Genomic DNA, 57,541 nt, shown 5'->3' on the forward strand with positions numbered 1-57,541 from the left:
CGACCCGATACGACAAGACACGAAAATCCTTCTCGGCATTCCTCGCCCTGGCAGCCGCAAAGATATGGCTGCCATACTTTGTCAACAGGACCTAGGCCGCCGGAACCCCAGCTTTCACTTTCTCCAATTAAGAACAGCCACCTCAGACGGGTTAAACACCATTGCTAAATAAGTTGATCGAATCAGTTCTTCGTCTACAACTTAGCCGGAAACTCGGGGGCGGAGCTTTTGTCGGAAACACCTTCTACTCATGCGTGGATACGGTTTTTAAGGAACTACGGGCCGATACCCACCAATGACAATATGTATGACGAGACGATCCAGCGCGCGCTCCGACGTCATAAGATCCGGCCGATCACGCTCCCCGCGCCGCTTCGCGACGAACTCGTTGAAAATTTTCGCGGCCCCTCCCCAGGGTCATACATCATCACCGGTACAGCAGGTGATGGAAAAACATATCATTGCCGAGAAGTCTGGATCGAACTCGGCGGCGACGCGAACCTCTGGAACCTGGGCGACAAGGTTCAGCGTTTGGACCTTGGCGACGGCCGCTTACTTGTCGTCGTCAAAGATTTGAGCGAACTGCGCGATGACGAAAGTGCGTCGCTTATCGCAGAATTCTCGGCCGATATCGCGAACCCAGCCGCCTCAACATCCTACCTCCTTGCCGCCAATCACGGGCAGCTCCTCGAGAAATTCAAATCGGCGCCGAAGACGCCTGAGATCGAACGGGCCAGCCAGGTTGTCGAAGACCTCTTGGTAACCGGGGTGACGAACGACGCGGGAATTCGTCTCGAACTGAGAGACCTCAGTCGATCTCCGGCGGCCCAGATGGTGACGGCGATCATCGAGGCGATGACCGAGCATGAAGGTTGGCAGGGGTGCGACAGCTGCTCCGTGCGCAGCGACGGCGCAATCTGTCCCATCTTCGAAAATCGCCGTCGGCTCATAGGCGTCGGCGAAGAGGATCCATTCAAAAGGCGACTAGCGGCGATCATTGAACTCAGCGAGCGTAACGGGAGCCATTTTCCGGTGCGTCAACTCCTGGCCCTGATCGCCAACAGTCTCCTCGGCCATCCCGAGGCCCGGGACGGCTTGATGACATGCGCCGACGTGCCTGCGCTTCAGGACGCCGGACACCTCGATCTTGCGAGCATCTACCGCAACATTTTTGGCGAAAATCTGAAGCCAAGCAGGGCCGAGAAGACGGAGCTTTTCCGTAAGCTCAATGCGTTCGGGATCGGTGCGGAAACGAGCAACCGGGTTGATAATCTGCTCGTCTATGGCGCTGATGATCCGGCCTTCAAAGCCGACTACGATGAACTTGTCGTCTCGGATCCTGTGTACGGGGCGACGGCCGCCTTCACCAGTGCTCAACGCACATACCTCGAGGGCGCTGATCCTAATGAACGCACCGCTTTCCTTGGAGCGCTTCGCGCACAACGGCAGCGCCTGTTTTTTATGATGCCGGAGCCCAAGCTCGACGAGTACGATCTCTGGGACCTCAGCGTGTTTCGTTACGCGGGCCTGTACCTCGAAACGGCGCAAAAAATTTCCAGCGGACAAACCGCTCCCCGGCAGGCGGTCAGTATGATTGTCCGCGGGCTGAATCGTATCTTCACGGGGATGTTGGTTCAGAACCAGGATGAGCTTGTGCTTGCGACGTCTGGCAGCTTTTCGCAGTCGAAGCGCAGTCCGCTGCTCGATGAAATCATCTCCGTGCCTCGAGCGAGCGGTGAAGAGGTCAGCGTTGTCTCGGACAAAGCCGGCCGAAACTTCGGAGTCTCGGTCAAGCTGGTACGCGGTGGCGAAATTCCTCCTGTGTTCCTGGCATTGTCGCCGACTAGGTTCGAGTTCCTCGGGCGCGTCGCCGAGGGTGCCCTCCCCAGCAGTTTTTCGCTTGAGTGCCACGAAGATCTACTGGCCTTCAAAGCCCGGCTGCTGCGGGAGACCGAAAACCGCCGCAAGCTCGATGGCGATGACGTGACCGCAGACGGAGAACTCGTTCTGCGGTTTATCGACATCAATTCCGATGGCCGCGCTCAGCCGCGACGCGTGATCGTGCGAGTATGACAATGGAATTTCTTGATCGCCCTACCCAGTTCGAAGAACGCGCCGGTCCTGCCTATTGGATCGACGAAGCGATCTGGGGACATCGCCTTCATGACGAGCAGTCACCGTGGCTAACGTTTCTCGAGTTTCTGACGGTGCTCCTGTCGGAGCACCGTGAAGGGCGCGCACTCAGCGAGGAGGTGTATAACAGTCTCTCGTATAAGCCACAGCTTCAGCTACGTCTGCGCAACCTCGTGTTCAACAATCCGCATGTTATGACGGTTCGCGCCGAAGCGGGATCAGACGATGCGGCTTGGTCGCTTTGGCTCGATAAAATGGCGGAAACGGCAGGCGGCATCGACAAGCCTGATTTCAAGTATCTTCGCGATCGCTTCGAAACGTTCGACGATTTCGCGGCCGTCTTGAGCTTCCTTCAAGGCTCAGCGATTGAGGGGTCGAGCAACAAGCGGTGGAGCTCCAAATTCGTCTTCCCGTTTGGGCCGCATTCTCTGTTCGAAGACGTCAACGTCAAGCCAAACGGTAGCGTCTCGAACGATCGCCGCTTTTTTGCCCGCACCGGCGAAATCCTCTATCTCATGTTAAGCAGGAGCAAACACGCTGACGAGCTTCGCGCCTTGCTGACCTCTCGTTTTCTGGATCAACCGGCACCCTATGATGCGATGGCGCGCGCGCTCCAGGGAGACATCCAGCTCGCCAAGGCAGAACGTGGGGGCGCCTATCTGCCATGTTCGCGGCATCCTGTCTTCGATCGAATGGCGCAAGATTGGCTTTCGATCCTGAAGTTGCCCATTCCCGGCCACGACGCAATCCCGCACCTTGTGACCACTGCTGGTCTCAATTTGCTTCTTTATCAACTCGATCGGGCAAGAGAGCTGCTTGATCGTTCTCCTGTCGAACTCGTTTGCGAAATCGTCTCGCCCAAAAAGTCCGTTGTGCGGGATCTGTCGGCCGACTCCTATCAACACAACAACATGCTGCCGCAACTGGCGATCGAGCGATTTATCATGCGCATTGCCGAGACGCCGGCCTGGACGGCCGCCGTTGCATCTGACGAACCCGTCTTGAGGGCCAGTGACCTGATGCAGCGCGAGTTTGGATGGCCGGACGGGGACGAAGACGACACCGTCGGCGATCCGAAGGATCTGCTTGACGAGCTGCTCAGGAAGGCCACTACCCGTCACAAGCAGCACGTGGGCAAGATTCATGCGACGTGGTCGCGGGCAATCGGACTGTCGTCACGTCGATCGAGCAGGCGCGTGCGCTACGCACCGACCGATCGGTTGCTGAAGACCCTCGTCGTCGCCTGCGTGGATAACAGGCTCGAATTCAAAGATTTCCTGGCGTGCTTGCATCATCGGTACGGGATCGTCATCGGGGATGCGCAGGCACGATCATTTGTCGATGCCGGGACCGCGGACCAGGAAGACTTTTCGGACAATGCCCATCGCCTTGAAGAACGATTGGCAAGCCTGGGTCTGCTGAGACGCCTATCCGACAGCTGCGCCTACGTCGAAAACCCATTCCAGAGAGCGATAGCCGAGTGAACCCCTCTGATCTCATTGGCGCCGCCGGCGCGACATCGATCCGTTTGCGTCTTGACGCGCTCTCGCCGGAAGATGGAATGGCGCGATATCTTCTTGATCGTCTGACCGGCGAGCAGGTCGCCGCAATCACCCAGGCGTTGCTCACCGATGCGAAAGCCACTGAGCTTCTGAACATTGCGTTGCCGCGCAGCCTGGTTTCACCGTTCGGACTTCCGGACAGTGTGATGACGGACGAGCGGATGGTAGCGATCCGGCATGCCGACTACGACCGTCCCGCACTTCTCTTCGCCAACACGGATGAGGACCAAGGTGCCTCTCTCGGGGATGTGACCCTGATTGGCGCGAAACAGCTGACGGAGGAGCCGGGGCCTTGGGTCGAGGCCGCCGCCGCGGGTCTTGGTCTGAGCGAGGGCCAGGTCGCGACTTGGATGGCTGCGTTGAAGGGGCTGACCGCGGCCGATGACTGGACGCTCCACCAGATTGCAACCTATGTCGCGATGACCCGCACGCGCATCGAAACCGATGCGGTGCCTGTCACGGACGCATTGGGGTGGGCATTGTCGGCGTTGCGCCTGCCGCGCGACAGCGGTTACTTCCTGGGGCTTGGCGAACGCGAACGCGAAGTCCCGCGTCGGTGGAAAAAGCTGTTCGAAAAGCTCGTCGCCGAGCGCAAGCCTTTGATGGTCAAGCAGCGTCCCAATCGCCAGCTTATCGAAAATGACGAGTTGAGAGAGCAGTTCGCGGAGGTGCGGGACGATATCCCGGCGGAGGTCCATTCGGCCATCGAGGCTTTCATTGAGGCTGCGCCAGGGTGGGGCCCACAAGCAGAAGCGCTCAGCCTGTTCGAATGGGAGGCCGAGAGTGTTCTTCAGCTGTTTTCCGGGATTAAGCTGAAGAAAACCTCGCTCGCCCAAGAGACAATCAATTTCTTCGAGTTCACGTTTCCCGACCGACTGAGCCCAGCCGACAACGAATACCTCCGCGCTCTCAAGGGGCGGTCGCTGAAGGAGACGCGGGAGGATGATCGCGAGTTTTTCGAGGCTCACAGGGATGATCTGGCGCAAGACAAGGCTCTCAGGGTCAAGTGGGAGCGCTTCGTCTTCGGTCGCCCGATCGAGTGCACAGATTTCCTTGAGGGCCTGCTGCGAGTCATCGAACGTCTCTTTGGCCAAGTGAACCTCGGAGGTGGGCCCCGTAAACTGAGCATTAAGTCGGCCAGGCGATCGCGTAACCAGTGGCTCGACCTCAATGCCGACGTTGGCCTGTATTTCGGCCTGCGCTACAGAGGGTTGCCCGCGCTTCTCGGCGCAGCCGTCGAATGGGACGTACCCCATCTCTTCAGCTACGAAGAACTGCTCGATCGCGCAAAAGCACGTCAGAAAAAGTACCGGCGAAACGAGTCGACGGCGCGAAGTGCCTTGCAGATCAAATTCGATGTGGCGCTAACAGCAGGACGGGAGCGGGCAACCGTTCAGCTCGTGTGGACCGGCCAGCCATCAGCCATCGGCCTGGAACTGCCGAAAGATCTCGGTCGCCTCATCAAGCGCCCGTTTGGGCGCAGCAGCGTTGCGCGTCTCTCGGTTAGTCGAAAGGGTGCCCTCCAGTCGGTTTCTCTGAGCGATACGGGAACGCTGCAACCAGCCTTCGGGCAGGATGCCGGAACGCTTATTCCGCGCACGAGCACCGGAATCGACCTTGCGAAGCTCTTCCCAAAACTCTTGAAGGAGGCGAAGGAGGCAGGCCGGATCACACAGGCGGGCGCTGACGACATTGCTGCGGCGTGGAAGCAATTCGCCACCATATATGCGGACGCACTTACATCACTGCAGTCGTCCGGGTACGCGTCTGCCACCCTCATCGCGCAGGCTGACGCCTACGGCGCCCTGCTGAACAGTTTGGCCAGAAATGCCATAGGTGATCTTAACCGCCGCGATATCTGGGAGCCGGTGCTGCGGATCGGGACGATCGAAGTCCTCGGCAGCGCGCCCTCAGCCATTGTCGCGCCTTGGCATCCACTGCGCTTGGCTGGTGTCGCGGCCAAAATGCGATCGGTGACAGGCTTGGCCGATTACCTGTTGTCGGATGTCGATGTGAACTTCGGCGACCCGCGTCTGTTTTTCAGCGATCTACGCGACGAACTCAACCATCCTCTCTATCCTGAAGTGGCCGTCGGCTATGACGGCAGCGAACCTGTCCTGCTCACGGAAACAAGCACAGTCAACGACTACAGTCTGATCGAGCGGCCGGTCCGAGATCCATCCGAGGCGACCACGGATGTCGATCCCTCCGAGGCCGCAAGACAGATCCGCGCTCTGCTCGAACGCTATCTCGACCTGCAGCCGCATGAGCGGTCGAATCTCAGCATCATGCTCTACAATTGCGATGCGGCCGGGTTGCCGCTCGCAACCGTGAGCGCGCTAAGTTCGGTGCAGGACCAGGAAGAAGTTCATTGCAATGTGCTGGTCCGCCATCGCGACCGGGCCCGCTTGTCTGGAGTCTACACCGAGCTGCTTGAACGATCGGAAAACGATCCCGACGCGGTTGTGGTCAGCGAGACATCGCGGAATTTCATGTCGAAGCTGCGCATCGGCGTCATGCTCGACGTCGCGGGCGGATCAAAATCGGGCGGAGCACGCGAGATAGACGTGGCATTCCTGCACGACGTTGTGTCCCGTCAAGCGCGCGAACAGTGGTTTTCGGTTCCGGCCTTGACGGATAACCCTACCTTGCTGGAACACGTGCCCGCGCGCTGGTCGTACCGGCGCGTCACTGCCGAAGACGAACTCAAGGCGACGAGCTACTTAACCTGCCCGCGTCAGCCAAATGCTGGCTGGGCCTATATCGATGCCGTTGCAAACGTTATTCGACGCCAATCGCACGGCCCGGACGAACATTATCTCCCGGCTCGCCAAATCTCGTTTCAGGATGGCGGCCTGAAGGGGATGTTCGACGAGGTGCATAAACTGGCGGAGTGGGTCGCCACCTATGACGATCTTCTCGACAAGCGGCAGCTTGCTGCCCAAGGGATCAACGTGATCCGGTATCGTCGCCAACGCACGCACGGCCGCAACATGGTTGTGTCGTCGACATCGGAGCTGCGAATACTTCACGTGCTGGTCAAGCGGCGGCTTGCGGAACTCTCCTTGGGTCTTGACGACGACCGCCTTGCGGGTCTCGCGCGGCGAATGATCGAAGACGCCAATGCTATATCGGGCGATATCGTACTGCGGGCAGCCAAACGGGGTGTCTCGGCCGGCGAGCTAATCGGTCTGGTGCTGAGCCGGGCGCTGGTCGAACAAGAGCTTGGTGAGCGCGCAGCCGTTGCCTGGTTCCTCCTCGATGATTATGCGGAATGGCTGGGACAGAAGGAAGAGGGCATCGCTGACATCCTTGGCATCAGCCTCTCGACAGGTGAGGATGGTCTTCCGAAGCTGAGGGCAATCGTGACCGAAGCGAAATACGTCGACCAATCCGGTTTAGCTGAGGCGAGTCGGAAGTCACGCAGTCAGTTGCGACAGACGGTCGCCCGGATCGATGACGCGCTGTTTGGCGATCCCGGACGCCTCGATCGCGACCTCTGGCTTTCCCGGATCTCCGATTTGCTGCTGGACGGGACAGCAGCCTTGGGTCAGGCAAATCTTCTCGAACGCGTTCGTGACGGCATTCGCCGGGGCGCTGTCCCGATAGATTTGCGCGGCTACTCGCATATTTTCATTTCCGGCCCGGCTACGGACGGCAGTTCGCCGGGAGAGCAGGATGAGTTGCCGGAAATTCAGATGGGGCTCCAGGAAACGTTCACGCGCGAGGGGCTTCGCAAACTGATCAAGGCTTACGAGGCGAAACAGAGCCTGACCGAACTTCGCGGCCAGCTTGGCGAAAAGCATACGTGGAACTCGGTCAGTTATCGTCACCCGGCGCCGCGGGTCGATTGGACGAAGACTATCAAAGAAGAGCATTCGATTACGGGGAGCGAAAAGCCTATCAGCCATGACTATGATCAAGATGACGACGAGGGCGATCCCGAAGGCGGAATTGTTATTGAGGCCGTAGAACCGGGCACAAACGGCAATGGTTCGGTCGCCGTGAGCGGCGACGACGGCGGTCTGTCCGGCGGGGAAATCACCCCCGCCCCAGCTCCGAACCAAACCAAAGACCGGCCAACCATCTCACTACCTTCTTTGACGAACACGCAACCGGGTGCTTCTGCGTTGCCGAGCGGCGGCACGGCTGCTCCGACGCCCGACAAATTTCCTCGCGCCGGCGCCGAGAAGGGCATTGCCGCTCTCATCGAAGCTCGCGCTCAGAAAGCTCGCGAAAACTCGGCAGATGAACGTGAGTGGCTGGACAGCACCGCACAAAAGCTGCGCTCCGCACTGCTCGGCTACAATCTCCAAGCCAAGATCGTCGGGACGCGCCTAACCCCAAACGCCGCACTCATCCGTTTCATGGGGTCGGATCGTCTGCGCGTTGAAGACATCGAAGCGAAACAATCATCCCTGCTGACGACGCATGGGCTTAGGTTGATCTCGATTTCACCATTGCCGGGCGAGATCGTCGTCGGCGTAGCGCGGCCTCAGCGACAGGTGGTTTCTCTTTGGGATGTTTGGGGCCGACGGGAAATTAATCGCAATGCCGCGGGCGTGAGCACGTCCTTCGTGCTCGGCTTGAAGGAACTTGACGGCGATATCCTCTATCTGAACCTTGGTGGCCCTTTCGCCGGCGGACAACAGCATGAGCCCCACACGCTCGTCGCGGGCGCAACGGGGTCTGGGAAATCCGTGCTGATCCAAGCACTCCTCCTCGATATCGCTGCGACCAACTCCAGTGATCTGGCGCACATCCACCTGATCGACCCGAAGATGGGTGTCGACTATGCGGCAATCGAGCGGCTACCGCATCTGCAGGGCGGGGTGATTGTCGACCAAACGCGGGCGGTTGAAGTCATGGAGGGTCTCGTCACAGAGATGGAGCGCCGCTATGAGCTTTTCCGGTCCAAGGGAGCTCGAGACATTCGAGCATTCAACTCCAAAGTCGACACTGCTGAGCGGCTGCCATACGTCTTCCTGGTCCATGACGAGTTTGCGGAATGGATGCTGACAGAAGATTACAAATCCGCCGTGACATCCAACGTTTCGCGCTTGGGGGTGAAGGCGCGCGCCGCCGGCATGCATCTGATCTTCGCTGCGCAACGGCCCGATGCCAATGTCATGCCAATGCAGCTACGCGACAACCTCGGCAACAGATTGATTTTGAAGGTTGCAAGCGTCGGGACATCCGAAATCGCGCTCGGCGTGAAGGGAGCGGAACAGCTCTTGGGGCTCGGCCACCTTGCGGCAAGGCTGAGCGGTGAGCCGGCAATCATATATGCCCAGGCGCCGTTCCTGTCCGATGACGATATAGACGCCGCGGTTGACGCAATTCTGGCCAGTGACGCCGTTAGTGGTCCGGCTGACTAAGCCGGCCGGGGGATTACTTGTGGCAGACGACGCAGCTAGCGGCTGCTTCGTCGAGCCCGTAGACGTCGTCGATCGTCTCCGAAGTTCTGCCGGATAGCGGATTGATCCGCCGGCCGCGCCGCAGTCGCTCCCGGCGTTTCTCGTAGTCTGACTTGATCTGTTCGACCCGTTCGGGCGAGATCAATTCCGTGAGGCTTTCGCCCTGGCTCCACGTGAAGGGCGAGCCGTCTCGCAACGCGGTCTTTTCATAATCGACGGCCTCGGCAAAGCGATCCGGATGATGTTCGGCGAGCCGAACCCATTCGATCTTTTGCTGATAGAAGCAGAATGTGCAGCCAGACCGCGAACGCCATTGATAGTAGGCCGGCTCACCGACGTCGGACTGCTCAAGTATCTCAATGACACCGGTCCGATCGACGCCTGCTTCACGAAGCGGAAGATGGACCCGCATGTTGGGGTGTGTGGCTTGATAGCCCTCGCGGCTTGGCTCATCGGCTCGGATGGCGACGTAGGAGTGGACGATCGTCCCGCTTTCCAGATCCTTTTGCAGCCAATGCTCCAGCGGCCGGAGTTTCAGCTGTCGCGTGCACCAGCGGGTGCGGGGTGAGGGGAGAAAATTGCCGTACTCGTCCAACCAGAAATCGAAATCGCGATCGGGGTTAAGCCGCTGGATCGGCCGGCCCAAAAAGCCTTCGAGCTTATCGAGGAAACTATAGACCTCAGGCAGTTCCTTACCGGTATCCGTGAAGAAATACTCGATCGGCAGCTCTGGATGATGCTGCCGCATGTAAACGGCGAGCGCGGCGCTGTCGCGCCCGCCCGAGAGCCCGAGGATATGACGTTCCCCACTCATTGCCTGCTAACCTCATCTTCGCCATCGGCTGCCATCATCGCGACCGCACGCGCCAGTGCAGCAAGCTGCAGTCGTCCACTCTTCTTTTCTGATCTGAGAGAAGCCACCAGGCGATCAGCGATCCCCGCGGCGGCCACTTTTTCGCTTTCGCTCAGTTCGAAGCTGCGCATCAACGGCGGCGTTTTCGGGTCGAGGCCGACTACAAGTGCAAGGGCCTCGGTTTGGGAGCGTCGATCTCGCACGATCGCCAGAGCCTCAAGCTCCCGGAAACGGCGCCCGTATCGCGCAATTTCCGTCAGCGCTTCCTGCCGGTCTCTGTCCGACCAGTTCCGGGCGGGGCGGTGCAGCAAAACGCTGACAGTGCTCTCGATGTCGCCTTTCCCCAGCTCCATCGCTGCGACGCGATCTGCAAAGGCGTCGAAATTGTAATCGTTCGTCAGGCCTTTCAGCAGCGATGCGCGTTCCGCAATTCCAGCGAAACTCGCGGCGTCGATGCCGAGGGCCTTTGCAAGTGCCAGACGCAACTCTTCGAGCAGTGCCGGATAGCTCGCTTCGGCCGCTTCAAGGGCATGGTAGACGGTCCCCGGGGCGAGCTTTTCACCGAGAGCAGCCGGGAGATCGTCAAACAAGAGACGCTCGGGATCGTCTGCCTTCATCACGATCCCGCGGATTTTCACGGCCAAAGGATCAAGGTGGGTCGTACGCTTTGCGAACTGCGAGAGCTCTTCAAAACGCTGAAAGAGAGCTGCGGCAACGGGCAATGACGCCCCGTGATGGTCGACGCCGAGCAGCTGCGCGAGCCCACTGAGAAACGCGGTTTCGCGCACGGACCGGTCGATCCGCCTCAAACGGAAGAGGCCGGGCTTCTGCAAAAGCTTGTCGACGACGACGTCATCGATTGCTGTTTGATAGACCCCGTCGATATAGACGGCGACGCTCTCGCGCTTGGCAAGCATGTAGGCAAGCGCCAACACCGGCATGACACCGGCTTTGATGCCATAGGGCGGCCGAGCCCACTCCGCATAGACAGCATCGAGAGGCTTTTCGCCCGCAAGATCGATTACCTCCCACGCAGGCCGAAGCGATCCTCCCTCTTGGCTATCGTCCGGCTCTGAAAAACCAAACACGCCGGCCTTGATCTCTCTGTGCAGTCCGAACGGTCGAAGCAAGGTAAGATAGAGGCCGAGCTCTGCAGGATACTGGGTCATTCCCAGCCGCTCATCTGCATACGAGTTGACCATTGCATGAGCCAGTTCGCGCAAAGCCGCCATCGAGTTCGATGATGGTTTGTCGCGCTGGAGCAACTCGCTTTTGATGATCGGCGCCTTCGAGAAACCGGCGTCGGCGAGCGCGCTTGCAACGACCGTCAGCGGTGCGCGAACGGCTTGACTTGGCTGAGGCGCCAGGTACCAGCTTGCATTCTCGAACGCCGTTTCGAGCGCCCGATGAAGCTGATCGATACAGTGGGATTGTCTCGCGGCAATCTCCCGCCTCGCTATCCGATCGCCCTCCAGCTGCGGGTGCTCACGGAAAACGCGTTCGACCGCCAACAACTCTGCGGCAGTTGACCGGAGGGCAAAGCTGTCATTTGCCCCGCCTACGGCAATCACACGCTCCTCAATCGCCAGCGCTTTGGCGGTTTTCTGCGCTAGTTGATTGACTGATTTCGTCGTCAAAGAACCGTCGCCGAGGAGCAATAGCAAAAGGCCGCTGCCATGAAGCGGGCGGGCCAAAATGCCGCTCGTCAAAGACTCGATCGTGTCGTTTGGGCCAACGACTTGCAGCGCTATCTCAAAAGTCCTCAGCGCGCCTTTCTGAAAATAGTGGCGTTTAGCCGTGGCAAAGCCCAGGCCGACGCGACGCGGAATATCCGCCAGTTCAAGTGAATCCGCCGGTTGGATAGCGCGGCTGACGGCTTCCTCAAGATCGAAATCGCTACCGGCAAACAGCGCGTATCCGCCAAGGCGTGGCTGCCGGATCAGAATAGCCCAATCGAGGAGATCCTTGATCGCTCCGCTGATCGCTTTCATTGCGAAGCCGGGTACCGACGCACTTAAAAAGTCGTCTGCGAGCACGACGCCAGACCCGTTCCGGAAAAACTCGATGATCGCGGCAGCTTTCGTCAATGCGACGTGCAGACCAGTTCCTTTGACACCGGCCCGCTCGATTGCTTCGAATGCGAGGCTGAAGCGATTACCGTCCACACCTGCGGTAAGGGCCATTCCGAAGTTAGCCGCAAGATAATCCCAGAGCATCGCGGGACTGTAAGTCCCGCCCTCCAGATCGGTTGTCTCCAGAAACTCTTTGAAACCGAAGGGCTCAGCCGAACTCAAGAAGCCAAAGACGCTTCGCTCATTTTGGGCAAAGCGCGCTCTCGAGATCGGTCCGAGCAGAAGTGCGCTCACCGGGTTAAGGGGCCATGTCTGCGCAAGCGCTTCCGCCAGCACATCAACGTCTGTCGGACGGCGTTTGGCGACCGCTTCAGCAACAGTGCGGGCGCCGGACGCGTCGCGATCCGGGCCCTCAGCGGCGATCGCCCGGCCGAGCAGCGCAACTGTTTCGTCTGCGCCCGAAAGAAATGCGATGTCCTGGTAGCGGCCCTGGACCTTACGCCATTCCTGGCGCGCGTCGCGCGAAGCGCGCGCTGTGTATTGGTCGAACGACTGGTGGAGAATGCCAATGACGACCAAGCGGCCGCTGCTGCGAGACGCATGCTCGGCGAGATCCTGAAGCAGATGGACGTCGCCGCCCTCGAGTGCTTCGTGCTCAAGTAGCTTGCCGAGTTCGTCGAGAATGAGGAGGATTCCGCTCGACGCGCCTTCGCCACCGGCGATCAAAGCCTTAATAAGGCGATCATCACTTGCTGCGAACTGTGACGCGGTATCCTGCGACCAACCAAGCGCGTTGCGTGCGGCTTCAACGATTGCGTCGCGGAGCCGTGTCCGGCTTCCGGTAACGGCGACGACTTTCCAAGCGCCGCTGGTTTCCGGGAACGCCTGGTTGAACAGGGTCGAAAGAGGTTCCCCCGCGATGTCTCGAGCAATATTCCGGTTCTTCTTCGTGCCGGCCACGAGGTTCGCAAGCAGCAAGGCAGCACTCGACTTGCCGCCGCCATAAGGACCGGTCCAAGTGTAAGCGCCTTGATGGTGGTCCCGCTGGCTCTCACCAAGAGTACGCAGAGATTTCGCGACGCTTGCCTGCAAGACGTATCCGACCAATGGCGGCGTGCCGTTCAGGTCCGCATCGAGCCGGGCCGATCGCGCGAAACGGCGATCAATGGAAACTATACTGGAAAGCTTGCTCATGCTGCGATCTGACGGTCGAGTTTGCGTGGGTAAGCGAGAGAAAGAACCGTCGTCGGATCGAACTCGAACGTGCGCTGGATCTGGCGAAGACCGGCCGTGTCGACCCATTGCCAAGCGCCTGCCGTCAGATCGTCAAGCCGCATCAGCCGGGAAACCACGCTGTCTTCGTCGAGTTTGAAAACGCGGCCTGGTGACCCTGTTCCATAACAAATCTGTTCAGCCGTTAATGTGGTCGCGCCACCGGAGCGTTCCCAGAACTGACCAAGCGCGCAAGCGAAAACGGCGTCATGGAGGCCTGGCTTGGGACCGCGAACAAACTCGTACCAGCCGCCAAGCCGAGCTTCCCGGATTAACGCAAGCTCGGCTAACAGAGGCTCTGCTGCGTCTTCGTTGAGAGTATCCGGGCGCCGCACATAGCTGCGCAAGAAAACCTCGATATCGCGCTTGAGTGTTCCGCGCGTTGCCCGCCATCCATTGCTCTCAACCAATGCCATGAGCTGGTCGAGCAACATAGCCGGATCAAACTCGATCGCGTTGAGCAAATTGAACGCATAGTAGGCAGTTGTTGTCATCGAAGGCGTGCTGGCCATATGCCAATGAGCGAGCCAAATCGTCGATGATTGCTCGAGGTAGGGATCGAGACCATCATCGGAGAGAATGGCCCGACCAAGCCCGGTTGGTGAAATCATGCGTTCAGCTTCGGCAAAGAACCCCGAAGCAAGCGCCCAATAGCGCATCGAGACGGCCATATTGCGCCCGACGCCGAAACGGGTTATTGCATCTTGTTCCTGAAATGTTCTCGAATCGGCTCCGTCGCCGATTGCATCGAAGGCTTTCTTCAGCCACAGCAGCCGGAGCGGGAACGTTTCGTGCCCCGCAAACTGCCCTCTCGAATCGATCTTTATCGTCGCGTGTCCCATAGAGGGGACCTTACTGGTGAACCCCTCCAGTTTCAAGGCGAGACAGCGCGGCGGCATCAACAATATGGCCGGCAGCGGTTAATATCTCTTCCGAATTCTGGTAGCGATTACAGAAAATCCGAATAACGCCACGAGCATCTAATTCTGAAAGACCAATAGATTCAAGAACATGTGAAGTTTTGATTTGCCCTGAAGTGCATGCCGACCCCGTTGAAAGCGATACGTCACGCGCGATGCGGGCGCAGAGCTCGTCCGCATCGACGTCGAAGAGCTGGATGGACGCAGCGCCTGGAACGGTTGCCGCATCGCCGCTGACCCGCCGGAAACGAAGTTGCCGTTGTTCAAGCGTCTCAAACAACTGCTTGATCAACGCCGAGCAGTGCGCTTGGTCGGATCCAAGCCGATCTCTGGCGGCCCGAGCTGCCGCACCGAAGCCTGCAATCAGCGCGACTGGTTCAGTTCCGGGCCGTAGACCGCTTTGCTGGCCGCCACCCAAAGTCAGGGGGAGGGGCTTCAGCGCCGATGCGGCAACGTAGAGGGCGCCTATTCCCATCGGTCCATAGCATTTGTGGGCCGAAAGGGTGAGATAGTCGACATCAAGCTCGACGACGTCAACATCGATCTTGCCGGCGGCCTGCGCAGCATCGGTATGGAAGAGCGCGCCGCTCTCATGCGCCAAGGCAGCAGCTTCCTTGACCGGTTGAATGACACCGGTCTCATTGTTGACCATCATCACGGATGCGAACAGGAGGTCCGGGCCGACAAGTTTGGAGTATTCAACAAGGTCAAGGCGGCCGCGATTATCAACTGGTGCTCTGGTAACCTCGAAGCCTTCGGGCCGCAAAGCATATGCAGGTTCCAGGACAGCTTTATGTTCGATTGCCGAGACCAATATGCGGTTCCGGCTCGGGTCTTGGTTCCGGGCCGCTCGAACCGCACCGATGATTGCGAGGTTGTTCGCTTCGGTGGCGCCAGAGGTGAAGGTGATCTCGTGCGACGATGCGCCGATTAGATCTGCCACGAATTCGCGACCATTGGCGATCGTACGCGCTGCCGTTTCACCGGAGATGTTGGGCGAGCCAGCGTTACCGGGTTGTGTCCAAACTGCAATCATTGCATCGCGCGCTTCTGGCGCAAGCGGCAGGGTGGCGAAACCATCGAGATAGATTGGATGCATCATCTGAAATTCCGCCAGCTATAAAGTAAGGAGCTTTTTCTTAACGTTGCCAGGGTTTTAGGGCTCAAAGCCTCGCTATTTCCGGTTTGGGCCCTCCCTGCCACTCGAGTCGCCATATTGCTCCTTGCCGCAGATTTTGGACGAGCGAGGGGTGAAAAGCCACGAGGCAGGTGCCACCCGTCGATCTCACGGAAGGATAGATCAGCCCTGGGCTGTCTTTTTCCGTACGAAGCCACTTGGCAAGAGCTTGCCCTGCTGGGTAGGCGACCGCGGGGTCGGCGCTCAGGCTAGGGTCAGCGGCAAATTCCCCGCCCCGCAGATCATGAAATTGACCCACGAAGTCGGCGATCAATTCCGCGTAGTCTGTTACGTTCTCAAAACGGTTGATCGCTTCAAGTTCCCGGGTCAGGTGGAAGGATACTTCAGCCAAGGCAGTCTCAGTTTGGAGGGCGCAGTACCACGCGCCACGTTCATCATCATTGAACCGGTTTCCGCCCGGGCGAGTGTACGTGAACGCCGCGTTGATGAAAGTGTGGCCCGGCCTGCCGAAGACGAGCTCCTTGGGATCAAGATCCAACAAGCCGCCTTCCTGCCCTTGAAGGCGGCCGCTGGTCGCACCCTCTAATTCAGCCAGATCATCCAATGCACCTTGGTTCGGAGCAAGAGCCAGCAATATTGGTCCCTTGAGCCGAGCGGTGGATATAAGACGGACAGTGTCTCGCTGAAAAATGTCGGCGCGGATGGGCTCGATCAAAGGCCACCTCGCAACGCATCAATATGACGCCTTACGAGCAGAAGCTTCGGGATGCCACCCTCAATCATCACGTCAATTGGCCGTCGCCCGTCGAAAAGCGGTCCCTTGTTTGGAAGCTTCACCCATTCGTCGGCAAGCGGTTCAGAGAAAAGCAGTCGCAAGCCTTTGAAAATCCCGACCAAGGCGCTGATCCTTGTGAGAGTATCCTGAGACAGGCTTCCGCTCCATTCTCCCTTTTTCATTCGGAACCAGGTTCGTTCCGAGACATCACCCAATAAAGCGCATACCTCCACGCTGGTGAGGCGCCAAATCTCGGCCAACCGAACAACTCCGGATACAGCTGCTGAGGTCAGCCGCTCACGTGCGCTCTCGTCGCCAAGGTTGACGGGCGACTGCGGAATTCCATTGTCACGAACTGCGTGTGCTACGACCATGATAGCCTCCATCTGACAGTGAATATACTGCCAAATGGCAGAATTTCAAGACCCCAGCCGCGATACCTCCGAGGGCGTTACCGAAACTACAAGGCGTTGAACTCAGCCGCGACGGCCGTCCGTCGCGTATCATCTCGGAGAACTTGCTCTACTTCGGTCGCCGCGTAATCCGCGCTCTGCAATCGGAAGAACCGCATAAAAAGCAACAGCATGGTGCATCCGAGGAGAAGGCAGGTCGAAGCCAGCCACGCTCCGTAAACAGCCAAGACCAAAGCGGTTAGAGTGAGAAGGGTCGTCGCTTCTAAGCAAACCCAATACCAGGACCAATTGGTAAGCGCTTGGATGACCGTGTGACTGTCGATCTCTGGCTTAGTGCTCGACACATAGGCATAGAAGGTGGATCCCATCAGCCTTTTCCGCTGCTGTTTTACTTCATGAAGTCGGGTGATCGACAGAGTAGCTCCCGATGCGAGGGCGAGCGGATAAAGGATGTAGTGCACATCGAATTCTTTGCGAATTCTGAAAAGGTCGGAAAGTCGGTCGTGCAGTCTAATGGCGTGAGCAATCAGCCCTACGCCGATTGCCAACGTGAACACCCCCAAGAGCGATGCAGGGAAAGGCAGAACTTCGGCAGCTTCTCGCGGAAATAGATTCTCAATAAGGGCAATTAGCTTTTTGATTGGCGGGGCAAAGTGACTCAATGTGAAGATACACACTATCGCTACACCGAACGTGTACCAGCCGAGCTTGGTGAGCATCTCGCGATAGTTACTGACGCTGAAAATCGGAAACAACGACACTTTGGCCCCCCCGAGCGAAATAGCTACTTGTGGCTCGCTCATCATCGAAATGCAACAGGTGGAAAAACCCGCACCTTGAGCGTTTGCGCGTATAAATGGGTCGTTTAAGACATTGTTTCTTTTATAAGGTCGCCGGTTCGATTCGCTTCAACAACTTTCCCCTCTCGGTACATCGAGCGCGAGTGTCTCTTCAACGGACAGGCCGATATCTACCTTTTCGACGTGAACCGAAATATACCAACAGTCCGGCGAGTTGGAGGCCATGGATATCCCGTCGCGCGGTTTTCAGGCTGACCTGCCAGATGGCCATGATCTCCTTGGCACCGTAGCGGTCACCGTCAACGATACGCTCAAGAAACCAGTGCTGCCGTTCATTGAGCTCCACGGGTTCAGGGTCATGTTTAGGGTCGCGATCAGGGCCATTTTCAGGGTCATTTTCCCGTACATCCTTTGTTAGCGCACTGAAGGCCGCTTCTCCGGCAGCATAGGCTTCCCGCGCAGCGGCACGGACAGGACGATCGCTTGCCGACGACAATGGATTAGAAGCCGGGCCCTCGATCAGCCCCAGAACAAAGGCGCGGATGACGGGGGAGGAGACCATAAGGCGTAAGAAAAACAAAGTGTCCGGCGCGTGCTGTGCCGACAGCCAGTGCTTGACCGTGCGTTCGCTCGCATTTGTCTGTCTCATCAATTGTTTGATCGCACGATGGGTATCGCCATGCTCCTTGCGCAACAGATCGGCGATGGTCTGGGCCAACATGTCGCGCCCGCCCAGAACCCCCTTCCACACCGGCAGCTTCCTGCCCTTTTTCGGCAACATCTTCCGCTCCTTCGTCCGCTAAGCTTGCAATATCGCGGGAGGCGGCAGGAATGTTGTCGTGCGCTGTGGCGGTCAGTGGCCCGGACCGATCCGGCAGGAACGAGGAAAGGGCGAAGCGTGGCGAACCGGAAGACCTACGACAGAGAACTATCGTCAGCGCAGCCGGCGCGTCCTGTTCGCGCTGCCGAATACGTCCGCATGTCGACCGATCATCAGAAATATTCGACAGAAAACCAAGCCGACGCGATCCGCCAGTATGCGGAAGCTCGCGGAATCGAGATCGTCAGAACCTATGCCGATGCAGGAAAGAGTGGCCTCAAGATAGAGGGGCGTGACGCGCTCCGCCAACTGATCGAGGATGTACAGGCCGGCGGCACTGACTTCACCATCGTTCTTGTCTACGACGTCAGCCGTTGGGGACGGTTTCAGGACGCTGACGAAAGTGCCTATTACGAATATATTTGCCGGCGCGCCGGTATCGCGGTTCAATATTGCGCCGAGCAGTTCGAAAACGACGGAAGCCCGGTGTCGACGATCGTCAAGGGTGTGAAACGGGCGATGGCCGGCGAATACAGCCGCGAGCTATCGACGAAGGTGTTCGCGGGACAGGGCCGGTTGATCGAAAAGGGTTTTCGGCAGGGCGGGTCTGCTGGCTTCGGTCTGCGACGTACTCTCATTGATGAACATGGTGCTGTCAAAGGGGTCCTGCAGCGTGGCGAGCACAAGAGCATTCAGACAGATCGCGTTATTCTGACACCTGGACCGTTCGAGGAAGTGGACCTGGTTCGCGAGGTGTACCGAGCCTTTGTCCACCACGGGAAGAGTGAGAGCCAGATTGCCGTTAATCTCAATGCCCGAGGTATCCTGACCGACCTTGGCCGTCCATGGACGCGGGGAACCGTCCATCAGGTCCTGATCAACGAGAAATATGCCGGCGACAATGTCTGGAACCGCCGCTCGTTCAAGCTGAAGAAGAAGCGTGTCCGGAACGATCCCGACATGTGGATCAGGGCGGAGGGAGCTTTCGAGCCCGTCGTCGCACGCGAGCTTTTCGAGGCGGCAAGAACAATCATCAATGCGCGCTCGTTCCGCCTGAGCGATGAAGAGATGTTGCAGTCCTTGCGAGACCTGTTCCGGCAAAAGGGATTGCTCTCGGGCATTGTCATTGATGAATGTGACGGCATGCCGTCCAGTAGTGCGTATAGTGCGCGCTTCGGAAGCCTGCTTCGGGCCTATCGTCTCGTCGGCTTCACCCCCGATCGGGATTACCGCTATGTCGAAACCAACCGGGAGCTCCGCAAACTCCATCCCGGTGTGGTCGCCGAAGTTCTGGAAAGATTGCGGGCAACCGGCAGCGATACCTTGCAGGATCTGCAAACCGATCGGGTAATCGTCAATCAGGAATTCACGCTTTCGGTGGTCATTGCCCGTTGCCTTCAGACGTCGACAGGGCTTTTGCGCTGGAAGCTCCGCTTTGATACGTCTCTTGGTCCCGACATCACGGTTGTGGTGCGCATGGATGCGGCTAACCGGGCGCCCTTCGACTATTATCTGTTCCCGCGGATCGACGTTTTTTCCGAGAAGTTGCGGCTGTCGGAAGACAACGCCCTTCATCTCGATGCTTATCGCTTCGACGATCTCGAGCTTCTCTATCAAATCGCTACACCCGTTCCCCTGCCGGAGGCCGCATAATGTCTGCCCTTCGTCCGAACCGGATCGAGATGATCCCGATTTCTCGAATTACGGTCCTCAACCCACGAGCCCGTAACAAGCGCCAGCACCGCGACATCGTGAATAACATCGAGGCCATTGGCCTGAAACGTCCCATCACGGTGAGCCGGCACGATGGCCCCGGTGGTCCACGATATGATCTGGTGTGCGGCGAGGGGCGTTTGGAAGCATTCCAAATGCTTGGTCAGAACGAGATTCCGGCGGTTGTTATCGAGGCCGCCGAGGACAAATGCCTTGTGATGAGTCTCGTGGAAAATATCGCGCGACGCACGCCGCGGCCGATCGACCTGATGCGAGAGATCGGTGCCTTGCGTGCACGTGGGTACACCGACGCGGCCATTGCCGAGAAGATTGGCGTCGGCTCGTCCTGGGTCAACATGATCGCGTCCCTTCTCGAAAAAGGAGAGGAACGGCTCGTCGCCGCTGTGGAAACGGGCCTCATCCCGATCACACTTGCCATGGAGATTTCCCGGGCAGAAACGGAAGAGGCACAGAACCTGCTCCTCGACGCATACGAGGCCGGTCAGCTTCGGGGGAAGAAACTCGCCGCGGTCAGGCGGATGCTCGACATCCGGATGCGCGCGCAGGGCAAGGGTTTACCGGCGGGACGCCTTGGACGGAAGGGCAGCGGGCGCCGGATGACGGCACATGATTTGATGCAGGTCTATCAACGCGAAGCAGAAAAGCAGCGACTGCTGGTCAAGAAGTCGGATTTCACACAGACACGGCTTCTGTTCATCGTTGAGGCATTGAAAGATCTGCTCGCTGACGAAGGATTCGTCAATTTGCTGCGGGCCGAAGGACTGGCGACCATGCCAAGGGCGCTGACCGCACGGATTTCCGGAGGCCGCAATGAATGATGGGCCGGACAACAACGATGGGGATGGGCGGATCCGACTCGCCTTCGACCGAGACATAAGAACGCTTCCGATTTCCGCGATCGTTTCCCTTAAGTCGCTCCCGGACGGCGCTCGCGAAAGCAGAAAGTTCGCTCAGGTTCTAAGCTCGATCAAGGCGATCGGCTTGGTAGAGGCGCCGGTCGTCATCGCCAACACCCAGAATGCTGGGACCTGGTTCCTGCTCGATGGACATCTGCGGCTGGAGGCACTTAAGGAACTCGGCATTGCGGAGGTCGAGTGCTTGATCGCCACCGACGACGACACCTATACCTATAACAAGCGGGTCAACCGGCTGGCGCCGATCCAGGAGCATAGGATGATAGCGCGCGCCATCGAGCGCGGCGTTTCCTCTGCTGACATAGCCGACGCGTTGGGCCTTCAGGTGGAGTCCGTCATTCGCCGCTTTCGACTGCTGGAAGGCATCAGTCCCGAAGCGGCTGAGATGCTGAAGGATACGCCCTGCTCAATGAAGGTGTTCGATGTTTTGCGGCAAATGTCCGCCGTTCGCCAGATCGAGGCGGCAGATTTGATGATAGGTCAGCACAATTTTACCGTCATGTTCGCTCGAGCGATCCGCGCTGCCACGCCTGACAGCCAACTGGTAACGGCCAAAAAGGTGACGGGCGCGGCTGCAGGCACGCCATCAGGCCAGCAGATTGCCCGTATGGAACGGGAACTGGCCGCGCTTCAGACGCAAGTGAAAAGCGTCGAGGAAACCTATGGCATCGACAATCTGCACCTCACCGTGGCGCGCGGATATGTCGCCAAGCTGCTTGCGAACAGTCGTATTACCCGCTGGCTTGCGCATCACCGCCAGGAATATCTCGGGGAGTTTCAGAAAATAGCTGAGATAGATTTGATCGGCCCTCAATCCGACGCTCCAGAGGCATAGCCGCACGCTACCTGCGAAGGGAGACACTCTTGGCACCTCGTTGCTTGCACCGGCGTCGATGCGTATTGTGCGCTCCGTAAGCCGCAATTGGATCGGAATTGAATGACCCGGCAACTCGACTTCTTTGCAGCTCCTGTTATGCCGGCTACCGAGCGAGTTGCCAGGCCGCAGGCTGTTGCTGGAAGGGGGCAGGGCGGCTTCGGTTCTGATGACGAGGCCATGGCCTGCCATCTGGAAGCGACCGGCAACTATCGCATCCTGCGAAGGCTCTCGCCCCGATCAGTTGTCGAGCATGCTCGGCCCGAATTTCCACGGCAGGGCGTGATCCTCGACACCGAAACCACCGGCCTCAACTATCAATCCGACGAAATCATCGAAATCGGCGTTATCGCTTTCACCTTCAGTGACGCGGGCGAGATTGGCGATGTCACCGGCGTTTATGGCGGACTTCAGCAGCCGACCGTTCCCATTCCGGCCGACATAACACGCCTGACCGGCATCACCGATGACATGGTCGCCGGGCAGGTCATCGACTTAGTCCGCCTGAAATCGCTCATCGAGTCGGCCGATCTGATCGTTGCTCATAATGCCGGTTTCGACCGTCCCTTCTGCGAGGCTTTCTCGCCGATCTTCGTCCATAAGGCCTGGGCCTGCTCCGTGTCTGAAATCGACTGGTCGGCACGCGGTTTTGAGGGAAGCAAGCTCGGTTACCTGATCGGCCAGTCGGGCTATTTTCACGATGGGCACCGCGCTGTCGACGATTGTTTCGCGCTGTTAGAAGTGCTTGGGCAGACACGGCCCGATTCAATCGTAGCGCCATTTGCGGAGCTCTATCAGGTCAGCCAGCGATCACGGGTTCGCATCTACGCTGAAAATTCCCCATTCGACATGAAGGATCATCTCAAGGCGCGTGGCTATCGCTGGTCCGACGGCTCCGACGGCCGCCCGAAATCCTGGTGGGTTGAACTGCCGGAAGAGAAGCTAGAGGAGGAGCTGCATTTCCTGCGGATGGAGATCTATCGCTGGGATGCCGATCCACCGGTCAAGTATCTGACGGCGTTTGATCGCTTCCGGGCTGTTTGAATGGCCGGGAGAGGCGATGACGACCATTCTGGGTATTGATGCAGCCTGGACCGCGACACAGCCGAGCGGTGTCGCGGTGGTTTCCTCCACGGCCTGCAATTGGCGCCTGATCTTCGCGGGATCGTCCTATCGTCACCTCCTGGCGCAGGCCGAAGAGGATCTGATCTCCACGTCCCGTCCTTCCGGCTCGGTGGCGGAGGCTGCAGCTCTCCTTGCTGCCGCCGGGAAGATCGCCGGCGCTCCTGTCGATCTTGTTGCCGTGGATATGCCCCTTTCTCTCCAGCCGATCACCGCGCGGCGAGTTTCGGACAATCTGGTTTCGGCAGCCTATGGCGCCCGTCATTGCAGCACTCACACGCCGAGTGCGATCAGGCCCGGCAAGATCAGCGACGATCTGAGGGGCGGTTTCGGGCACTGCGGATACGGACTGCTGACGAAAGAGGTTGGTGTGCCGGGCCTGTTGGAGGTCTACCCGCATCCGGCCCTGGTCGAACTGATGCGCGCCGAAAAGCGGTTGCCTTACAAGCAGGGCAAGACCCGCAATTACTGGCCAACGGAAAACCCCGCCGATCGGCGCAACAAACTCTTCGAAACCTGGCGGGCCATCGTCGCCTGCCTTGACCAGGAAATACCGGGCGCCTCCAACGTCTTACGGCTTCCTCCACTCGCGGCTCCATCGTGGCAGTTGAAGGCGTTTGAGGACATGCTGGACGCAGTCATCTGCGCCTGGGTCGGGATATGCGTCTTCGAAGGAACCGCCGTGCCGTTCGGTGACGAGACCTCGGCGATCTGGATCCCCCGATCAGAGCTTCTGGCGTCGCAGCGGGGCCGGCCATGATCGAACTCCTGCGGCAATGGATCGAACACCGGCGAGCGATCCGCCGCCGTTGGCAGGAAGACGCCAGGCGACTTGCCGGGGCGGACCCGATTAATGCCTACTATGAGGCGCAGCGAAGAGCTTCGCGCAGCCGGGCGCAAGGTAATGCCGGTGACTACTGGCATTGGGCCAAGGTTGCCAGCGAAGTCGCGCGCATCGAACCGCGTGCCGCGATGGACTTTGAGGTCGTCAAGGCGATTGCCGATCAGGAAACGGCCAGTCGCCGTTGAGTTACCTGCGCGCTGCGTGCCGGAAATACCGCCGGGTTGACAATGTAGCTGTGGTGCCAGTGAAAGACCCGTGCCGGAAAACCGCCTGGTCCTCCGAAGCACACCAATCCCGCTCTTGATTGATGGCGTCCTGGCCCAGGTCCGGATCTCCGTCGATCAACCCGTTGAGGGTCCGCTAGCAAGCTGCGGCCGCTTGGGCATTCGCCTCAAGCGGTGATCGCGACCGTCCCCGGTCCTTCGAGGAGCCATCGAGCGGGATCGGCCCGCTCCGGACGGAGGTTTCTCACATGGCACAAGATCTTGCACTCGCTCAACGCCACGCATTCGCGCTTGCCCGCACTCTGATGGTCCCGGTCACGCTCTTCCGGTCCGGAAACGAGTTCGGCGTTCTCCCGAGCGACGAACTCGATGACGGCGAGGTCGAGACCATCGCCGAATTCGATCCCTTCGAATACGGGCCGGCTCATTGAGCCGGCATTTCCCCTTTTCAGGTGCCGCTTGCGAGCGGCAGGCGGCAAGGGAAGCTTCGCCGCGGCCGGGTGCAGATCTGCACCTTGCCGGCCGCGCCCTTGCCCCCTTTGCTCTTCGCGGGCCGCCGGAAAGGGGTCCCGCAAACTGCGGGGAGAAATGAATCCGGAAAGAAGGGCGGACGTGTGAGCGCCGACAGAAAGCATGGAGAAAAAAGAACTGGAAGACCTGCGGGACCGTGTTCTCTGCGGCGTCGTGTTGGAGCAGTCCGGCTTTGCGATCGACGTGAAGGAGAGCACCCGCAAGGCGGTCAAATATCGACGCGGGGCGGAGATCGTCATCGTCATCCATGAGGGAAGGGGATGGTTCGATCCCCTGTCCGACGCGAAAGGCGACGTCTTCAGTCTCGCCACGCATCTCGAAGGAGTGTCCTTCGTCAAAGCGCTCGACCAGGTCGCCGCATTGGTCGGTTTGGTTGCCAAAGAGCCGCTGTGGACCCGAAGCGCTCGAGAGCCCGTTCCGGCTGAGGCCACCCCCGAGCGGTGGGCAAAGCGCCGCAAGCCTTGGCGGGGATCGATGACGTGGCACTATCTGCGTGCCGAACGCTGCCTGCCGGAGACCATCATCCGTGCCGCCCTCCGCAGCGATGTGCTGCGGGAAGGTCCCTACGGCAGCATGTGGGCGGCCCATGTCGATGCCGATGGCGGCATCACTGGCTGGGAGGAGCGCGGCCCCGACTGGCGCGGCTTCTCGAGCGGAGGGTCGAAGGTGCTGTTCCGGTTCGGCTCCCTTGACGCCTCACGCCTCTGCGTTACCGAGGCGGCGATCGACGCCATGAGTCTGGCCGCATTCGAAGGAATGCGAGAGGGGAGCCTCTATCTCAGCACGGGCGGGGGATGGTCGCCGGCGACAGAAGCCGCGGTTCGCGTGCTCGCCGCACGTCCGGGCGCGCAACTTGTCGCCGCAACCGACGCCAATGCACAAGGTGAAGCATTTGCCGTTCGCCTGCGCGACATCGCCGAAGATGCCGGCTGCGACTGGTTCCGCCTGACGCCGCCGGCTGAGGACTGGAATGACGCATTGCAGGAGAGAAGAGGGCAAGAAAGGAAAAAAGGGGAGAGCAGGAGAGGCCTGCCGCATGCCCGCCGGCCGCGTCAAGGGTGAAGCTTCGCCCGGCTTTGCCGGCCCTTGACTCGGGCTGTCGGAGAGGCGGCCGCGAGGGAGGGGTCAGGAAGGGCTGAAGAGAAGATGGCGCCATTGCAAAGATGAGCCGCGCTCCAGCCCGACGAGGCCAGAAGGAGCCCATCATGAACCTCTCTCCCATCCGTAAAGTCTATCAGGGCATCGCCGATCGCCGGCAGATGTTCCGCATGTTCGACCGTCATGCGCAGCGCCCGAACCGGTGGGAGGGCGACGACAGCGCGCTTTATCGCGGCGAATGGTTCGAGATCGGTGAGGCATCCCACGATTACATGTTCGAGATCCTGCCGCCGCTTTGGATGAAGGCTGAGATGTTCGCGATTCGCGAGTTCCTGACCGATTCCATTACCAGCATCTTTTTCACGCTGTCGATCGACGGGCGCATCCGGCACTTTCACGGCTATTGCGACCTCGCTGACAAGGGTTCGCCCGAGCGCATGCGCGCCGCAATCATCGAGCGCGAATCCAGGCCTGTCCGGTCGATGACGCGCGAGGAGCGTCTGGAACATATCTGGAGCAGCACGGCAGACGATTATCGCGGCTATGCCGGCGAGCGTTGGCCAGACGCTGATCGCGGCAAGCGCACGGTGATGTTCTTCGCCAGAACGGCCGGCACCACATGCAAGCTGCTGGAAGACCTGACGGACGTGGAGATCGCGGCGAAGCTGCCGGTACATCTGCGTTACCTGCCCGACGCGCTCGCGGCGTGACGGAGGGCGACATGTTCACTTTCTCTCTCACGGACATTTGCGCCGTGCTGGCGCGTGGCCGTGCCGACGCGACCGCAAACGGCGGCTTTCGGATTCCGTATCAGGGAATATCCCCTGAAGCCGAGGCCAGAGCCGGCCTGTGGCTGGTCGGTGACGAGGGCGTCTACGTTCTCTCGAACGGAAAACTCGCTGAAGGACAACGGCCACTCGTGATCTATGCCGAGGAGTGTGATCCGAAGACCAACCCGGATTACTGGCACTACAAGCGCCGATATTTCGGGGGCGATGACGGGGTCGAATTCATCGACGCCGTCGAACTCGAAATGCTCGTCGCGGCTCAACCCGACGCGACGCATCTGCGGATCGTGATGGACGACACGTCCCTGTCCATCGGCCTGGTCCGCCGCTGACGCGGCGCACCCTTCCAACAACTTCGCGACCGCCCCGCCCTGAGGATCACCTCCAGCGGAACGATGGCGCTCGCCCTTTTCCAAGGAGAGCATTTTCATGTCCAATGATCCTTTTTCACTTGATCCTTCTGGCACCCTCGACATGTTCGGGAACACAGCCCTGTCGTCAGGCTTAAGCCTTGGCGTCACGGCCTTCGGTGGTTTTGTGCCCGAGACGGCCCCCGAACCTGCGAATGACGACGATCCCGATCCGACGCCGCCGGCGCCCGCGCCGGCGCTGCCGATCGCGCTGCCCCAGAGGTCAGCACCACGCCGGCAGGGCGACCGGGCGAACTTCTATCTCGATGTCGGCGAGGATCGCGGCCTTGCTGCGTCCTGGAAGGAACGCGCTCGACTGAACGTGGCGGCCATTTTGACCGCGAACGAGATCGAGCGGCACAACATTCCGGTCACACGAGAGCATCAGCAACGATTGATCCGCTTCACCGGCTTCGGCGCTTCCGAGCTGGCGAACGGCATGTTTCGCCGTCCGGGTGAAGTCGAGTTTCGGGACGGCTGGGACGATCTCGGCTCGTCGCTCGAGAGTGCGGTATCCGCGAGCGATTACTCCAGCCTGTCGCGTTGCACGCAGTATGCGCATTTCACGCCGGAGTTCATCATCCGAGCGATCTGGGCGGGATTGCAGCGCATGGGCTGGCACGGTGGTCGCGTGCTGGAACCGGGCATCGGCACGGGCCTGTTTCCGGCGCTGATGCCGAGGGCGTATCGCGACCACGCTCACGTAACCGGCGTCGAACTCGATCCGGTGACAGTGCGTATCGTGAAGCTCCTGCAGCCGAGAGCCCGGATTATCGAAGGCGATTTCGCGCGCACCGATCTCTCGCCGATCTACGATCTTGCCATTGGCAATCCACCGTTTTCCGATCGCACCGTGCGTTCGGACCGGCAATATCGCTCGCTCGGTCTGCGTCTGCACGACTACTTCATCGCGAGGTCCATCGATCTCCTGAAGCCCGGCGCCTTCGCGGCCTTCGTCACCAGTTCCGGCACGATGGACAAGGCGGATGCAACAGCCCGCGAGCACATCGCCAGATCGGCCGACCTGATCGCCGCCATTCGTCTGCCCGAACGCAGCTTCCGCCGCCAAGCCGGCACGGACGTCATCGTCGACGTCCTATTCTTCCGCAGGCGCAAGGCTGGAGAAGCTGAGGGCGACCAGACCTGGCTCGACTTGGATGAAGTCCGCCCTGCAACAGAAGACGAAGGCGCTATCCGCATTAACAGCTGGTTCGCACGGCATCCTGATTTCGTGCTTGGCGACCACGCGCTGACGTCGGGCCCGTTCGGCGAGACCTATACGTGCCGTGGTCGCGCCGGCGTCGATCTCGAAGTGGCGCTCAACACCGCCATCTCTCTTCTTCCGGAAGATCGCTACGACGGCGAGCCGTCAGCAATCGACATCGAACTGGAGGACGAGCTCGGCGAGATCGTCGATCTCCGTCCCGGAAACGAGAAGGTTCGCGAGGGCAGCTTCTTCATCGACGCCAGGCACGGCCTGATGCAGATGGTTGATGGCTCTCCGGTTCCGATCAAGGTCCGCAAGGGCCGTTCAGCCGAAGGCATTCCGGAAAAGCATGTCCGTATCATCCGAAAGCTGATCCCGGTCCGGGATGCGGTGCGGGAGGTGCTGAAGGCCCAGGAACAGGACCGCCCGTGGAAGGATCTTCAGGTGCGCCTGCGTATCGCCTGGTCGTCATTCGTCCGCGATTTCGGACCGATCAATCACACGACGGTTTCGATCTCGGAGGATACCGAGACTGGTGAGGTGTGCGAAACCCATCGGCAACCGAACCTTCAGCCTTTCCGTGACGATCCCGATTGCTGGCTGGTCGCTTCCATCGAGGACTATGACCTCGAAACCGATACCGCCCGTCCCGGTCCGATCTTTTCCGAACGGGTGATCTCGCCACCGGCAGTCCCGGTGATCACTTGCGCCGCCGATGCGTTGGCCTTGGTGCTCAACGAGCGCGGCCGCGTCGACATCGACCATATCGCCGAACTCCTGCATCGTGACCCCGATGCGGTGATCGCTGAACTGGGTGACGCGATCTTCCGCGATCCGACGGATGGCTCTTGGCAGACCTCAGACGCCTACCTCTCCGGCCCGGTCCGCACCAAGCTTGCGGCCGCGGAAGCCGCCGCTGCGCTCGATCCCGCTTATCTGCGTAATGTCCGGGCGCTACAGGAGGTCCAGCCCGCCGATCTACGTCCGTCCGATATTACCGCACGCCTCGGAGCGCCGTGGATCCCGGCGTCCGACGTCATCGCCTTCGTCAAGGAGATGATGGGGGCGGAGATCCGCATTCATCATATGCCGGAACTGGGATCATGGACGGTCGAGGCCCGTCAACTCGGCTATTCGGCGGCCGGCACATCGGAATGGGGCACGAGCCGCCGCCATGCCGGCGAACTGCTCGCCGATGCGCTGAATTCCCGGGTGCCGCAGATCTTCGACACCATCAAGGACGCCGATGGCGAGCGGCGGGTGCTGAATGTCGTCGACACGGAAGCGGCGCGCGACAAGCTCCAACGGATGAAGGAGGCGTTCCAGACCTGGGTCTGGTCTGATCCCGATCGCACCGACCGGCTGGCCCGGGTCTATAATGACCGCTTCAACAATATCGCGCCGCGCAAATTCGACGGCTCCCATTTGCAGCTTCCCGGCGCCTCGGGCGCTTTCGTTCTTTATGGGCATCAGAAACGCGGCATCTGGAGGATCACCTCCTCGGGCTCGACCTATCTCGCCCATGCCGTCGGCGCCGGCAAGACCATGACCATGGCGGCGGCGATCATGGAACAACGCCGGCTCGGTCTGATCGCCAAAGCGATGCTGGTCGTGCCCGGCCATTGCCTGGCGCAGGCCGCCCGCGAGTTTCTGGCGCTCTATCCGTCGGCGAACATTCTCGTCGCTGATGAGACCAACTTTACCAAGGAAAAACGCCAGCGTTTCCTGTCGCGGGCGGCGACGGCGGTCTGGGATGCGATCATCATCACCCACTCCGCCTTCAGGCTCATCGGCGTGCCCTCGGCCTTCGAGCAACAGATGATCCACGACGAGCTGCAGCTCTACGAGGATCTCCTGACCAGGGTCGATGATGAGGACCGGGTTTCTCGGAAGCGGCTCGAACGCCTGAAGGAAGGGTTGCAGGAGCGGCTGGAGGCGCTTTCCACCCGCAAGGACGATCTTCTGACCATCTCCGAAATCGGCATCGACCAGATCGTCGTCGACGAGGCGCAGGAGTTCAGAAAACTCTCCTTCGCCACCAATATGTCGACGCTGAAAGGGATCGATCCGAACGGCTCGCAGAAAGCCTGGGACCTCTATGTGAAATCTCGGCTTATCGAGACGAAGAATCCCGGGCGCGCCCTGGTGCTCGCCTCCGGCACGCCGATCACCAACACGCTCGGAGAAATGTTCTCGATCCAGCGGCTGCTTGGCTACGAGGCATTGCACGAGCGCGGCCTGCACGAGTTCGACGCCTGGGCCTCGAACTTCGGCGATGAACGCACCGAACTGGAACTCCAGCCCTCGGGCAAATACAAGCCGGTCAGCCGCTTTGCGAGCTTCGTCAACGTGCCGGAACTGATCGCCATGTTCCGGGCCTTCGCCGACGTGGTGATGCCGGAGGACCTTAAAGCGCATGTCAAGGTGCCGGAGATCGCGACCGGCAGGCGGCAGATCCTGACGGCGGCGCCCACACCTGCCTTCAAGGCCTACCAGCAGATCCTGGAAACCCGCATCAAGGCGATCGAGGAACGCGACCGTCCACCTGAGCCCGGCGACGACATCCTGCTCTCCGTCATTACCGACGGCCGCCATGCGGCGATCGATCTCCGCCTGGTCATGCCGGCAATGGACGACGAGCCGGACAACAAGCTCAATCTGCTCGTTCGCAACGCCCACCGCATCTGGAAGCAGACCTCGGACAACACCTACCTCCGCCCCGACGGCAAGCCTTACGAACTTCCGGGCGCGGCGCAGATGATCTTTTCCGATCTCGGCACGATCAATGTCGAGAAGACAAGGGGGTTTTCTGCCTATCGCTGGATCCGCGACGAGCTCATCCGTATGGGCGTGCCGACGACCGAAATCGCCTTCATGCAGGACTTCAAGAAGACCGAGGCAAAGCAGCGCCTGTTCGGTGACGTGCGCGCCGGGAGGGTCCGGTTCCTGATCGGCTCATCGGAAACCATGGGCACGGGCGTCAATGCCCAGCTCAGGCTAAAGGCACTGCACCATCTCGATGTCCCATGGTTGCCGTCGCAGATCGAGCAGCGAGAGGGCCGTATCGTGCGTCAGGGCAACCAGCACGACGAGGTGGACATCTTCGCCTACGCCACGCAAGGCAGCCTCGATGCGACCATGTGGCAGAACAACGAACGAAAGGCGAGGTTTATTGCCGCCGCACTCAGTGGCGATACTTCCATCCGCCGGCTGGAAGACCTGAACGAAGGCCAGGCCAATCAGTTCGCCATGGCCAAGGCCATCGCCAGTGGTGACGAGCGCCTGATGCAGAAGGCCGGGCTGGAGGCCGACATTGCCCGTCTTGAGCGTCTGCGCGCCGCCCATGACGACGATCTCTTCGCCGTCCGCCGGCAGCTTCGCGACGCCGAGCGCGAGATCGAGACGGCGAACCGCCGCATCGGCGAGATCGGAAAGGACATCGAACGGTTGGTTCCGACATCAGGCGATGCCTTCACGATGATTGTCATGGGCAAGCCGTATACCGAGCGGAAGGACGCCGGCCGCGCGTTGATGAAGGAAATCCTCACCCTCGTCCAGCTCCAGAGCCAAGGTGAAGTCCACATCGCATCGATCGGCGGCTTCGATCTCATTTATGAGGGCGAACGTTTTGGCCGTGGTGACAATTACCACTACCAGACCCTGCTTCAGCGCACCGGCGCCGATTACGAGATCGATCTCGCCGTCACTGTCACGCCACTCGGTGCCATCTTCCGCCTCGAGCACGCGCTCGACGGGTTCGAAGAGGAGCGGGCACGTTATCGCCAGAGGTTGGCGGAGTACCAGCGGCGGCTTTCCTCCTACCAGTCGCGGCAGGGTGGCACCTTCGCCTTTGCCGACGAACTGGCTGAGAAGCGCCAGAAGTTGCGTGAGGTCGAGGAGGCGCTGGCGAAGTCTGCGCGCGGTGATGCCGAGGCCGAGGAAATTGCCGCTTAGCCCCGTTGCTGACGTGGCTTCTGGCCTTGCCCCTGTGTCGCTCTCGAAGGATAAAGATGGGCAACGCAGGAGCGCCTCAACGGGGAGCGGAAATCTGCTGTCAAGGATGCCGGGATCAGTCAATGGCGCGGATTGAATATAAGAAACTCGGCTTCTGCGACGCTCTACCCGAGGACATTCGCGGGACGATCGAGATGATGGCGCCGCAATTCCTTGCCGAAACCTGGCCCGTGCGGTTTGTCGCGCTGCTGTCGATGTTGGAGGAGATCACAGATCAGGTGGAGGAAGCTGGTCGCCCGTTTGTCGTCAACAATTGGGTGATCATCGTCAGCGGCTTGCTGGAACACCTGCCACGCGATCTGTCGTCGCCTGAATGCCTGGCCCTGATGCGCCACAGCGCCCTCGAGCCGTTCCGGCAAAGTGCTATGCGAGAGTCACCGTGCTTGGACCAGCATGATGAACTCTTGCGGAGCAAATATCCGCAGTGGTCGGTAGTCGAGGACCTCCTCCGGGAATATGAAACATGGGCTGCGAAACAATCGCTGATAAAACGCCACTAGCAGCGATACGGATATCAACCACGAATTCGAGAAGGAAGGGGGGCCTGCGTCGGGGATAAATCCCTGACACCATGGGCCAGGCCGAACCTGCAGGCTCCTTCGATTGTCCGTGCTGCCTCGCGTTTCCCTCACCCGTCTGAAAAAGTAAGAGGAGGAAAGAAAGGAGGAAACCCTTTTCGCAGACCGGTCGACCCGTCGCCGCTTGCGCTCAACCGCCCCCTCCGCACCCCTGCCGGTCGTTCTCGCAAGGCTTCGCCCCGCTCGCCCGGACCGGCAAGGCCGCTCGGGCGCAGTTGCGCCGGTCCGCCCGCCCTGCGCTCCGGGCGGTGTCTTCGGAAGAACTGAAGACGGACAAGAACCGGCACATCCCGGTTCCGAAACCCGGAAGGAGCAAATCCCATGCAGATCCTCAAACTCGATCCCCGCGCGCTGAAGGACAACCCAGACGATGCGCGCCGTTCCAAATCGTCGCCGCAGGCTGACGCACTGCTTCTGGCAACGGTGAAGGCGGTTGGCATCATCCAGCCGCCCGTCGTGTCGCCGCAGACGGATGGCGGGAACGGCTACATCATCCAGGCTGGCCATCGTCGTGTGCGACAGGCGATCGCCGCCGGCCTCGAGGAAATCGAGGTCATCGTCCGTGAAGCCGCCAACGACAATGGCGCCATGCGATCGATGGTCGAGAACATCGCGAGAGAACCTCTCAACGGGGTGGACCAGTGGCGCGGCATAGAACGGCTCGTTGCGCTGGGCTGGACGGAGGAAGGGATCGGCGTTGCGCTCGCCCTGCCGGTTCGCCAGATCAGGAAGCTTCGGCTGCTGGCCAACGTGCTGCCGGCCATGCTCGACCACATGGCGCTCGGTGACATGCCGAACGAGCAGCAGCTTCGCACGGTGGCGGCCGCCTCGCTCGACGAGCAGAAAGAGGTCTGGAAGGCGCACAAGCCGAAGAAGAGCGAGCGGGCCGACTGGTACAATATCTCCAGGGCACTCTCGAAGACGCGCATGTATGCGAAGGATGCGAGCTTCGGTGACGACCTTGCCGCTGCCTACGGCATCGAGTGGGTCGAGGACCTGTTTTCACCGGCCGACCAGGACAGCCGCTACACGACCAATGTCGAAGCCTTCCTCGGCGCCCAGCAGGAATGGATGACGAACAACCTTCCGAAGAAGGGCACGATTGTCGAGGTCAACAACTGGGGCCAGCCGGAACTGCCGAAGAAGGCCGAACGCGTCTACGGCAAGCCCTCGAAGTCCGACCATGTGGCCATGTATCTTGACCGTGACGGAAAGGTGCAATCGGTTGCCTTCCGCATGCCGGAGGACAGGCAAGCGAAGGGCAAATCCGGCGTCTCCGCGACAGGCGGGCAGGGCGATGTCCATGACGGCAGGATCATCGACACGCCGAAGCCGCGTCCCGACGTCACCCAGAAGGGCCATGACATGATCGGTGATTTCCGCACCGACGCCCTGCATGAGGCGCTCGGCCGCGCGCCGATCGAGGACGACATGCTGATCGCCTTGCTCGTTCTCGCCTTTGCCGGCCAGAATGTCCGCGTCGACTCTGGTTCCAACGACACCGTGTTCGGACCGAAGCGTTTCCGGCGCCATGCCGCCCGTCTGTTCTCCGAGGACGGCAAGCTTTCCTTTGATATGGAGACGGTGCGTGTAGCCGCCCGCTCCATCCTGATCGATGTCCTGTCATGCAGGCGCGGCATGTCGAACAGCGGCGTCGTTTCCCGCATCGCCGGCGGTGCCATCGGCGCCGACGGGTACCTTCCGAACATGGGCTCCGAAGATTTCCTGTTGTGCCTGTCGCGGCAGGCGCTCGAAGCGGCGGCGAAGGAGGCCAATGTCCTGCCGCGTCCAAAGGTGCGCGAAACCCGTGCGGCTCTGGTCGACCACTTCAAGGAAGGTCATTTCGTCCATGCGTCGGCGCTCTTCGCGCCCGATCCGAACGAGGTCGCCGATCTGATCAAGCATGCCGACACTCTCGACGACGAGGCAGCCCAGGTTGACGCCACAGGGGATGGCTTTGACGGCGCGCCCGTTGAGGGCGCCGCGGTCGATGCGGAGACGGATGCAGATATAGGCGAAGGCGCTCCGATTGGTGGGAGCGTCGTCGATCAAGGTGAAGCCCTCGATCCGTTCGAGGGTGAAGCCGATCTGCCTGAGACCTTCGACGATGCTCCAGAAGCGGCCGAGCCTGACGAGACGCAGGAGACCTATCGCGTCGCGGCGGAATAGCCGCACCCGCACTTTCCTTTCGAATGATGCTCCGCCGCCGGTGATTTCCACCGGCGGCGGGCTCGTATTTGCAACCCCTCGAGACTTAGGGAGAACTTGCATGTCCGCGCATATCGCATTTATGGCACCCATCGGCTCGATCATCGTCTGGTCGGACGGCGCGCCGCGGCCGCCCAAACGCCATCGCAGGAAGCTGTCTGCATGGCAGAGCAATAACAGCAACGGCCGCCTGATCCGCAAACAGGGAGAACTTGGCTCAGGCAGCATCATCCTGCCCGCGAGCTTCACGCTTCATGAAGCCGACCAAGGTGCTGCCGGCGTCATCACGATCCGCGTTCACCGGACCTTCTCACTGGAGACCCGTCTGACGTTCACGATCGAAGAACGCCCCGCCATCGGCAGTTGCCGCGTGTTCGATCGCGCCGGCGACAATGCCGAGCTCGTCCATCTCGCAGCGAACCGCCGAGCCGCAGAGGAATGGCTGTCCCGACACGGCTATCCCCATGCCGTGCTGGAGGTCGTCACGGCGGACGAGGTCGCAGCCGACGTCGTGGAAGGGAGGGCGGCAGCATGAACACCAGCCCTGTCATGACCGAAGCCAATGATACTTCCGGATATCCGGGGGTCTCTTTTGGGCGATCCGCCGACGGGTTTCCGGTCGCCCGCTTGCACGACATGGCGTTCGCAATGTTGCCCGGCCGTAATGGGCGGCATTATCTTGGCCTCGGTGGTAAGATCGCCCGACCGCTCGCCGAGTGGCGGCGATCCGACTTCTACGGCCATTCCGGCGAACTCGCCGACGAGGCGGCGTTTCGCGAGCGCGTGATCGAGAACGCCGAACATCAGCGCGAACGGCAGGCACTCGGCCGCTGCGAGATCTTCACCCGTGTCCATACGCCCTGGGGAATGTCGCAGCGCACGACCCTCTATGCGGAGGGCGTCGAGTGCCATTCCACCGCCGGGCACGGCGGCTTCAAGCTCTCGGCTGAGCGCAACCGAAAGGTTCACCCGCTGCTGCGGTCGAAAGACGGTTTCTATGAGGAGGACTCCGCCTGGGCGATCGTCGCGATCACCTTTCCGCATCTGTTCACCGGGTTTGAGCGGCGCTGCGCGGAACGGTCCATCAAGGATTGGTGGCCCGACGCTTGGGAAACGATCTCCGGCACGACCCTGACACCCGGTGAATCCCATGTGAAGGACCGTCGCGCTTTCGAGGCGGCCCATGCCGGTGACTGGATCGTCATCTCCGCCCTTCGCTCCGATCATCATCCCGGCATGATCGAAGTGATCGCCACACGCGGCGGGAAGCGGGAGCACAATGCCGAGGAACGACGGTTTCTCGTGCCAACTGGTGAATACGAGCCAGGCCGCTCCGGATTCGTCATCGATGCCGATCGTCATCGGTCCTATGACGGGCCATCGAGCTTTGTCGTCTGGCAGGGGAGGGAGACGTCATGACCCGGTCCCCGGAACGTCAGGCGCTGCTTTTCCGGATGGAAGAGGCCCGCCGCCAGACCCAACGCCAGCTCGACATGATCGACAGGCAGATTACCGCCAAGATGACGGCTCTCATCCCGTCGCTCGGACGGCGCCGGAGCGGATACCGGCGGGGTAAACCGCCCGTGCCGGAAGCCTTCCTCGCCCGCTATCGCTCCAGTCTGGCGGCGATCACCGCGGAACGGCAGCCGGAGATCGATGCTCTTTCCCGCAAGCTCGCGCGCCAGGAGGCGGCCATCGCCGCTTTCCAGGCGCGACAGGAATTTAGTGCTTCCGTTCGGGCCCGGAACGAGGATGCGGTCATCACCGTCGTGAGAGGAGCGCGCCATGAGGCGCTTGACGCCGAGCCGCTTCCACCTCTGACCGAGGAAGAGGTGAATGCTCTTCAGGATTATGCCGCCAGACACGGCCGTTCGTGGAAGCGCATCCTGAACAACGCCTGGATGGGCGAAGCGCCCCATGACGATGGCGGGATATTACGCCGACTTCGCAACACGCACGGCCCCACCTGGCTTGATCGTTACCGCTTGCCCAAACGGTAGCGCACGCCGTCAGCGCTTGCGCACGAATTCCGTGCGCAGGACCAGCCCCTTGATCACGTCGTGGCGGCAATCGATCTCTTCCGGATTATCGGTGAGCCGGATCGACCTGATGACGGTGCCCTGCTTCAGCGTCTGGCCGGCGCCTTTGACCTTCAGATCCTTGATCAGCACGACGGAGTCGCCGTCGGCGAGAACAGTGCCGGAGGCATCCCGGATTTCGGCTACCTTCGCCTTTTCCGCGGCAAGTTCGGAGGCCGGCCGCCATTCCCCGGTTGCTTCGTCATAGACGTAATCGTCGTTGCTCTGGTCGCTCATCTCTTGTGCCCCTTCCCTGGGAGACCTTGCAAGGGTCCCGCATGTCAGGAGCGCATCTATCGCGGAAAGCCGCCAAGAGCAAACGCCGCCGCTTTCCCATCGAGAGCGCCTCGCAGACCAGCTGGCATTGGGAGGACGTTAGAGCATTCAGGCTCTGGTGAACGGAGATCTTCCGGCAGATGGGAACTGGTTTGGCGCGCGCCTTGCCTGGTTTCCTCTTCGGCTCTGGCATCCGATGTCGATCCGTTGGCCGATCTGCCCTTCGGTTTCGTTGCGGTCTGAACCGGCGGCCGGTCGTTTCAAGGCCGCTGTCGCGCCACGGGGCGGCCGGTCAAACCGCTCGTCGCAAAGCAGCCACGCGTGCTTCGCAGGTCTGAAAGACCCGCTTGACCGCTTGACTGCTCCGCTCGATCTGGCCTGCCCGGACCCTGAAACGCCCGGCTTGCGCCGGCTCCTCTTGACCGCACCGAAGGGCAAATCGGCCAAGGGGCCGAACCGCTTCGGGGAAACCGAGAAGGAAATCATCATGGCAAAGCCCGCAACCCAGTCCCGTCAATCCGCCCGCGTCCTCCAGCTCCGCAAGGGCGCCACGATCGAAATGGTCCGCCTCACATGCCCCGATGAAGCGCAGGCGCTCCGGATCGCCGAGAGCTTCGCGACCGCCATTCTCGACAGCGACGGCATCCGCGACATGCACGAGCGCCTGATCGTCGAGACCGCCACAGGCCTTTCCGAGGGACTCGGCGAACGGGCGATGCAAATCCATCTCCAGCGCATCGTTGGAGCGTATGTCGGATCCGCTCATGGCGCCGGCCAGTTCTACTCCCGCGCCGTCAGCGAGGCGCGTGACGCCACCGCCAAGGGTGCTGCCGAAGCGCGCGACGAGGATCTCGACGGTCCCGTCGGCTATGACAGCGCCGCCCAGCGCAAGCGCGAGTTCGCGGCCGATATGGGCGTTCAGGCGCACGCGCTGCGGATGGCAGCCGAAGGTGCCGTCGCCGCCTACGAGCAGATCGTTGGCGAAGCATGGAAGCCCTTCGACCGGCCGGTTGATAATCCGGGCCAGTCGCTCGACCGCAAAGCGGCCGCGGCGCAGATGTCGGCCTTCGATTGAGGCCGACCTGGCGGAGCTTCGGCTCCGCCTTCATCGTATCCAGGAAGAAGCCGTCTCCTCACGGGGGCGGCTTTCCGTGTTTCGACGTCGCGGCGAAGTCGCATCAGGAGAGGTGAGAGAGAAAGAAATCGGGGCGAGAGACAGGCGCCATCGCGGCCCGTCCCTTCTGTCGGCCCTGCAGGAGCCGACGGCAGGCGCAACGGCTACGCCGTCCTTCTCTTCGTTCCGGCCGTTCCGGTGCGCATGCCGCCTGACCGCTCCTGCCATCGGCCCTCCGCGACGGGCCGCGATGGGCGCGGCCTCACACGGAGGTCAGAAGAATGAGTAGGAAATCAGAAAGCGCGAGGATCGACATCTATGCGCGGATCACGGAGCGGATCATCGCCGATCTGGAGAAGGGGGTGCGCCCGTGGGTGCAGCCCTGGAGTGCCGGCAACATGGCCGGGCGGATCACCCGGCCGCTGCGCCATAACGGCCAGCCATATACAGGGCTGAATGTGCTCCTGCTCTGGTCGGAGAGTATCGCGTGCGGGTTTATATCGGCCACATGGATGACGCTTCGGCAGGCGAACGAACTCGGCGCCCATGTGCGCAAGGGTGAGAGCGGCGCAACCGTCGTCTACGCCAGCCGCTTCACGAAGACAGAGAAGGATGCGGGCGGCGGTGAAGTTGAGCGCGACATTCCGTTCCTCAAGGCGTACACGGTGTTCAATTGCGATCAAATCGAGGGGCTTCCGGATCACTACTATCGCCGCCCGGAACCGGTCGCAGAGCCGCTCGAGCGCATCGAGCATGCGGACCGTTTCTTCGCCAATACCGGCGCGGTGATCCGGCATGGTGGGTCACAGGCCTTCTATCAGCCATCCAGCGATAGCATCCAGATGCCGGGTTTCGAGACGTTCCGGGATGCCGAGAGTTATTACGCCGTCCTCGGACATGAGGTCACCCACTGGGTCGGCGCAAGCCACCGGCTGAATCGGGATTTGAGCCGCTATCACAAGGATCGCACGGATCGCGCGCGCGAAGAGCTTTGTGCCGACATAGGGGCATGTTTCCTCTGCGCCGATCTCGGGATCGTCCCGGAACTGGAGCCGCGGCCGGATCACGCGAGCTATGTGGCCTCGTGGTTGAAGCTGCTCGACGGTGACCGCCGGGCAATCTTCCAGGCGGCCGCACATGCGCAACGCGCTGTCGCCTATCTTCATGACCTCCAGCCGAACGCGGAGACCAGGCGGGAGGCCGCCTGATGCTTTTCGCCCCTAAGGTCGAAGGGGAGGGCGAGACGCCTTCCCCGGTGCGACCTCCGTGTTCCCCGTTGGAGGAACCTTGCAGATATGGGCGAGGCGATCTACATTATTTCTTGAATTTATCTACATGGAGTGACACATGCCGATCAACGTCAACAATCCTGAAGCGGATGCGCTCACGCGCAAGTTCGCGCATATGGCTGGCGTCAGCATTACCGATGCGATCGTGATTGCCATGAAAGAGGCGATCGAACGCCGCCGTCACCAGGAGACGCCGCTGCAAACCGCCGCCCGGCTCCGCAAACAGCATGGAGTCGAGCTCAGCGCTGCAGCGAAGCAGCCGCTTCCGCGCGAAGCCTATGACGAATTGTGGGAAAGCTGATGTTCGTCGATGCCTGCGCCATCATCGCGCTCCTTTCCGACGAACCGGAAGCGGCGCGCGTCTCCAATGCGATCGCGTCTGCGAAGGCCGCCTTCACCTCCCCGGTCGCCGTGCTTGAGGCTGTGCTCGGTCTTGCCCGCCCCGACAAGTTCGGCCTCACCGTGGCGGAGGTGGAACCGATCGTCATCGAGTTCCTCGATGAGCGCGGAATCGAAATCCGCGATCTTCCGCCCGCGGGCGCAACGACTCGGATCGCTCTTTCCGCCGCGCATCGTTATCGCGTCGGCCGCCGGGGCCTCAATCTCGGTGACTGCCTGCATTATGCATGCGCCAAATATTACAATGTACCCATTCTGGCGACGGCGGATGAGTTCAGACAGACAGACCTAGACACCGTGCCCTGACGCGGCCAGCCACGAAGGCGGGTTCCGGGCGAAGGTCCAGGAGGCTCTGGAATTTTTCCGGCCGATACCCCCACGAGCAGGCCGAAGCACATTTCGCCGAGCGACGTCTTTGGGGCGTTGCAGCGTCGGCGAACGGCACTTGTAGGCCCCTTCTGATCGGGCGGACGCGGCCGGCAGGGCGCAAGGACAAGCCCCGCCGCGATGGCAGATCCGGTGTGGCTGATAAAGGCGCGCCGCAAGCCTGTTCCTCTCGAAGCGCTCCCATCCCTTCCTCTCGACGGCCTCCAGGGACGTGCCGTGAAACCCGGGTTGCCCGCTTGTCCGAGGATACGCGCGCGATGGAAGAGCCGCCATAAGATCGGCGCCGACCAGCGCATTCGTCATGGACATGATGCGGATGGGGCGTCGGTGAGGGATCGACGGACACGGCGAGCCGTGCGGACGGGAGCCATCGTGAGAGAGCGGTGCCATCACCGCGGTCGCCGTCGGGGATCGCCGATGAACTCCGGGCCATGATCGGTGTTCCTTGCTCGATTGAAGCGGGCCACACCCACGCAGACCTCGATGGATCTGGTGTGACCGAAGGACGACTTCGTCTCGATCGCCATCCCGCAACGGCCGTCCGCAACTTTCTTCCCCTGCGAACTGCGTTCGCATTCCTCGCGGTAACCAAGAAAGCCGCTCCCGGCCGTCCTCCACTCACGTTCCGGCCCCCCGGGGTGCGGCGTCGATCGCCATCGGTCCTTACACCGCCATCGAGGCCGCGGTGGGCGCGGCTCGAGCAAACCGGAAAGGATCACGACAATGGCAGTCATCGGCGAATTCACCACCAACGGCAACAACTCGATCATCGGCAACGTGCGCACGCTCACGGTCAGCATGCGGGTCCGCCTCAACCCCATCGAGCGCGTCTCGCGCGACGCCCCGGACTTCCGTATCACCGCCGGCAACGGTGTCGAGGTCGGCGCAGGCTGGAAGGCGGTCTCCAACGACGGCGAGGAATATATCTCGGTCAAGCTGGACGACCCGAGCTTCAACGCCCCGATCACCGCGGCCCTGTGGCCGAGCGAGAAGGAAGGCGAATACGCCCTCATCTGGAACCGCCCGAAGCGGGAGGCTTGATCGCCACGCCAGGAGCTCCGCCACCGGGCGGGGCTCTTCTTCTTATGTCGCCTGAGGAAGCCGGTCGCGGGCATCGAGCCCGCTTCCGGCCTTTCGGGTGCCATCCGGAGAGCTGGGGGGTCTGCTCAGTTCGTCCGAGAATGCCATGGCGGACCGAAGGCGTCCAGCACGAGCGGTACCCCCAAAATGCTGGCGCATTTCGGCTCCCCCGCTCGCCGCCTCCGGCGGTCGCGTTCCGCGATCCTGGACTCCTCCGCTCCGCCATGACGCGCGGCGTCGTCTTTCACAAGCGTCAAGGAGACGACGATGACGATTTCTCTCGAAATGCAAATCGAGGAACTGAAAGCTGAACTCAGGGCCGTTCTGGACGCGAGCGAGCGCTGCCAGATTGCGGTGGAGCTGGAACTGGCGCAGGCCGAGCTTGCGGCCGTTGAGGCCGAACAGGGCGGCCGTATCAGCGGGGAGCCTCCTTTCTAGGAGACTTCCATAGGGCTGCCGATCTCAGCAGCCCACTCGCCTCAGCCGTTCAGTGCGTCCTTGACCGCCTTGCCGGGCGTGAACGTCAGCTTCTTCGAAGCGGCGATCTTGATCGTCGCACCGGTTGCGGGATTGCGGCCCTCGCGTTCCGGCGTGTCCTTGATCTTGAACTTGCCGAAGGATGGGATGGAAGTTTCCGCGCCGCTCTTTGCCGCCTCTGCGATCTGGCTAAACACGCTTTCGACGATGGCCTTGGCCTGTGCCTTGGTCAGGTTCTGCTCGGATGCAATCTTGTCGGCGATTTCGTTGGTGGTGGTCATGAAGGACAGTCTCCTCTGCTTGTGGATGTCCTTCAGCTATGACGATGAAGGTGTGGCGCCGATAGAGGCGCGAGTGCTGGAAGTGTTGGCAGATGCGAGAAAACCACAGGAAACAAGCAGGCTCGGGCTGTTCAAGGTCTGTTATTTGGCGCGGTGGGCGTCGCGATAGCCCCGCTTTCGTTTCGTGCGCTCCAGGCGCGATAGCGCCCTGTCTGCATCCTCTTGGCCGTCGAAGGTTTCCATCATCGTCTGGCCGTTAGATCCGATCCGGCCCCAGTTGCGGATGATGGAGGCGCCACCAAACAGGGTCGGCTGGATCGTGAGCGTATAGAAGCGACGCATGTTCTGGGCCGCGTCGATGCGGTGAAGATTAACCTGGCCTGTCCCCTCGTTTTCCATGATTGGATTCTCGCTTCGTTTTGAAGCAGCGTCCAACGACTTCCATGAATCGATCCCGCGTGATTGATTCATCTCGCTGGTGGTTTTCCCCTCTGGAGGAAATAGGGAGTGGGCGAGGCGGCTTTGCCGCACGGCTCTATGCGCTGAAGCGCACCGAACCCGCCAAGCGGTTTCGTCCCTTGCGGGTTGCGATCCTCCCGCGGACCGGCTTGCAGCCGGCACATGCAAGCCCTTTCGATCGGGGCTCTCATCCACCTCTCTCTTCTTCGCGATGAAACCTGTTGTGCCCGACGCAGGCCCTCATGTCGTCACGCCGGAACCAGATGGCGCGCCCACACCTGAGCGGCGGATTGCCTGATGTGAAGACGATCTGTTCGTCGCTGCGCATGCGCAGCACTTCGTGCGGCATGATCAGCGGCCGACGGCTGAGCTGCTTCGATCGCGATCGCGACGATCCCTTCATTCCCGTGGAGCGGTTTGTCTGGTCGACCTCGACCGTGGTGTCGCCGCAGCGCTTCGAGATGTAGTCGGCCGTGTCCGGATCGTTGATCGCGGCGAACGAGATCCAGGACGCGGATTCGAACCATTTGCTTGTCGCGTCACGCCCGCCATAGGCTTCGCGCATCTGGCCGATCGACTGGAAGATCATGGTGAGCGTGATGCCGTATTTCCGGCCGGCGTCGCGGGCGGTTTCTAGAATACGCAGATAACCGAGGCGAGCGACCTCGTCGAGCAGGAAGAGCGTGCGTCCCTTGACCTTGCCATTGCGATTGTAGATCGCGTTCAGCAGCGAGCCGATGACGACGCGCGCCAGACCCGGATGCGCCTCCAGTACCTTAAGATCGAGCGCGATGAACACGTCCGCGCCGCCTTCCGCGAGATCGTCGGTGGAGAAACTGTCGCCTGACACAAGCGCCGCATAGTTCGGGTAAGACAGCCAGTGCGTTTCCTTCACGGCATTGGCGTAGACGCCGGAAAACGTCTCCGGCGTCATGTTGACGAAGACGGCGACGTTCTCCTTCACGAAATCGGACTCGGACTGTTCGTGGATCCGCGTCAGGCGCTCGCGGAGCTTCGGTTCCGGCTCCGAGAGATTTGACCGGACGCGCCGCAGCGTCTGGTCTTTCTCGTCCGTATGCCCGGACAGGCAGACGTCGGCGATCAGCGCCGTCAGGAGCTGCATGGCGGATGCCCGGAAGAAGTCGTCGCGGGCCGACGCCGTGCGCGCATTGTCGGTCATGATCCACGTCGCTACCGCGACGATGTCCTCTTCCTTCGTGTTGCCGTGGCGGCCGATCCAGTCCAGCGCGTTGAAGCCGATCGCCGGCGTGGCTGGATCAAGCACGATGACGTTTCGGCCAGCCTTGCGCCGATGATCGACGACCATCGGCGCGACTTCGCTCGATGGGTCGAGCACGACGAGGCCGCCGCCCCATTTGAGCGCTGTCGGGATCGTCACGGATGTGGTCTTGAAGCCGCCTGAACCGGCGAAGACGATCCCGTGCGACGAACCGAACGAGCCGTCGAAACACAATAATGGAGGCTTGCCGCCGACGCCCCAGCTGTGCTCGTCACCGGCGCGAAATGGCATCGCCGCCACGCTGTCCTTGTCGACGCGGTAACGTTCACCGATCACGATGCCGCCGGCATCGGGAAACAGCCTGGCGGCGTCAGCCATCTTCATCCAGTCGGCCTCGCCGTGCACGGCCCGCTTCCCCGAGATCCGCCGCGGCGTTGCCTTCGCGAAGGCGCCGTTCCCCCTGATCGCGACGCGCAGTGCGAAAATCCCGGTGAAGACGGCAGCGAATGCGCCGAGCATCGCCGACGGATCCGTGTAGGCGAACACCGACTGGCCGTGAGGCACCCGATCGGCAAGAGCAAAGAGCCGCCATCCTTCGCGTGCTATCGCTGCGATGCAGACGAGTGAAGCGCCAGCCAGTACGCTCAAACCGGCAGTCTTGATGTTGGCCGCGCCCGCCGTCGCGAACAGGGCAATCACGCCGATCGCCGCCGCCGCGGCGTAGGGCAGGGCGAGACCGATCCGCCCGAGCATCAGCTTCGCCTGGGGCGACGTTCCGAAGCCCGAGAGCCAGGTTTCGATGCCGAACATTGCCAACATGGCTGCGATCATGAATGCGGCTGGCAGGATTGTGAGAAGGAGCCTATTCGCCGTCATGACCGAACGCCTCCGCGCCGATGGCCGTCAGGCGCGAGCGCTCGGTTTCGTCACCGCGGATGCGCCCAGCGGCATCGATCAGCAGCCCCAGCAGCAGCGCCCGTTTTTCGTAGCGCAAGCCGGCCTTCACGATCAGGCCGCCCAGCTCGATTTTTTCACGCGTGTCCTTCTTACGGGCATCGGTCGATGTGGTTCGCCGCATCCGCTCAAGCCTCGCCAGCGCCGCCCGCATCCGCGCCAGGCGCGAGCGCCGTGGACGTGTCGCCGCCGGTCCTGCCGTCGCCGGCATTCTTCTTTCCGGTCGTAGCTCCCTTGCCTCCGCGAAACCTTCCGGCGATCTCCTCGAACGCCGCTTGAAGCTCGGTTTCCTCGATCTCGATTTCGCCGAGACCGGCTTTCAACGCAATCCTGCCGATGCGCTCGGCCTCACGGGTCTCTGCCTGCTTCAGCTGGTCCTGCAGCCTGGCGATTTCTTCCCTGATCCTGGACGACGGTTTCTTCATTCCGGTTGCTCCCTTGAAGTCTGGGCGGTGCATTTGCGACGCCCAGAATCTCCCGGATGCCCTTGGGAGGGAATGTGCAGATTTGCACGTCGGCAAGGCCGACACTTTGGTGGATGATCCCGCCGTTCCGAAGGAGCGGCTTCCCAAGGGCGCAATTATACGTCGCTGACGCGACGCCTTGCGCTGAGGCCTGAACGGCCTGCTCAGCTCCCGACGAACGAGGTTCGAACCGGGAGACTCGCCGCCGTGGCCATAGCCCACTTCTCCGTAAGCATCGTCAGCCGTGGTGACGGCCGCAGTGCGGTGCTGTCGGCGGCCTACCGGCATTGCGCCAGGATGGAATACGAGCGCGAGGCTCGCACCATCGATTACACCCGGAAAGAAGGGCTGCTGCACGAGGAGTTTGTCTTACCCGTCGACGCCCCGAAATGGGCGCGGATGCTGACAGCCGATTGCTCGATTGCCGGTGCTTCGGAAACCTTCTGGAACAAAGTCGAGGCCTTCGAGAAGCGCTCCGATGCGCAACTCGCCAAGGACTTGACCATTGCTCTGCCACTGGAACTCACGGCCGAACAGAACATCGCGCTGATGCGGGATTTCGTGGAGCGGCACATCCTGTCAAAGGGCATAGTCGCGGACTGGGTCTACCACGACAATCCCGGCAATCCTCACATCCACCTGATGACGACCTTGCGGCCGCTGACCGAGGACGGCTTCGGCGCGAAGAAGGTCCCTATTCTCGGCGAAGACGGGCAGCCGCTCCGCAACAAGGCCGGCAAGATCGTCTACGAGCTCTGGGCCGGCGGGACGGATGATTTCAACGCCTTTCGTGACGCCTGGTTCGAGCGTCTCAACCATCACCTGGCGCTGAACGGGATCTCGCTGCGCGTCGATGGTCGATCTTACGAGAAGCAAGGCATCGATCTGGAGCCGACCATCCATCTCGGCGTAGGCGCCAAGGCGATCGAGCGCAAGGCGGAAAAACAGGGCGTTCGGCCGGAGCTGGAACGGATCGAACTGAACGAGGCGCGGCGCGCGGAAAACACCCGCCGCATTCTTCGAAACCCTGGGATCGTGCTCGCCCTGATCACGCGGGAGAAGAGCGTCTTCGATGAGCGTGATGTTGCGAAAGTTCTGCATCGCTATGTCGATGATCCGGCTGTCTTCCAGCAGCTGATGTTGAAAATCATCCAGAACTCGGACGTGCTGCGGCTGCAGCGCGACACGATCGATTTCGCCACGGCCAAGAAACTGCCGGCGCGCTACTCGACGCGGGCGATGATCCGGCTGGAAGCGACGATGGCGCTGCAGGCAACATGGCTGTCGAACCGGGAGGGAAGGGGCGTATCCGACGCCGCGCTTGATGCCACCTTCCGACGACATGAGCGGCTGTCCGACGAGCAGAAATCGGCAATCGAGCGCATCGCCGGACCGTCTCGTATTGCCGCCGTCGTTGGGCGCGCAGGTGCGGGTAAGACCACGATGATGAAGGCCGCCCGCGAGGCATGGGAATTGGCTGGATATCGCGTCGTTGGCGGTGCGCTTGCCGGCAAGGCGGCCGAGGGGCTGGAGAAGGAGGCGGGCATTCAGAGCCGTACGCTCGCTTCCTGGGAGCTACGGTGGCAACAGGGGCGTGACACGCTCGATGCCAGGACCATCTTCGTCATGGACGAGGCCGGCATGGTCGCCTCAAAACAGATGGCCGATTTCGTCGATGCTGTTGTTCGGGCCGGCGCCAAGATCGTGCTGGTTGGCGATCCCGAGCAACTGCAGCCGATCGAGGCGGGTGCTGCCTTCCGCGCCATTGTCGATCGTATCGGCTATGCCGAACTCGAGACGATCTACCGCCAGCGCGAAGAGTGGATGCGGCATGCCTCGCTCGATCTCGCGCGCGGCAACATAGAACAGGGGTTGCTGGCCTATCGCACCCGCGCCCATGTCGTTGGAGAAAACCTGAAATCGGAAGCCGTCGAGAGCCTCATCTCGGCCTGGAACCGCGACTACGATCCCGCGAAGTCGATGCTGATGCTGGCGCATCTGCGCCGCGACGTTCGCATGCTGAACATGCTGGCGCGCGCAAAACTGGTCGAGCGCGGAATTATCGGCGAGGGCCATGCCTTCAAGACCGCCGACGGCACCCGCCAGTTCGACGCCGGCGACCAGATCGTTTTCCTGAAGAACGACGGTTCGCTCGGCGTCAAGAACGGCATGATCGGCAGGGTGATCGACGCCGCGCCCGACCGTATTGTCGTGGCCGTGGGTGAGGGCGATCAGCGCCGACGGGTAACGGTCGAGAGCCGCTCGTACAATAATGTCGATCACGGCTATGCCACCACGATCCACAAGAGCCAGGGTGCCACCGTCGACAGGGTGAAGGTGCTGGCTTCACTCTCTCTCGATCGCCATCTGACCTATGTGGCGATGACACGTCATCGCGAGGATCTTCAGCTTTATTTCGGGCGCCGCTCCTTCGAGATGAACGGTGGACTGGCCAAGGTTCTCTCGCGGAAAAATGCCAAGGAGACGACGCTCGACTACGAGCGCGGCACGCTCTACCGCGAGGCGCTCGCCTTCGCCGAAAACCGTGGCCTACACATCGTCCACGTGGCGCGGACGCTGCTGCGCGACCGGCTCGACTGGACGCTGCGCCAGAAAAGCAAGCTCACCGATCTCACCAACCGCCTTCGCGCGCTCGGCGAACGTTTCGGCCTGCGGCAATCCCCGCCAACACAATCAGCCAGGGAGGCGAGACCCATGGTCGCCGGCATCATCCGGTTCGAGAATTCCGTCGCAGATACGGTCAGCGAGAGGCTCGACGCTGATCCGGCCTTGAAGAAGCAATGGGAGGAGGTTTCGATCCGCTTCCGCTATGTGTTCGCCGATCCCGAAACCGCCTTCCGGGCGATGAACTTCGACTCCGTGCTGGCGGATAAGGACGTGGGGACACAGGCGCTTCAAAAGCTTGAAGCCGAGCCGGCGTCGATCGGTCCGCTCAGGGGCAAGACCGGTATTCTCGCCAGCAAGACGGATCGCGAGGCGCGACGCGTCGCCGAGGTCAACGTGCCCGCCCTCAAACGCGACATTGAACGCTATCTGCAGATGCGCGAGAGCGTTACGCAGCGTCTCCAGGCGGACGAACAGGCGCTGAGGCAGCGCGTCTCGGTCGACATTCCGGCACTGTCGCCTGATGCACGCGCGGTACTCGAGCGCGTGCGCGATGCGATCGACCGCAACGATTTGCCCGCCGCCCTTGCATATGCGCTGAGCAACCGCGAGACGAAGCTGGAGATCGACGGGTTCAACAAGGCCGTCACCGAACGCTTCGGCGAGCGCACGTTGCTCACCAATGCCGCACGTGAGCCATCGGGAAAACTCTTCGACAAACTCTCCGAAGGTCTCTCTCACCAAGAGAAGGAGCGCCTGAAGGAAGCCTGGCCAATCATGCGCACGGCCCAGCAGCTCGCCGCCCATGAACGCACGACCGAGACTCTTCGCCAGGTCGAGGAACTGCGTCTCGCGCAGCGCCAGACTCCGGTTGTGAAGCAATGAAGCGGCGCGGTGCGATCATGCTGTTGAGCACGTCAATGGTTGCTATCGCGGGCCTCATCACGGCTGCGGCCGTTGGTGGCTATCGGCTGAACTTGACGCCGAGCGAGCCGCTCGGTCTCTGGCGCATCGAGGCGCTCCGCCGTTCGGCCGAGATCGGCGATCTCGTGTTCGTCTGCCCGCCCGCGACCGCAAAGTTCGAGGAGGCACGACGGCGGGGATATCTCCGGCGGGGCTTGTGCGCCGGTGGGTTCGCGCCGCTGATCAAGACGGTCGCAGCGCTTCCCGGACAGCATGTCGAAATTACCGATCACGTCGTGATCGACGGCCGTTCCCTTGCCGCATCCGCCGTACGGAAGACGGACGGAGAGGGCAGGACGATCACGCCATATCCAGGTGGCGTCGTACCATCAGGACATCTCTATCTCCACTCTTCCTTTGCGAGCTCCTATGACTCCCGATACTTCGGACCGATTCCAGACAGCGGCCTCCTCGGCCTCGCCCGGCCGATCCTCACCTTCGATCCGTGATCGCATTTCTGGCCATTGGCGATCTGCGTTGCTCATCGTCGCATCCGTCGCCTGCGGTTCACTCGGCTGGAGCGGCAATGTGCTCGCCCTTCCGGTCGCGATGATCTTCCCGGCGCTTTGGGCGATGTCGCCGTCGCGCGTGGCCGCAGTCCTCGTCTCGGCCGGCTATTTCCTGGCCGCCTCGCGTGGTTTGCCGCAAGGTGTCGCAAACTTCTATTCATCCGATCTTTGGCCGGGCCTCCTGCTCTGGATCGCCGCCTCCGCCTCCTTCGTCGCCGTGCATGCGGCGCTCTGGACAAGGCATCCGGGAAGGGGGAGGGCGGTGCGTTATCTGGCGGCGGCGGTGCTGACGGGGCTGCCGCCCTTCGGCATCACCGGGTGGGCACATCCGTTGACCGCGGCCGGCGTGCTCTTTCCAGGATGGGGCTGGTGGGGACTCGCCGCGGCTGCGGCCGGCCTGCTCGTCATGGTGACGAGATATTGGCCGGCTGCCGCCATTGGCCTCGGAGGCTTCTGGCTCTGGTCCGCCGCAACGTGGACAGAACCGAAGCTACCGGAAGGGTGGAGAGGTGTCGACTTTGAACTGGGTCAAAGCCTCGGTCGGGATGGATCGCTGGGCTATCACCGTGACCTGATCGCAAAGATGCGCAGGGCGGCAGGCAAGGGAACCCGCGTCCTCCCCGAAAGCGCGCTCGGATTCTGGACGCCGACGGTCGCTCGCCTTTGGCGGGAGGGGCTGAACGGGGTCGACGTCACGGTCGTCGCCGGCGCCGCCGTCATTGATGGGCAAGGCTACGACAACGTCATGGTGGCGGTTGGTTCCGGCGCCGCTGACATCATCTACAAGGAGCGCATGCCTGTTCCGGTCTCCATGTGGCAGCCATGGGTGCGCTGGACGGGGGAGGGCGGAGGTGCCCGCGCCCACTTTTTCGGCAATCCGTTGATCGAGATCGCGGGAACGAGGATCGCGCCGCTGATCTGCTACGAGCAACTCCTCCTTTGGCCGGTGCTGCAATCGATGCGGCATTCACCCGCCGTCGTCGTCGCCACCGGCAATGGCTGGTGGACCAGGGGCACGTCGATCGTCGCAATTCAGAAGGCGAGCGTTGCCTCCTGGGCGAAGCTCTTCGACCTGCCCGTCGTCATGGCCTTCAACACATAACGGAGACAATCAGATGGTCGATGCCGCCCTCATCAAACAATGCGCCGACCCGGGCTTAAAGCCCGCGATTGTCGAACAGTTCATTGAGCGGGCGGGGTCGCAGGATCCGCTCGCCGTTACAGTGAGGTCCGGAAACCGCATGGTGCTCGTGCCGACGCCCGCGACGTCCGACGAGGCAATGGAGCTGATCCGCCAGAACGTCGGGCGTAACATCGTGCGCGTCGGCATCACCCAATATCCGGCGGGACTCGGCATCATGGAGGCCGGTGAGCTGAAACCGGACCTGGTCGATCCTTGTGAAAACCTCCGCATGGGCACAGCCCTCTTCGCCAGGGTCTATCGTATCGTCACCAAATGGTACGGAAACCCCACTGAGAAAGAGGCTCTTCCTCACGTGTTCGATGACGCGATCATCGCCTGGCAGACGGGGTATTTCGAGGGAGTGGCGGTGTTTCGGGCGCCGGATCCTGGTGAGGTGCAGGTGCCGGAACCCGATAAGCAGCCTGCGAGTGATGCTGTCGAGCAGTCAGCAGATTCTGCCGGTGGGGAGGTGAGCGATCCTGCCGAAGACGACGCCCGCGGCGACGATCCAAACAAGGCGGGCATTCGTATTGATCTTTCAGGAATTGGGGGCTGAATGATCTTGATGCTCGCGAAGTTCACCGCCCGACTTACGTGATCATGTGCATGTTTGCACTGGCGAATTCAGCTTCCGCCCTCTATAAGGGCGGATAGGGCAGTACGCGCTGCCCCGAGGTGTGGAAACCTCTATCTGGCGGTTGGTGCTGGCCGTTGCAGCACCAGAATCCTCTGACCGATTGGCCGGGGGCCTGTGACGTATGTCCAGGTGCTCCGGTACTAAAGGTCGCAGGACTGTCCAGGTACAGTTTCCAACCCCCGGCTTGGGATCAGGGATTAACGTTTGCGGGGGCGCACCGCGGACAATCCGGAGACTGGATCGAATGACATTGGACGCGCCTACTTCGGAAGATAAGCTCGAAATGCGTTCCGTGTACGGACTGACGCAGGGTCTGCCCAAGGTTGACCTGGAAAGCTTGACGGTGGATGCTATCCGGACCCATCGGCGTCTGGTCGACAATGCAGATCGGCTGTTCCAGGCTCTGCCCGACACCTACAAATCCGGTAAGGCGGCGGGCGGCGCTCATCACCTCACTTACATCCAGGCCTGCATGGAGATGCACGCGCAGATGTATGTGGTGAACACGCTGGTCACCATCCTCGGCTATATTCCAAAAGTCTCGGTGAGCTGAGGCTCAGATCAGCTTTCGGCGAATGGCGACGGCAGTCAGGTGGGTCAGGGTGTGCACGTCGAATCGTTTCTTTGTTTCGGCGATCTTGACGCGCACGCTGTTGTACTTGACGCCCTCGAGGTCCGCCGCTTCCTCCATCGTTTTGCCGACAGCGATCCAGCTAAGATAGGCGGCGCCTTTGGGATCGAGACCGATCGGTTCTTCGACACTCGGGGTCGGGTCAGCGAGATTAATACGGGCATGCAGCTGCGCGACCGCGGATGCAGCCTCGACGGGGTCGATCTCGCGGTCCAGGCCGATTGCCGGCTTCTCCGAGGCAAGCGTGAACATTGCGATGGAGCCGTATGCGGCTTTGATTGGGACTGTGACGCCGGACCGAATCCCGAAGTCTGCCGCATGCGCGAAAAAGGACCGCTCGGCCATTGAAGGCGACGTCATGTGCTGCTCGCCGGTCCAGGTGAAGGTCCGTTTCAGCGATCTGGCGCGTCGAATTATCGGATCGATCGTGAGATAGCCCTTCTCAAAATAGTCGGACTGCCATTCGTGGTGATAGTTCGAAATTGCGACGGAACGTCCTGGCTGGATATTGAGATAGGCATAGCCTGCGAGCCCGAGCTGTTCGGTAAGAGCCGCAAGGGCGAGTTTCAGGATGCCTTCGTCGCCAGGGATTGCGGCAAGGTCGACCAACTTGTCCAACCAATGTTTCATTCGTTACCTCCGCGAACGAGGTGTCCCTCCAGCATAAACCGCCGCTAGCCACAGCGCCTGACTATTGGGGCCGAACGCTTTAGTCCGTTACGACCCTGGCGCTAACTTTCTCCAGCGTCGGGCTGTCGCGGACACTGCGGTCGGTCACCAGAACATCGACCGCCGAGAGCGGGGCGAATTTGTAGGCGCCGACGGTTCCGATCTTGTCAGGTGTCGCGATCGCGACCACCTCGGCGGACACCTGCAGCATCGCGGCTTTGACCGCCGCTTCGTCATAGCCGGCGGTGGTCAGGCCGTACTCCTCATGCAGACCATGAACACCGATAAAGCAGATGTCCGCGCTCAGGGCGTGGATTTGCTCGAGGACACGCGCGCCCAAAGTCATCTGGCTCCGCTTGTCGAAGACCCCGCCGAGAAGGATGACCTCGAGGTTTCGGTGTTCGGCTGTCGCCGTCGCAATGGTTGGGCTGTTGGTGATGACTGTTGCCCTCAAGTCCAGTGGCAGATGCTTGGCAAGCTCAAGATTGGTGGTTCCGCCATCGATCATGATGATCTGATCGGGCAGAACGATCTCGGCGGCGATGCGTGCAAGCTTCGTCTTTACGTCCCTGGCGATCTTATATCGTGCCTGGAAGGGTTGTTCACCGGGCGTCACCGGGAGGGCAGCGCCGTGAACGCGCTTGATCAGGCCGTCGGCTGCGAGTTCCCGAAAATCGCGCCGCGCCGTGTCCTCCGACAGCGAGAAGCGCTCTGCCAGGTCGGCGGTGGAAAGGCGGCCCTTTGACTGCAGTTCAGCAAGAATGAATTTACGGCGCTCGTCCGGGGTCGATTCCAATTTCCTGCTCCATCCAGATTGCATGATTGTACGTATTCGTGCATATACAGGAATCACAAGATCTCAACAAGGATTATGTGATGAGCGCTTTGGCGATCAAAGGAAATGTCGTCCTGCCGAACAGGGTTCTGGAAAACGCGGTGGTCGAATGTCACGGTGACCGCATTGCGAACGTTGCGGCCGATTGGGAAATTGGCGAGACCGTGAACGTACTCGACATGTCCGATCACTTTATTTGCCCGGGTTTTGTCGATATCCACATCCATGGGGCCGCGGGCGCAGACTACATGGATGGCACGGCTGAAGCGGTAAGGACGGTCAATCGTGCCCATGCGCGACATGGCACCACCTCGGTGTTCCCGACGACGACCACCGGATCGTTCGAGCAACTCGATGCGATGATCAAAGCGTGCGAAAACGTGCAATCGAATTGGTTGCCCTCGGATGGTGCCCGGATCGCCGGCGTGCACTTCTACGGTCCCTATTTCGCCGAGGACAAGGTTGGGGTCCATTCTAAGGAAGGCCGCCGGGATCCCGTTCGGGAAGAGTACGAATACTTCCTGACCAAGGAGATCGTCCGGATCGCGACATGCGCATCCGAGCTGCCAGGCGCGCTCGAGTTTTTCGAGTTCGCGCGCCAGCAAGGCTGCTTCATCACCTGCGGCCACTCGAATGCGGCATGGGGCGAGTTGGAGGCGGCGTTTGCACGTGGCATGCGGCATGTCGATCACTTTTGGTGCGCAATGAGCTCCGTGTCGTCGTTGCGGCAGCGCTTTGGCACGCCGATGCAGGCGGGCATGGAACAATACGTTCTCATGAACGACGAGATGAGCACCGAGGTCATCGCTGATGGCATCCATCTCTCCGACGATCTCCTGCGCTTCGCCTTCGAGATGATCGGCCCGCAAAGGACCTGCCTGGTTACGGACGCGAACCGCGCCATGGATGCGCCTCCCGGCAAGTACAGGTTCGGCTCGGAAGATGACGGCACCTGGGTGTTCAGCGACGGCAACTCGGTCAGAGGCGCCGATGGAAGCCTTGCAAGTTCCATGCACGGGATGGACCGGATGGTTCGAACGATGGCGCATGCCGTCGGACGCGATCTGCCTTCGGTCGTTCGGATGGCGTCGCTGACGCCGGCGGAACTGGTTGGCGCTGCGGGCGACATCGGAAGCATCGAGACGGGCAAGATGGCGGACTTCGTGGTGCTCGACCGTGATCTCAACGTGAAGTCGGTGATCATCGGGGGTGTCGTTGCCGTCGGCGATGGTGCAAGCCTCGGGCAACAGATCTGATGCGGGCGCCCGAAGTCGCTCTCGGCATCGATGTCGGCGGCACCAAGACGCGCTGGATGATCGCTCACGACGGAGTCCTTCGGGCCGATCATCAGGTTCCGACGGTTGCCTGGAGGCACGCCAGCTATTCCGATGAGGATTGCCTTCGGTTGAAGCGACTCGTGGAGGCGACCTTCGACGGGAGTACGCCGTCGAAGGTTGTCATGGGGGCGAACGGCTGCAACGACGAACAGGCACTCCGCCGTTGCGAGACCGCGCTTCGTGATGTGACGGGGTGGAACATCCGGGTCGTGAACGACGCAGAGCTGCTTGCGGCTGCAGGCCATGGGCGAGGCATTTCGCTCATTGCCGGAACGGGGTCCATTGCTGTCGCGAGAGACCGCGCCGGCACGCTGATATCGGCCGGCGGCTGGGGATGGCTCATTGGCGATGATGGCGGCGGGGCCGGTTTGGTTCGGCGCGCCCTTCAGGAGGCGCTCGCCGCCGAGGATCTTGGAATGCCGGATCGCCAGCTTTCGCAGGCGCTGATGGAGAGCCTGGCGATCCCAAGACTTCTGCGCGCGAACGAGCGGCTGGCGGAGGCGCCGTCTGCGCCTTCCCTGGCATGCCACGTACCTGCGATCTTCGAGGTTGCAGCACGTGGCTCCAGGATCGCCGGGCGCGTTCTGGAGGAGGGGGCGTCCAGTCTTGCAGATCTGGTCGGCAGGCTTCACCGACGCGGCGCACCCGGGCCGGTTTTTGCCGGAGGCGGCGTCCTCGAAAGCCAGGCTCGGTTCTTCAGCCATGTGAGTCGCCTTATCCGGGAGCGATACGGCCTCATCGTGTTTCTCGTGCGCGATCCACCTGTTCTCGGCGCGGTGAAGTTGGCGAGCGAGATGGGGCAGGCGTACTAGGCACACTATGATTGATGGGGCGGGTTACCCTAAGCGATCACGACAACTTTCACACGATAGGGATTTGGCGGGTTTCGTCACACAACAGCCCTTGGACAGTCTCCCTGTAGACGGCAAAGCGCGACCCGTTGTTGACGCTCCGCGCCAGATAATGAACGTCCTTTTTGGGGCCGCCAGCGCACTGGCGGGTAGTGGCACCTGCGAGGCGGGATCGGACGCTCGCCCTAAATGCATCTTTCGTTTCGGCGGATACGATCGGGAATTTGAACGAACTGCCGTTGCTTCTCGCTCCTGGATTGCGGCATCGATTACGCCGATGCCACGCGCCTGTTTCGGATGACCAGCGAGCCGACGTCGTGGGAACAAGCGGCAGAAACGATCGCGTCGGAGCGGCTGGCGCAAGCGGACCGGGCCGAAGAAGAGGGACGTTTCGTCGCTGCCTTCGCGCAGATGGCCCTCAATTTCGATGAGCCTGCCAAGTCGAACTCTATCGCAAGCTCGTTGCTGCTTGCGGCAAGCTCAGCAAGGTCTCAGATCTGCCCTTTGAACGCGTTGAAGTACCGTTCGAGGGCAAAAACCTGATTGACTGTGCTTCGCCCGAAGGAGGACGGCGCACAAGAGATACTGTCACATTGTTCGGCGGTCAAAGTGGCTGGAGCGTCGCATATCTTCCCATCGCGCGCTAGGTCAAACTGGAGGATCAAAAACCCTTCCTGGATGCCGCGAGCGGCAAGAAAGTCTTCCATATCTGGCCGGACGGTGAGCACACGATGTACAATCACAGCTTCGAACGAACCGCTATGGTCGCCGACTGGTTTGCCGCCAGGCTCGGACGCTGACGACTTCCGAATGGTGATGCCTGGGATAACATCCGAACGAATTCAAACGTTTCTCGCTGGGAACGAAGAAACACGCCGCAACAAACCGAGGATGGTCGTTGACGATTTCCTGCGCCCGACGGCGAGTTCTCTCTTTTGCCAACGTGATGGGCGTGAATGCCAAGCGTCCAGCACGCCGAGTTGCTGACTGCCGCTTAGTGGCTCGCCCTGGCCGGCATTCTCCAACTAAATGTCGGTGCGCATCCGATTCTTGCGCGGGGCGGGTTCGGGGGGCAGCGGCGGACATGGTCGCGCTGCGAGTTCAGCCGCATCATCGATAGTAAGTCCCGTCATGCACAAGAGCCGGATAACAGCTTCGTCAATGGAACTGGGGGGCAGAGAGCCCTTGGTGATCCCGAGGGCAAAGCCAACGATAGCATGCGAGGTCAAGCGCCAAATAAGGGCTGGATCCGGCACATTGAAGCGGCCGGCCTCAGTAGCCAGACGCATGTCCCGCATCGGGTACGGCCCCATTCGACGGTAGAGCGCGTCAGCGATGACTTCGGAGCGATGGAGCAGTTGCCTCCATCGTACATCGCCGGTGGCCGTTTTGAGCACTTGACGAATACCGAATGCGTAGACCTGGGCAGGGTCGGAGAATGTGTCCGTTACGTCCTCGATTCGTTCTGCCAAGCGCTCCATGACGTTCTCGAGAACGGCAACGGCCAAATCGTCCTTGGACTTGAAGTAGTTGTAGACGGTCCCAGCGCCTACGTCGGCGCGCTCAGCTATCTCTTGCATTGTGGCGGCGTCGATCCCCTTCTCCGACATGACCTCCTCGCCGGCCTCTAGCAGGGCGATGCGATTGCGCTTCTGCCGCCTGGCGACTCTCCCCTCAGTCTGCTTCGTATCCATAACCTTCTCGTCCTTGATTCAATTCTCATATCCGGATCTCGTTCGAATACGAGGCTCGACAGGTATCCACCCGGCGAAATCGTTGGCGGATCAGCTCAATTGTACATCTCTCTCATGATGGCGGTTAGTTCAACGGGCGAAGATGCGATTTGTAATGAGGGCATCCAGGCGTCGTCTTTGATATTGAGCAAAATTCCATATTGAATGGCATTCATTTTTGAACTACCGTCAATTCTAGCGGAGGAGTTGGAGGATTTTATCGGTGAGGTATTTCCGGCGTTCACTCGAACCATCGAGTGCAATACGGAAAAGCGTTTCCGGGGCGTAACCAAGGGCAAGGCACCGATGGCCTGCTTTCACGCCTGAAAAGACTCAATGGAAAATTTGA

General features: G+C 61.0%; 50 protein-coding genes and 1 pseudogene. 34 read left to right on the forward strand and 17 right to left on the reverse strand.

All coding sequences use genetic code 11. The features are described from left to right. From J2046_RS34470 to J2046_RS34265, 4 genes and pseudogenes are all read left to right on the forward strand, one after another. Positions 1-95 (forward strand): annotated as a pseudogene (locus J2046_RS34470) (IS5 family transposase); the annotation flags it as partial. 208 nt (positions 96-303) lie between these two features. Beyond that, positions 304-2,073, forward strand: a complete 1,770-nt coding sequence (locus J2046_RS28500) for a hypothetical protein (RefSeq protein WP_210057566.1) — start codon at positions 304-306, stop codon at positions 2,071-2,073. 2 nt (positions 2,074-2,075) lie between these two features. Then, positions 2,076-3,617: a hypothetical protein gene (locus J2046_RS28505; protein ID WP_210057568.1), complete on the forward strand. Its 1,542-nt coding sequence runs from the start codon at positions 2,076-2,078 to the stop codon at positions 3,615-3,617. Continuing rightward, the gene (locus J2046_RS34265) at positions 3,614-9,073 is read left to right on the forward strand and encodes an FtsK/SpoIIIE domain-containing protein (protein WP_210057570.1); all 5,460 of its coding nucleotides are present in this window, start codon (positions 3,614-3,616) and stop codon (positions 9,071-9,073) included. Before J2046_RS28505 ends, J2046_RS34265 begins: the two co-directional genes overlap by 4 nt. A gap of 13 nt (positions 9,074-9,086) precedes the next feature. On the opposite strand, the gene J2046_RS28515 is transcribed toward J2046_RS34265, so the two are convergent. The 8 genes from J2046_RS28515 to J2046_RS28550 form a co-directional block, all read right to left on the reverse strand. Beyond that, complete coding sequence (locus J2046_RS28515; protein WP_210057572.1) at positions 9,087-9,926, reverse strand: phosphoadenosine phosphosulfate reductase family protein; 840 nt, start codon at positions 9,924-9,926, stop codon at positions 9,087-9,089. Beyond that, positions 9,923-13,231, reverse strand: coding sequence for a hypothetical protein (locus J2046_RS28520; protein ID WP_210057574.1), 3,309 nt, complete (start codon positions 13,229-13,231; stop codon positions 9,923-9,925). The genes J2046_RS28515 and J2046_RS28520 overlap by 4 nt, the downstream gene beginning before the upstream one ends. Then, on the reverse strand, positions 13,228-14,151 hold the full coding sequence (locus J2046_RS28525) for a DUF4007 family protein (RefSeq protein ID WP_210057576.1): 924 nt from the start codon (positions 14,149-14,151) through the stop codon (positions 13,228-13,230). The genes J2046_RS28520 and J2046_RS28525 overlap by 4 nt, the downstream gene beginning before the upstream one ends. 10 nt (positions 14,152-14,161) lie before the next feature. After that, positions 14,162-15,331, reverse strand: a complete 1,170-nt coding sequence (locus tag J2046_RS28530; protein ID WP_210057578.1) for a cysteine desulfurase family protein — start codon at positions 15,329-15,331, stop codon at positions 14,162-14,164. A gap of 61 nt (positions 15,332-15,392) precedes the next feature. Continuing rightward, complete coding sequence (locus tag J2046_RS28535) at positions 15,393-16,082, reverse strand: RES family NAD+ phosphorylase (protein ID WP_210057580.1); 690 nt, start codon at positions 16,080-16,082, stop codon at positions 15,393-15,395. Next, positions 16,079-16,516 (reverse strand): MbcA/ParS/Xre antitoxin family protein, encoded by a 438-nt coding sequence (locus J2046_RS34005; protein WP_233470353.1) that lies wholly within the window; start codon positions 16,514-16,516, stop codon positions 16,079-16,081. Before J2046_RS34005 ends, J2046_RS28535 begins: the two co-directional genes overlap by 4 nt. Before the next feature lie 86 nt (positions 16,517-16,602). Beyond that, positions 16,603-17,358, reverse strand: a complete 756-nt coding sequence (locus J2046_RS28545; protein WP_210057582.1) for a hypothetical protein — start codon at positions 17,356-17,358, stop codon at positions 16,603-16,605. A 148-nt stretch (positions 17,359-17,506) separates the two neighbouring features. Further along, positions 17,507-18,136, reverse strand: coding sequence for a hypothetical protein (locus J2046_RS28550; RefSeq protein ID WP_210057584.1), 630 nt, complete (start codon positions 18,134-18,136; stop codon positions 17,507-17,509). Between the two features lie 117 nt (positions 18,137-18,253). On the opposite strand from J2046_RS28550, the gene J2046_RS28555 reads away from it, so the two are divergent. From J2046_RS28555 to J2046_RS28630, 16 genes are all read left to right on the forward strand, one after another. Further along, on the forward strand, positions 18,254-19,828 hold the full coding sequence (locus J2046_RS28555) for a recombinase family protein (protein WP_325169797.1): 1,575 nt from the start codon (positions 18,254-18,256) through the stop codon (positions 19,826-19,828). Continuing rightward, positions 19,828-20,727: a plasmid partitioning protein RepB C-terminal domain-containing protein gene (locus J2046_RS28560; protein WP_233470354.1), complete on the forward strand. Its 900-nt coding sequence runs from the start codon at positions 19,828-19,830 to the stop codon at positions 20,725-20,727. Before J2046_RS28555 ends, J2046_RS28560 begins: the two co-directional genes overlap by 1 nt. Further along, positions 20,720-21,658 (forward strand): plasmid partitioning protein RepB C-terminal domain-containing protein, encoded by a 939-nt coding sequence (locus tag J2046_RS28565; protein ID WP_210057586.1) that lies wholly within the window; start codon positions 20,720-20,722, stop codon positions 21,656-21,658. The genes J2046_RS28560 and J2046_RS28565 overlap by 8 nt, the downstream gene beginning before the upstream one ends. A 102-nt stretch (positions 21,659-21,760) precedes the next feature. Then, positions 21,761-22,741 carry a 3'-5' exonuclease gene (locus J2046_RS28570; protein ID WP_210057588.1) on the forward strand — a complete coding sequence of 327 codons (981 nt, stop codon included), beginning with the start codon at positions 21,761-21,763 and terminating at the stop codon, positions 22,739-22,741. Between the two features lie 16 nt (positions 22,742-22,757). Continuing rightward, entirely contained in the window at positions 22,758-23,579 is an 822-nt protein-coding gene (locus tag J2046_RS28575) for a DUF429 domain-containing protein (protein WP_210057590.1), read from the forward strand. Then, positions 23,576-23,848, forward strand: a complete 273-nt coding sequence (locus tag J2046_RS28580; protein ID WP_210057592.1) for a hypothetical protein — start codon at positions 23,576-23,578, stop codon at positions 23,846-23,848. The genes J2046_RS28575 and J2046_RS28580 overlap by 4 nt, the downstream gene beginning before the upstream one ends. A 287-nt stretch (positions 23,849-24,135) precedes the next feature. Beyond that, entirely contained in the window at positions 24,136-24,318 is a 183-nt protein-coding gene (locus J2046_RS28585; RefSeq protein ID WP_003501420.1) for a hypothetical protein, read from the forward strand. Between the two features lie 202 nt (positions 24,319-24,520). Further along, the gene (locus J2046_RS28590) at positions 24,521-25,480 is read left to right on the forward strand and encodes a DUF3991 and toprim domain-containing protein (protein ID WP_210057594.1); all 960 of its coding nucleotides are present in this window, start codon (positions 24,521-24,523) and stop codon (positions 25,478-25,480) included. A gap of 143 nt (positions 25,481-25,623) precedes the next feature. Then, positions 25,624-26,226, forward strand: a complete 603-nt coding sequence (locus J2046_RS28595) for a DUF1419 domain-containing protein (RefSeq protein WP_210057596.1) — start codon at positions 25,624-25,626, stop codon at positions 26,224-26,226. A gap of 11 nt (positions 26,227-26,237) precedes the next feature. Further along, entirely contained in the window at positions 26,238-26,636 is a 399-nt protein-coding gene (locus J2046_RS28600; RefSeq protein ID WP_210057599.1) for a DUF3085 domain-containing protein, read from the forward strand. 97 nt (positions 26,637-26,733) lie between these two features. Then, on the forward strand, positions 26,734-31,875 hold the full coding sequence (locus J2046_RS28605; RefSeq protein ID WP_210057601.1) for a DEAD/DEAH box helicase family protein: 5,142 nt from the start codon (positions 26,734-26,736) through the stop codon (positions 31,873-31,875). Positions 31,876-31,997: 122 nt separating this feature from the next. Beyond that, positions 31,998-32,435, forward strand: coding sequence for a hypothetical protein (locus J2046_RS28610; RefSeq protein ID WP_210057603.1), 438 nt, complete (start codon positions 31,998-32,000; stop codon positions 32,433-32,435). 399 nt (positions 32,436-32,834) lie between these two features. Beyond that, entirely contained in the window at positions 32,835-34,682 is a 1,848-nt protein-coding gene (locus J2046_RS28615; RefSeq protein ID WP_210057606.1) for a ParB N-terminal domain-containing protein, read from the forward strand. Positions 34,683-34,782: 100 nt separating this feature from the next. After that, positions 34,783-35,256, forward strand: coding sequence for a hypothetical protein (locus tag J2046_RS28620; RefSeq protein ID WP_210057608.1), 474 nt, complete (start codon positions 34,783-34,785; stop codon positions 35,254-35,256). After that, positions 35,253-36,140, forward strand: coding sequence for a DUF7007 domain-containing protein (locus J2046_RS28625; RefSeq protein WP_210057610.1), 888 nt, complete (start codon positions 35,253-35,255; stop codon positions 36,138-36,140). The genes J2046_RS28620 and J2046_RS28625 overlap by 4 nt, the downstream gene beginning before the upstream one ends. Then, entirely contained in the window at positions 36,137-36,721 is a 585-nt protein-coding gene (locus J2046_RS28630; protein ID WP_210057612.1) for a hypothetical protein, read from the forward strand. The genes J2046_RS28625 and J2046_RS28630 overlap by 4 nt, the downstream gene beginning before the upstream one ends. 9 nt (positions 36,722-36,730) lie before the next feature. On the opposite strand, the gene J2046_RS28635 is transcribed toward J2046_RS28630, so the two are convergent. After that, positions 36,731-37,036, reverse strand: coding sequence for an alkylphosphonate utilization protein (locus J2046_RS28635; RefSeq protein WP_210057614.1), 306 nt, complete (start codon positions 37,034-37,036; stop codon positions 36,731-36,733). Between the two features lie 526 nt (positions 37,037-37,562). On the opposite strand from J2046_RS28635, the gene J2046_RS28640 reads away from it, so the two are divergent. The 6 genes from J2046_RS28640 (at position 37,563) to J2046_RS28665 (ending at position 41,782) form a co-directional block, all read left to right on the forward strand. Beyond that, entirely contained in the window at positions 37,563-38,150 is a 588-nt protein-coding gene (locus J2046_RS28640) for a hypothetical protein (RefSeq protein ID WP_210057616.1), read from the forward strand. A 320-nt stretch (positions 38,151-38,470) separates the two neighbouring features. Beyond that, a complete protein-coding gene (locus tag J2046_RS28645; RefSeq protein WP_210057618.1) occupies positions 38,471-39,397 on the forward strand; it encodes an ArdC family protein in 927 nt (308 codons plus the stop codon). Positions 39,398-39,536: 139 nt separating this feature from the next. Continuing rightward, positions 39,537-39,779 (forward strand): type II toxin-antitoxin system VapB family antitoxin, encoded by a 243-nt coding sequence (locus J2046_RS28650; protein WP_210057620.1) that lies wholly within the window; start codon positions 39,537-39,539, stop codon positions 39,777-39,779. Continuing rightward, a complete protein-coding gene (locus tag J2046_RS28655) occupies positions 39,779-40,183 on the forward strand; it encodes a type II toxin-antitoxin system VapC family toxin (protein ID WP_210057622.1) in 405 nt (134 codons plus the stop codon). The genes J2046_RS28650 and J2046_RS28655 overlap by 1 nt, the downstream gene beginning before the upstream one ends. An 804-nt stretch (positions 40,184-40,987) precedes the next feature. Next, positions 40,988-41,305 (forward strand): DUF736 domain-containing protein, encoded by a 318-nt coding sequence (locus J2046_RS28660; RefSeq protein ID WP_210057624.1) that lies wholly within the window; start codon positions 40,988-40,990, stop codon positions 41,303-41,305. Between the two features lie 306 nt (positions 41,306-41,611). Next, positions 41,612-41,782: a hypothetical protein gene (locus J2046_RS28665; RefSeq protein WP_210057626.1), complete on the forward strand. Its 171-nt coding sequence runs from the start codon at positions 41,612-41,614 to the stop codon at positions 41,780-41,782. Between the two features lie 41 nt (positions 41,783-41,823). On the opposite strand, the gene J2046_RS28670 is transcribed toward J2046_RS28665, so the two are convergent. The 5 genes from J2046_RS28670 to traC all read right to left on the reverse strand — a co-directional run bounded on the left by J2046_RS28670 (position 41,824) and on the right by traC (position 45,180). Then, positions 41,824-42,102: an HU family DNA-binding protein gene (locus J2046_RS28670; protein ID WP_064334950.1), complete on the reverse strand. Its 279-nt coding sequence runs from the start codon at positions 42,100-42,102 to the stop codon at positions 41,824-41,826. Positions 42,103-42,243: 141 nt separating this feature from the next. Beyond that, entirely contained in the window at positions 42,244-42,501 is a 258-nt protein-coding gene (locus tag J2046_RS28675) for a WGR domain-containing protein (protein ID WP_035228306.1), read from the reverse strand. Positions 42,502-42,748: 247 nt separating this feature from the next. Beyond that, positions 42,749-44,677, reverse strand: coding sequence for a Ti-type conjugative transfer system protein TraG (traG, locus tag J2046_RS28680; protein ID WP_210057629.1), 1,929 nt, complete (start codon positions 44,675-44,677; stop codon positions 42,749-42,751). After that, positions 44,664-44,879: a type IV conjugative transfer system coupling protein TraD gene (gene traD / locus J2046_RS28685; protein ID WP_210057631.1), complete on the reverse strand. Its 216-nt coding sequence runs from the start codon at positions 44,877-44,879 to the stop codon at positions 44,664-44,666. The genes traG and traD overlap by 14 nt, the downstream gene beginning before the upstream one ends. 4 nt (positions 44,880-44,883) lie before the next feature. After that, on the reverse strand, positions 44,884-45,180 hold the full coding sequence (gene traC / locus J2046_RS28690; protein WP_210057633.1) for a conjugal transfer protein TraC: 297 nt from the start codon (positions 45,178-45,180) through the stop codon (positions 44,884-44,886). Between the two features lie 246 nt (positions 45,181-45,426). Between traC and traA the strand changes: the two genes are divergently transcribed. The 5 genes from traA to J2046_RS28715 all read left to right on the forward strand — a co-directional run bounded on the left by traA (position 45,427) and on the right by J2046_RS28715 (position 51,689). After that, positions 45,427-48,729 (forward strand): Ti-type conjugative transfer relaxase TraA, encoded by a 3,303-nt coding sequence (gene traA / locus J2046_RS28695; protein ID WP_210057635.1) that lies wholly within the window; start codon positions 45,427-45,429, stop codon positions 48,727-48,729. Positions 48,730-48,764: 35 nt separating this feature from the next. Next, positions 48,765-49,256 (forward strand): conjugative transfer signal peptidase TraF, encoded by a 492-nt coding sequence (gene traF, locus J2046_RS28700; RefSeq protein WP_411828562.1) that lies wholly within the window; start codon positions 48,765-48,767, stop codon positions 49,254-49,256. Further along, positions 49,177-50,418 (forward strand): conjugal transfer protein TraB, encoded by a 1,242-nt coding sequence (locus J2046_RS28705; protein ID WP_210057639.1) that lies wholly within the window; start codon positions 49,177-49,179, stop codon positions 50,416-50,418. The genes traF and J2046_RS28705 overlap by 80 nt, the downstream gene beginning before the upstream one ends. A 13-nt stretch (positions 50,419-50,431) precedes the next feature. After that, a complete protein-coding gene (locus J2046_RS28710) occupies positions 50,432-51,055 on the forward strand; it encodes a TraH family protein (RefSeq protein WP_210057641.1) in 624 nt (207 codons plus the stop codon). A 325-nt stretch (positions 51,056-51,380) separates the two neighbouring features. Then, positions 51,381-51,689 (forward strand): transcriptional repressor TraM, encoded by a 309-nt coding sequence (locus tag J2046_RS28715; RefSeq protein WP_210057642.1) that lies wholly within the window; start codon positions 51,381-51,383, stop codon positions 51,687-51,689. A 3-nt stretch (positions 51,690-51,692) separates the two neighbouring features. On the opposite strand, the gene traR is transcribed toward J2046_RS28715, so the two are convergent. Next, positions 51,693-52,397 (reverse strand): autoinducer-binding transcriptional regulator TraR, encoded by a 705-nt coding sequence (gene traR, locus J2046_RS28720; protein ID WP_210057644.1) that lies wholly within the window; start codon positions 52,395-52,397, stop codon positions 51,693-51,695. A 79-nt stretch (positions 52,398-52,476) separates the two neighbouring features. Further along, positions 52,477-53,232, reverse strand: coding sequence for a DeoR/GlpR family DNA-binding transcription regulator (locus J2046_RS28725; protein ID WP_210057646.1), 756 nt, complete (start codon positions 53,230-53,232; stop codon positions 52,477-52,479). Between the two features lie 80 nt (positions 53,233-53,312). On the opposite strand from J2046_RS28725, the gene J2046_RS28730 reads away from it, so the two are divergent. The 3 genes from J2046_RS28730 to J2046_RS28740 all read left to right on the forward strand — a co-directional run bounded on the left by J2046_RS28730 (position 53,313) and on the right by J2046_RS28740 (position 56,002). Beyond that, positions 53,313-54,527 carry an N-acetylglucosamine-6-phosphate deacetylase gene (locus J2046_RS28730; protein ID WP_210057648.1) on the forward strand — a complete coding sequence of 405 codons (1,215 nt, stop codon included), beginning with the start codon at positions 53,313-53,315 and terminating at the stop codon, positions 54,525-54,527. After that, on the forward strand, positions 54,527-55,420 hold the full coding sequence (locus J2046_RS28735; protein ID WP_210057649.1) for an N-acetylglucosamine kinase: 894 nt from the start codon (positions 54,527-54,529) through the stop codon (positions 55,418-55,420). Before J2046_RS28730 ends, J2046_RS28735 begins: the two co-directional genes overlap by 1 nt. 336 nt (positions 55,421-55,756) lie before the next feature. Continuing rightward, positions 55,757-56,002, forward strand: a complete 246-nt coding sequence (locus J2046_RS28740; RefSeq protein WP_210057651.1) for a hypothetical protein — start codon at positions 55,757-55,759, stop codon at positions 56,000-56,002. 482 nt (positions 56,003-56,484) lie between these two features. On the opposite strand, the gene J2046_RS28745 is transcribed toward J2046_RS28740, so the two are convergent. Beyond that, on the reverse strand, positions 56,485-57,153 hold the full coding sequence (locus J2046_RS28745) for a TetR/AcrR family transcriptional regulator (RefSeq protein ID WP_210057653.1): 669 nt from the start codon (positions 57,151-57,153) through the stop codon (positions 56,485-56,487). Between the last annotated feature and the right edge of the window lie 388 nt (positions 57,154-57,541).

Origin of the sequence: Neorhizobium petrolearium (assembly GCF_017873175.1) — a bacterium.
GTDB lineage: Bacteria > Pseudomonadota > Alphaproteobacteria > Rhizobiales > Rhizobiaceae > Neorhizobium > Neorhizobium petrolearium.

What these genes read in the sequence shown, in the direction of transcription:
- J2046_RS28500 (WP_210057566.1), top strand. Translation starts at nt 304, where the DNA reads ATGTATGACGAGACGATCCAGCGCGCGCTCCGACGTCATAAGATCCGG.
- J2046_RS28505 (WP_210057568.1), top strand. Translation starts at nt 2,076, where the DNA reads ATGGAATTTCTTGATCGCCCTACCCAGTTCGAAGAACGCGCCGGTCCT.
- J2046_RS28515 (WP_210057572.1), bottom strand. Translation starts at nt 9,926, where the DNA reads ATGAGTGGGGAACGTCATATCCTCGGGCTCTCGGGCGGGCGCGACAGC.
- J2046_RS28520 (WP_210057574.1), bottom strand. Translation starts at nt 13,231, where the DNA reads ATGAGCAAGCTTTCCAGTATAGTTTCCATTGATCGCCGTTTCGCGCGA.
- J2046_RS28525 (WP_210057576.1), bottom strand. Translation starts at nt 14,151, where the DNA reads ATGGGACACGCGACGATAAAGATCGATTCGAGAGGGCAGTTTGCGGGG.
- J2046_RS28530 (WP_210057578.1), bottom strand. Translation starts at nt 15,331, where the DNA reads ATGATGCATCCAATCTATCTCGATGGTTTCGCCACCCTGCCGCTTGCG.
- J2046_RS34005 (WP_233470353.1), bottom strand. Translation starts at nt 16,516, where the DNA reads ATGGTCGTAGCACACGCAGTTCGTGACAATGGAATTCCGCAGTCGCCC.
- J2046_RS28545 (WP_210057582.1), bottom strand. Translation starts at nt 17,358, where the DNA reads ATGAGCGAGCCACAAGTAGCTATTTCGCTCGGGGGGGCCAAAGTGTCG.
- J2046_RS28550 (WP_210057584.1), bottom strand. Translation starts at nt 18,136, where the DNA reads ATGTTGCCGAAAAAGGGCAGGAAGCTGCCGGTGTGGAAGGGGGTTCTG.
- J2046_RS28560 (WP_233470354.1), top strand. Translation starts at nt 19,828, where the DNA reads ATGTCTGCCCTTCGTCCGAACCGGATCGAGATGATCCCGATTTCTCGA.
- J2046_RS28565 (WP_210057586.1), top strand. Translation starts at nt 20,720, where the DNA reads ATGAATGATGGGCCGGACAACAACGATGGGGATGGGCGGATCCGACTC.
- J2046_RS28570 (WP_210057588.1), top strand. Translation starts at nt 21,761, where the DNA reads ATGACCCGGCAACTCGACTTCTTTGCAGCTCCTGTTATGCCGGCTACC.
- J2046_RS28575 (WP_210057590.1), top strand. Translation starts at nt 22,758, where the DNA reads ATGACGACCATTCTGGGTATTGATGCAGCCTGGACCGCGACACAGCCG.
- J2046_RS28580 (WP_210057592.1), top strand. Translation starts at nt 23,576, where the DNA reads ATGATCGAACTCCTGCGGCAATGGATCGAACACCGGCGAGCGATCCGC.
- J2046_RS28585 (WP_003501420.1), top strand. Translation starts at nt 24,136, where the DNA reads ATGGCACAAGATCTTGCACTCGCTCAACGCCACGCATTCGCGCTTGCC.
- J2046_RS28590 (WP_210057594.1), top strand. Translation starts at nt 24,521, where the DNA reads ATGGAGAAAAAAGAACTGGAAGACCTGCGGGACCGTGTTCTCTGCGGC.
- J2046_RS28595 (WP_210057596.1), top strand. Translation starts at nt 25,624, where the DNA reads ATGAACCTCTCTCCCATCCGTAAAGTCTATCAGGGCATCGCCGATCGC.
- J2046_RS28600 (WP_210057599.1), top strand. Translation starts at nt 26,238, where the DNA reads ATGTTCACTTTCTCTCTCACGGACATTTGCGCCGTGCTGGCGCGTGGC.
- J2046_RS28605 (WP_210057601.1), top strand. Translation starts at nt 26,734, where the DNA reads ATGTCCAATGATCCTTTTTCACTTGATCCTTCTGGCACCCTCGACATG.
- J2046_RS28610 (WP_210057603.1), top strand. Translation starts at nt 31,998, where the DNA reads ATGGCGCGGATTGAATATAAGAAACTCGGCTTCTGCGACGCTCTACCC.
- J2046_RS28615 (WP_210057606.1), top strand. Translation starts at nt 32,835, where the DNA reads ATGCAGATCCTCAAACTCGATCCCCGCGCGCTGAAGGACAACCCAGAC.
- J2046_RS28620 (WP_210057608.1), top strand. Translation starts at nt 34,783, where the DNA reads ATGTCCGCGCATATCGCATTTATGGCACCCATCGGCTCGATCATCGTC.
- J2046_RS28625 (WP_210057610.1), top strand. Translation starts at nt 35,253, where the DNA reads ATGAACACCAGCCCTGTCATGACCGAAGCCAATGATACTTCCGGATAT.
- J2046_RS28630 (WP_210057612.1), top strand. Translation starts at nt 36,137, where the DNA reads ATGACCCGGTCCCCGGAACGTCAGGCGCTGCTTTTCCGGATGGAAGAG.
- J2046_RS28635 (WP_210057614.1), bottom strand. Translation starts at nt 37,036, where the DNA reads ATGAGCGACCAGAGCAACGACGATTACGTCTATGACGAAGCAACCGGG.
- J2046_RS28640 (WP_210057616.1), top strand. Translation starts at nt 37,563, where the DNA reads ATGGCAAAGCCCGCAACCCAGTCCCGTCAATCCGCCCGCGTCCTCCAG.
- J2046_RS28645 (WP_210057618.1), top strand. Translation starts at nt 38,471, where the DNA reads ATGAGTAGGAAATCAGAAAGCGCGAGGATCGACATCTATGCGCGGATC.
- J2046_RS28650 (WP_210057620.1), top strand. Translation starts at nt 39,537, where the DNA reads ATGCCGATCAACGTCAACAATCCTGAAGCGGATGCGCTCACGCGCAAG.
- J2046_RS28655 (WP_210057622.1), top strand. Translation starts at nt 39,779, where the DNA reads ATGTTCGTCGATGCCTGCGCCATCATCGCGCTCCTTTCCGACGAACCG.
- J2046_RS28660 (WP_210057624.1), top strand. Translation starts at nt 40,988, where the DNA reads ATGGCAGTCATCGGCGAATTCACCACCAACGGCAACAACTCGATCATC.
- J2046_RS28665 (WP_210057626.1), top strand. Translation starts at nt 41,612, where the DNA reads ATGACGATTTCTCTCGAAATGCAAATCGAGGAACTGAAAGCTGAACTC.
- J2046_RS28670 (WP_064334950.1), bottom strand. Translation starts at nt 42,102, where the DNA reads ATGACCACCACCAACGAAATCGCCGACAAGATTGCATCCGAGCAGAAC.
- J2046_RS28675 (WP_035228306.1), bottom strand. Translation starts at nt 42,501, where the DNA reads ATGGAAAACGAGGGGACAGGCCAGGTTAATCTTCACCGCATCGACGCG.
- traG (WP_210057629.1), bottom strand. Translation starts at nt 44,677, where the DNA reads ATGACGGCGAATAGGCTCCTTCTCACAATCCTGCCAGCCGCATTCATG.
- traD (WP_210057631.1), bottom strand. Translation starts at nt 44,879, where the DNA reads ATGCGGCGAACCACATCGACCGATGCCCGTAAGAAGGACACGCGTGAA.
- traC (WP_210057633.1), bottom strand. Translation starts at nt 45,180, where the DNA reads ATGAAGAAACCGTCGTCCAGGATCAGGGAAGAAATCGCCAGGCTGCAG.
- traF (WP_411828562.1), top strand. Translation starts at nt 48,765, where the DNA reads ATGGTTGCTATCGCGGGCCTCATCACGGCTGCGGCCGTTGGTGGCTAT.
- J2046_RS28705 (WP_210057639.1), top strand. Translation starts at nt 49,177, where the DNA reads ATGACTCCCGATACTTCGGACCGATTCCAGACAGCGGCCTCCTCGGCC.
- J2046_RS28710 (WP_210057641.1), top strand. Translation starts at nt 50,432, where the DNA reads ATGGTCGATGCCGCCCTCATCAAACAATGCGCCGACCCGGGCTTAAAG.
- J2046_RS28715 (WP_210057642.1), top strand. Translation starts at nt 51,381, where the DNA reads ATGACATTGGACGCGCCTACTTCGGAAGATAAGCTCGAAATGCGTTCC.
- traR (WP_210057644.1), bottom strand. Translation starts at nt 52,397, where the DNA reads ATGAAACATTGGTTGGACAAGTTGGTCGACCTTGCCGCAATCCCTGGC.
- J2046_RS28730 (WP_210057648.1), top strand. Translation starts at nt 53,313, where the DNA reads ATGAGCGCTTTGGCGATCAAAGGAAATGTCGTCCTGCCGAACAGGGTT.
- J2046_RS28735 (WP_210057649.1), top strand. Translation starts at nt 54,527, where the DNA reads ATGCGGGCGCCCGAAGTCGCTCTCGGCATCGATGTCGGCGGCACCAAG.
- J2046_RS28740 (WP_210057651.1), top strand. Translation starts at nt 55,757, where the DNA reads ATGACCAGCGAGCCGACGTCGTGGGAACAAGCGGCAGAAACGATCGCG.
- J2046_RS28745 (WP_210057653.1), bottom strand. Translation starts at nt 57,153, where the DNA reads ATGGATACGAAGCAGACTGAGGGGAGAGTCGCCAGGCGGCAGAAGCGC.